The 56,560-nt window shown below is 74.5% G+C and carries 51 protein-coding genes (1 of these 51 cut by a window edge); 24 read left to right on the top strand and 27 right to left on the bottom strand.

The window, feature by feature from the left end; all coding sequences use genetic code 11:
- Together ACIOJE_RS31495 and ACIOJE_RS31490 are read right to left on the bottom strand one after the other, a co-directional pair.
- On the bottom strand, positions 1-639 hold the 5' portion of the coding sequence (locus ACIOJE_RS31495; RefSeq protein WP_400780878.1) for an aminoglycoside phosphotransferase family protein. 288 nt of this gene lie to the left of the window's left edge; 639 of the gene's 927 nt are visible here — the first part of the coding sequence; it begins with the start codon at positions 637-639; its stop codon lies off the left edge, out of view.
- Between the two features lie 32 nt (positions 640-671).
- A complete protein-coding gene (locus ACIOJE_RS31490; RefSeq protein ID WP_400780924.1) occupies positions 672-1,439 on the bottom strand; it encodes an alpha/beta fold hydrolase in 768 nt (255 codons plus the stop codon).
- 115 nt (positions 1,440-1,554) lie between these two features.
- Between ACIOJE_RS31490 and ACIOJE_RS31485 the strand changes: the two genes are divergently transcribed.
- The 3 genes from ACIOJE_RS31485 (at position 1,555) to ACIOJE_RS31475 (ending at position 3,929) form a co-directional block, all read left to right on the top strand.
- Entirely contained in the window at positions 1,555-2,091 is a 537-nt protein-coding gene (locus ACIOJE_RS31485; RefSeq protein WP_400780876.1) for a PadR family transcriptional regulator, read from the top strand.
- Between the two features lie 56 nt (positions 2,092-2,147).
- Positions 2,148-2,861: a class I SAM-dependent methyltransferase gene (locus tag ACIOJE_RS31480; protein ID WP_400780874.1), complete on the top strand. Its 714-nt coding sequence runs from the start codon at positions 2,148-2,150 to the stop codon at positions 2,859-2,861.
- 225 nt (positions 2,862-3,086) lie between these two features.
- Positions 3,087-3,929 (top strand): undecaprenyl-diphosphate phosphatase, encoded by an 843-nt coding sequence (locus tag ACIOJE_RS31475; RefSeq protein WP_400780922.1) that lies wholly within the window; start codon positions 3,087-3,089, stop codon positions 3,927-3,929.
- A gap of 102 nt (positions 3,930-4,031) precedes the next feature.
- Here ACIOJE_RS31475 and ACIOJE_RS31470 read toward each other — a convergent pair whose 3' ends face one another.
- On the bottom strand, positions 4,032-5,543 hold the full coding sequence (locus ACIOJE_RS31470; protein WP_400780872.1) for a HEAT repeat domain-containing protein: 1,512 nt from the start codon (positions 5,541-5,543) through the stop codon (positions 4,032-4,034).
- Positions 5,544-5,825: 282 nt separating this feature from the next.
- On the opposite strand from ACIOJE_RS31470, the gene ACIOJE_RS31465 reads away from it, so the two are divergent.
- Positions 5,826-6,347 (top strand): hypothetical protein, encoded by a 522-nt coding sequence (locus ACIOJE_RS31465; RefSeq protein ID WP_280685280.1) that lies wholly within the window; start codon positions 5,826-5,828, stop codon positions 6,345-6,347.
- 98 nt (positions 6,348-6,445) lie between these two features.
- Here the strand turns inward: ACIOJE_RS31465 and ACIOJE_RS31460 are convergent, their stop codons facing one another.
- Positions 6,446-7,927: a hypothetical protein gene (locus tag ACIOJE_RS31460; protein WP_280685279.1), complete on the bottom strand. Its 1,482-nt coding sequence runs from the start codon at positions 7,925-7,927 to the stop codon at positions 6,446-6,448.
- A gap of 651 nt (positions 7,928-8,578) precedes the next feature.
- Between ACIOJE_RS31460 and ACIOJE_RS31455 the strand changes: the two genes are divergently transcribed.
- Complete coding sequence (locus ACIOJE_RS31455) at positions 8,579-9,616, top strand: aminoglycoside phosphotransferase family protein (RefSeq protein WP_400780920.1); 1,038 nt, start codon at positions 8,579-8,581, stop codon at positions 9,614-9,616.
- 88 nt (positions 9,617-9,704) lie between these two features.
- Here ACIOJE_RS31455 and ACIOJE_RS31450 read toward each other — a convergent pair whose 3' ends face one another.
- The 3 genes from ACIOJE_RS31450 to ACIOJE_RS31440 form a co-directional block, all read right to left on the bottom strand.
- On the bottom strand, positions 9,705-11,015 hold the full coding sequence (locus tag ACIOJE_RS31450; RefSeq protein WP_400780868.1) for an acyl-CoA dehydrogenase family protein: 1,311 nt from the start codon (positions 11,013-11,015) through the stop codon (positions 9,705-9,707).
- A 318-nt stretch (positions 11,016-11,333) separates the two neighbouring features.
- On the bottom strand, positions 11,334-11,828 hold the full coding sequence (locus ACIOJE_RS31445; RefSeq protein ID WP_063350170.1) for a hypothetical protein: 495 nt from the start codon (positions 11,826-11,828) through the stop codon (positions 11,334-11,336).
- A gap of 721 nt (positions 11,829-12,549) precedes the next feature.
- The gene (locus ACIOJE_RS31440; protein WP_400676459.1) at positions 12,550-12,813 is read right to left on the bottom strand and encodes a DUF397 domain-containing protein; all 264 of its coding nucleotides are present in this window, start codon (positions 12,811-12,813) and stop codon (positions 12,550-12,552) included.
- Between the two features lie 310 nt (positions 12,814-13,123).
- Here ACIOJE_RS31440 and ACIOJE_RS31435 point away from each other — a divergent pair, with 310 nt between their 5' ends.
- The gene (locus ACIOJE_RS31435; protein WP_348534181.1) at positions 13,124-13,660 is read left to right on the top strand and encodes a PTS fructose transporter subunit IIA; all 537 of its coding nucleotides are present in this window, start codon (positions 13,124-13,126) and stop codon (positions 13,658-13,660) included.
- A gap of 119 nt (positions 13,661-13,779) precedes the next feature.
- Here the strand turns inward: ACIOJE_RS31435 and ACIOJE_RS31430 are convergent, their stop codons facing one another.
- From ACIOJE_RS31430 to ACIOJE_RS31420, 3 genes are all read right to left on the bottom strand, one after another.
- Positions 13,780-14,268: an NUDIX domain-containing protein gene (locus ACIOJE_RS31430; protein ID WP_280685276.1), complete on the bottom strand. Its 489-nt coding sequence runs from the start codon at positions 14,266-14,268 to the stop codon at positions 13,780-13,782.
- Positions 14,269-14,334: 66 nt separating this feature from the next.
- Positions 14,335-14,844, bottom strand: a complete 510-nt coding sequence (locus tag ACIOJE_RS31425; protein ID WP_400780864.1) for a sugar transferase — start codon at positions 14,842-14,844, stop codon at positions 14,335-14,337.
- Between the two features lie 285 nt (positions 14,845-15,129).
- On the bottom strand, positions 15,130-15,402 hold the full coding sequence (locus tag ACIOJE_RS31420; RefSeq protein ID WP_063350167.1) for a hypothetical protein: 273 nt from the start codon (positions 15,400-15,402) through the stop codon (positions 15,130-15,132).
- Between the two features lie 363 nt (positions 15,403-15,765).
- Between ACIOJE_RS31420 and ACIOJE_RS31415 the strand changes: the two genes are divergently transcribed.
- Positions 15,766-16,815 carry a polysaccharide deacetylase family protein gene (locus ACIOJE_RS31415; protein ID WP_400780861.1) on the top strand — a complete coding sequence of 350 codons (1,050 nt, stop codon included), beginning with the start codon at positions 15,766-15,768 and terminating at the stop codon, positions 16,813-16,815.
- Between the two features lie 396 nt (positions 16,816-17,211).
- Here the strand turns inward: ACIOJE_RS31415 and ACIOJE_RS31410 are convergent, their stop codons facing one another.
- Positions 17,212-17,367, bottom strand: coding sequence for a hypothetical protein (locus tag ACIOJE_RS31410; RefSeq protein WP_400780859.1), 156 nt, complete (start codon positions 17,365-17,367; stop codon positions 17,212-17,214).
- A complete protein-coding gene (locus ACIOJE_RS31405; protein ID WP_400780857.1) occupies positions 17,364-18,149 on the bottom strand; it encodes a glutamate racemase in 786 nt (261 codons plus the stop codon). The genes ACIOJE_RS31410 and ACIOJE_RS31405 overlap by 4 nt, the downstream gene beginning before the upstream one ends.
- 66 nt (positions 18,150-18,215) lie before the next feature.
- Here ACIOJE_RS31405 and ACIOJE_RS31400 point away from each other — a divergent pair, with 66 nt between their 5' ends.
- Together ACIOJE_RS31400 and ACIOJE_RS31395 are read left to right on the top strand one after the other, a co-directional pair.
- Positions 18,216-19,355, top strand: a complete 1,140-nt coding sequence (locus ACIOJE_RS31400) for a glycosyltransferase (protein WP_400780917.1) — start codon at positions 18,216-18,218, stop codon at positions 19,353-19,355.
- A 64-nt stretch (positions 19,356-19,419) separates the two neighbouring features.
- A complete protein-coding gene (locus tag ACIOJE_RS31395; RefSeq protein WP_400780854.1) occupies positions 19,420-20,166 on the top strand; it encodes an SAM-dependent methyltransferase in 747 nt (248 codons plus the stop codon).
- Positions 20,167-20,272: 106 nt separating this feature from the next.
- Here ACIOJE_RS31395 and ACIOJE_RS31390 read toward each other — a convergent pair whose 3' ends face one another.
- Positions 20,273-20,947 (bottom strand): thiol:disulfide interchange protein DsbA/DsbL, encoded by a 675-nt coding sequence (locus ACIOJE_RS31390; protein WP_400780851.1) that lies wholly within the window; start codon positions 20,945-20,947, stop codon positions 20,273-20,275.
- 198 nt (positions 20,948-21,145) lie between these two features.
- The gene (locus ACIOJE_RS31385) at positions 21,146-22,498 is read right to left on the bottom strand and encodes a glycosyltransferase family 4 protein (RefSeq protein WP_400780849.1); all 1,353 of its coding nucleotides are present in this window, start codon (positions 22,496-22,498) and stop codon (positions 21,146-21,148) included.
- A 371-nt stretch (positions 22,499-22,869) separates the two neighbouring features.
- Between ACIOJE_RS31385 and ACIOJE_RS31380 the strand changes: the two genes are divergently transcribed.
- The 6 genes from ACIOJE_RS31380 to ACIOJE_RS31355 all read left to right on the top strand — a co-directional run bounded on the left by ACIOJE_RS31380 (position 22,870) and on the right by ACIOJE_RS31355 (position 29,981).
- Complete coding sequence (locus ACIOJE_RS31380) at positions 22,870-24,000, top strand: glycosyltransferase family 4 protein (protein ID WP_280685267.1); 1,131 nt, start codon at positions 22,870-22,872, stop codon at positions 23,998-24,000.
- A gap of 232 nt (positions 24,001-24,232) precedes the next feature.
- Positions 24,233-24,682, top strand: coding sequence for a large conductance mechanosensitive channel protein MscL (gene mscL / locus ACIOJE_RS31375; RefSeq protein WP_280685266.1), 450 nt, complete (start codon positions 24,233-24,235; stop codon positions 24,680-24,682).
- Positions 24,683-25,053: 371 nt separating this feature from the next.
- Positions 25,054-25,845: a DUF6643 family protein gene (locus ACIOJE_RS31370; protein WP_400780845.1), complete on the top strand. Its 792-nt coding sequence runs from the start codon at positions 25,054-25,056 to the stop codon at positions 25,843-25,845.
- A gap of 197 nt (positions 25,846-26,042) precedes the next feature.
- Positions 26,043-26,921 carry an MOSC domain-containing protein gene (locus ACIOJE_RS31365; protein ID WP_280685265.1) on the top strand — a complete coding sequence of 293 codons (879 nt, stop codon included), beginning with the start codon at positions 26,043-26,045 and terminating at the stop codon, positions 26,919-26,921.
- A gap of 253 nt (positions 26,922-27,174) precedes the next feature.
- Complete coding sequence (locus ACIOJE_RS31360; RefSeq protein ID WP_400780841.1) at positions 27,175-29,604, top strand: right-handed parallel beta-helix repeat-containing protein; 2,430 nt, start codon at positions 27,175-27,177, stop codon at positions 29,602-29,604.
- A gap of 41 nt (positions 29,605-29,645) precedes the next feature.
- Positions 29,646-29,981 (top strand): DUF6191 domain-containing protein, encoded by a 336-nt coding sequence (locus tag ACIOJE_RS31355; RefSeq protein WP_400780839.1) that lies wholly within the window; start codon positions 29,646-29,648, stop codon positions 29,979-29,981.
- 114 nt (positions 29,982-30,095) lie between these two features.
- Here ACIOJE_RS31355 and ACIOJE_RS31350 read toward each other — a convergent pair whose 3' ends face one another.
- Together ACIOJE_RS31350 and ACIOJE_RS31345 are read right to left on the bottom strand one after the other, a co-directional pair.
- Positions 30,096-31,226: a PLP-dependent cysteine synthase family protein gene (locus ACIOJE_RS31350; RefSeq protein WP_400780837.1), complete on the bottom strand. Its 1,131-nt coding sequence runs from the start codon at positions 31,224-31,226 to the stop codon at positions 30,096-30,098.
- Positions 31,227-31,439: 213 nt separating this feature from the next.
- A complete protein-coding gene (locus ACIOJE_RS31345) occupies positions 31,440-32,717 on the bottom strand; it encodes an ROK family protein (RefSeq protein WP_400780834.1) in 1,278 nt (425 codons plus the stop codon).
- Between the two features lie 41 nt (positions 32,718-32,758).
- Between ACIOJE_RS31345 and ACIOJE_RS31340 the strand changes: the two genes are divergently transcribed.
- Positions 32,759-34,018 (top strand): MFS transporter, encoded by a 1,260-nt coding sequence (locus ACIOJE_RS31340; protein WP_400780832.1) that lies wholly within the window; start codon positions 32,759-32,761, stop codon positions 34,016-34,018.
- 111 nt (positions 34,019-34,129) lie between these two features.
- Complete coding sequence (locus tag ACIOJE_RS31335) at positions 34,130-34,717, top strand: HutD family protein (protein WP_280685258.1); 588 nt, start codon at positions 34,130-34,132, stop codon at positions 34,715-34,717.
- A gap of 107 nt (positions 34,718-34,824) precedes the next feature.
- On the opposite strand, the gene ACIOJE_RS31330 is transcribed toward ACIOJE_RS31335, so the two are convergent.
- Positions 34,825-35,760 (bottom strand): esterase/lipase family protein, encoded by a 936-nt coding sequence (locus ACIOJE_RS31330; RefSeq protein WP_400780828.1) that lies wholly within the window; start codon positions 35,758-35,760, stop codon positions 34,825-34,827.
- 180 nt (positions 35,761-35,940) lie between these two features.
- On the opposite strand from ACIOJE_RS31330, the gene ACIOJE_RS31325 reads away from it, so the two are divergent.
- Positions 35,941-37,359 carry a PucR family transcriptional regulator gene (locus tag ACIOJE_RS31325; RefSeq protein ID WP_400780825.1) on the top strand — a complete coding sequence of 473 codons (1,419 nt, stop codon included), beginning with the start codon at positions 35,941-35,943 and terminating at the stop codon, positions 37,357-37,359.
- Positions 37,360-37,474: 115 nt separating this feature from the next.
- On the opposite strand, the gene ACIOJE_RS31320 is transcribed toward ACIOJE_RS31325, so the two are convergent.
- Positions 37,475-38,230 (bottom strand): DapH/DapD/GlmU-related protein, encoded by a 756-nt coding sequence (locus ACIOJE_RS31320; protein WP_280685256.1) that lies wholly within the window; start codon positions 38,228-38,230, stop codon positions 37,475-37,477.
- A gap of 177 nt (positions 38,231-38,407) precedes the next feature.
- Between ACIOJE_RS31320 and ACIOJE_RS31315 the strand changes: the two genes are divergently transcribed.
- Complete coding sequence (locus ACIOJE_RS31315) at positions 38,408-39,166, top strand: maleylpyruvate isomerase family mycothiol-dependent enzyme (RefSeq protein ID WP_400780822.1); 759 nt, start codon at positions 38,408-38,410, stop codon at positions 39,164-39,166.
- 99 nt (positions 39,167-39,265) lie between these two features.
- On the opposite strand, the gene ACIOJE_RS31310 is transcribed toward ACIOJE_RS31315, so the two are convergent.
- Positions 39,266-40,039: an enoyl-CoA hydratase family protein gene (locus ACIOJE_RS31310; protein WP_400780820.1), complete on the bottom strand. Its 774-nt coding sequence runs from the start codon at positions 40,037-40,039 to the stop codon at positions 39,266-39,268.
- A gap of 224 nt (positions 40,040-40,263) precedes the next feature.
- Here ACIOJE_RS31310 and ACIOJE_RS31305 point away from each other — a divergent pair, with 224 nt between their 5' ends.
- On the top strand, positions 40,264-40,668 hold the full coding sequence (locus ACIOJE_RS31305) for a RidA family protein (RefSeq protein WP_400780818.1): 405 nt from the start codon (positions 40,264-40,266) through the stop codon (positions 40,666-40,668).
- Positions 40,669-40,673: 5 nt separating this feature from the next.
- Here the strand turns inward: ACIOJE_RS31305 and ACIOJE_RS31300 are convergent, their stop codons facing one another.
- On the bottom strand, positions 40,674-41,921 hold the full coding sequence (locus ACIOJE_RS31300; protein ID WP_400780816.1) for an MFS transporter: 1,248 nt from the start codon (positions 41,919-41,921) through the stop codon (positions 40,674-40,676).
- Between the two features lie 268 nt (positions 41,922-42,189).
- On the opposite strand from ACIOJE_RS31300, the gene ACIOJE_RS31295 reads away from it, so the two are divergent.
- Both ACIOJE_RS31295 and ACIOJE_RS31290 read left to right on the top strand, forming a co-directional pair.
- Positions 42,190-43,176, top strand: a complete 987-nt coding sequence (locus tag ACIOJE_RS31295) for a helix-turn-helix domain-containing protein (protein WP_280685247.1) — start codon at positions 42,190-42,192, stop codon at positions 43,174-43,176.
- Positions 43,177-43,442: 266 nt separating this feature from the next.
- Positions 43,443-45,746 (top strand): glycosyl hydrolase family 18 protein, encoded by a 2,304-nt coding sequence (locus tag ACIOJE_RS31290; RefSeq protein ID WP_400780813.1) that lies wholly within the window; start codon positions 43,443-43,445, stop codon positions 45,744-45,746.
- Between the two features lie 211 nt (positions 45,747-45,957).
- Here ACIOJE_RS31290 and ACIOJE_RS31285 read toward each other — a convergent pair whose 3' ends face one another.
- Positions 45,958-47,247: a geranylgeranyl reductase family protein gene (locus ACIOJE_RS31285; RefSeq protein ID WP_400780915.1), complete on the bottom strand. Its 1,290-nt coding sequence runs from the start codon at positions 47,245-47,247 to the stop codon at positions 45,958-45,960.
- 334 nt (positions 47,248-47,581) lie between these two features.
- Between ACIOJE_RS31285 and ACIOJE_RS31280 the strand changes: the two genes are divergently transcribed.
- A complete protein-coding gene (locus ACIOJE_RS31280) occupies positions 47,582-48,946 on the top strand; it encodes a dipeptidase (protein ID WP_400780810.1) in 1,365 nt (454 codons plus the stop codon).
- Here the strand turns inward: ACIOJE_RS31280 and ACIOJE_RS31275 are convergent.
- Both ACIOJE_RS31275 and ACIOJE_RS31270 read right to left on the bottom strand, forming a co-directional pair.
- Positions 48,922-49,782 carry a DUF4184 family protein gene (locus ACIOJE_RS31275; RefSeq protein ID WP_400780807.1) on the bottom strand — a complete coding sequence of 287 codons (861 nt, stop codon included), beginning with the start codon at positions 49,780-49,782 and terminating at the stop codon, positions 48,922-48,924. The two genes, ACIOJE_RS31280 and ACIOJE_RS31275, sit on opposite strands and share 25 nt — an antisense overlap.
- Before the next feature lie 107 nt (positions 49,783-49,889).
- Positions 49,890-50,957, bottom strand: coding sequence for an NUDIX domain-containing protein (locus ACIOJE_RS31270; RefSeq protein ID WP_400780805.1), 1,068 nt, complete (start codon positions 50,955-50,957; stop codon positions 49,890-49,892).
- Positions 50,958-51,412: 455 nt separating this feature from the next.
- Here ACIOJE_RS31270 and ACIOJE_RS31265 point away from each other — a divergent pair, with 455 nt between their 5' ends.
- A complete protein-coding gene (locus tag ACIOJE_RS31265; protein ID WP_400780802.1) occupies positions 51,413-52,327 on the top strand; it encodes a ribokinase in 915 nt (304 codons plus the stop codon).
- A 114-nt stretch (positions 52,328-52,441) separates the two neighbouring features.
- Here ACIOJE_RS31265 and ACIOJE_RS31260 read toward each other — a convergent pair whose 3' ends face one another.
- From ACIOJE_RS31260 to ACIOJE_RS31245, 4 genes are all read right to left on the bottom strand, one after another.
- Positions 52,442-53,371, bottom strand: a complete 930-nt coding sequence (locus ACIOJE_RS31260) for a C40 family peptidase (protein WP_400780799.1) — start codon at positions 53,369-53,371, stop codon at positions 52,442-52,444.
- Positions 53,372-53,679: 308 nt separating this feature from the next.
- Positions 53,680-55,098 carry an acyl-CoA synthetase gene (locus tag ACIOJE_RS31255; RefSeq protein ID WP_280685239.1) on the bottom strand — a complete coding sequence of 473 codons (1,419 nt, stop codon included), beginning with the start codon at positions 55,096-55,098 and terminating at the stop codon, positions 53,680-53,682.
- 178 nt (positions 55,099-55,276) lie between these two features.
- On the bottom strand, positions 55,277-56,239 hold the full coding sequence (locus ACIOJE_RS31250) for an electron transfer flavoprotein subunit alpha/FixB family protein (protein WP_400676391.1): 963 nt from the start codon (positions 56,237-56,239) through the stop codon (positions 55,277-55,279).
- Between the two features lie 45 nt (positions 56,240-56,284).
- On the bottom strand, positions 56,285-56,560 hold a 276-nt coding region (locus ACIOJE_RS31245; RefSeq protein WP_400780796.1), incomplete at its 5' end, for an electron transfer flavoprotein subunit beta/FixA family protein.

Here is a 56,560-nt window from a genome sequence, read left to right as displayed (position 1 = left end):
GCGGCCACAACCCTCGGGCGGGGCGAGGACGTTGCCGTAGTGCAGGTCCCAGTGCAGCAGCCGGTCTCCGGGCTCGGCCCGAACCTCGCGCAGGGCGGCGGCACAGTCGGCGAGCAGGCGCCGCTCGGCCGGGTCGGCGAGGGCGGCGGCCGCCGGGGCCCGCGCGAGCAGACCGTCGGCGACATCCGCCAGTCGACGCAGCGGCTCGCCCGCCACTACCTGACGGCTCGTCAACTTCCTCAACAGTCCGGCGAGGACGCGCAGCGCCGCCCGGTCGTCGGCGACGTCGAGCAGCGAACGCCCCGGGTCGAGGCGTTCCAGCAGCAGCGAGCCCGAGGCGGGTTCGTGGTCGAGGAGTCGAACGGCGCCGCGCCCGCCCCAGGCCCGGAGGGCGACGGGTTCGCCTGCCGTCTCCTCGTCCACCGGTTGGAGCTTGAGCGCCGCGGGCGTGCCGTCGGCGCGCCGCACGGGCAGCACCAGCGCGACGGCGCCGTGCGCCGGCGGGCCGTCCGGGCGCAGCTCCCAGCGGTCGAGCAACTCGCCTGCCAGGGCTGGGAGTCGGGCGGCCCAGGTACGGCCGTCCGGGCCGAGGAAGCCCTCCAGAGAGGCGGCCAGCGCAGGCGGGACGTCGGCGGGCATCGCGCGGGCTCCTCTCCGGCCTCCGGCTCAGCCTACGCCCCGCCCAGGGCGCTCCCGGCCGCCGCCGCGAAGCCGTCGAGGTTGTCCAGCATGATGTTGTGCCCGCAGTCCGGGACGGCCGCCAGCCGTACGCCCGCCGCGCGGAGCCGGTCGGCACCGCGGGGCTCGCCGTCCGCCGCCGGGTGCAGGAAGGTGCGCGGGAGGTCGAGGCCGAGCAGCAGTTCGCGCATCGTCGGCACCGTCGCCCGGGCCAGGTGGACGGCGCTGCGGTGCAACGCCTCCGGGCCGGCCAGCCGCATCGTGGACCACCAGAACGGACCGGCCCACTCCGCGACCTCGCTCCGACCGCCGGCCAGGAACTCCTGCTCGGTGAAGCTCGCGATGCCGCTGCTGCCGGGGCCACGGCCGGGGGTGATCGGGTCCAGGTTGGCGTCGACCAGGACGAGCCGCGCGACCAGCTCCGGGTGCCGGTGGGCGAGCACGACGGCGATCGCCCCGCCCATGCTGTGGCCGATCACCTCGACGCCGGCGAGCCCGGCCGCCGTCAGGGCCGCGGCGACGGCGTCGGCGTGCTCCTCCAGGGTGTACCCGAAGTCGGCGGGCCGGTCGCTGATCCCGAAGCCGAGCAGATCGAGCAGCAGCGAGCGGCGCCCGGCGAGCCTCGGGTGGGCGGCGGCGGCCGCGAAGTAGACGGGTGAGCTGGAGCCGAGGCCGTGCAGGTAGAGCCGGGCGGGCTCGGCACCGGGCAGTTCGACCCATCGGATCAGATCGCCGTTCGCAGTGACGGGGGCGTGGCGCAGCACGGGAACTCCTTCTCGACCAGGTGGCTGGGAACACCGAGACCATACCTCGCAATCGAGGTATCACGGAAGCGATATACCGACGATCCGAGGGACGATCTGCGAGAGTGGCCCCATGCTGAAGCTCGCGATCCTCGGATTCCTCTACGACCGCCCGCTGCACGGCTACCAGCTGCGCCGCCACCTCGCCGCGCTCACCGGGCACGTCCGCCCGATCAGCGACGGCACGCTCTACCCGGCGATCAAGCGCCTGGAGGCCGACGGCCTGCTGGTCCGCGAGACCGAGCCCGGCACCGCCGCCGCGCCCCGGCACACCCTCCACCTCACCGGGGCCGGCCGCACCGCACTGCTCGACCGACTGCGCGAACCCGAGCCACTGGACATCAGCGACGAGAACCGCTGGTTCACCCTGCTCGCCTTCCTGCGCCAGCTCGACGACCCCGCCGCCCAGGCCGTCGTGCTCCGCCGCCGTCTCGCCTTCCTCGCCGAGCCGGCCAGCTTCTTCTACGACGGCGACCGCCCGCTCGGCGCCGAGGAGTTCGCCGACCCGTTCCGGCGCGGCCTGCTGCTGATCGCCCGCGCCACCAGCGAGGCCGAACTCGCCTGGCTGCACGCCACCCTGGCCGAACTGGAGGGCGCACTGACGGACTGACCGAAACCCGCTCCGGCGCCTTCCCTCCCCACCCGACCCGTGTTCCGATGGCGCCCATGGGCAACGACACACACACCGACAGCACACGACGCGAGGGCCACGACGGCACGGGCCCGGGCCCGATCACCCCGGACGGCTGCGCCGTCGAGCTCTGGGCCCGGCTCCCCGTCGGCGATGCCCCGGACGTGATCGAGGCGGCGGTGCCGGCCGGCGCCACCATCCTCGAACTGGGCTGCGGCATCGGCCGGATGACGCACCCGCTGACCGACCGCGGCTTCACCGTGACGGCGGTGGACGAGTCCGCCGAGATGCTGGCCAGGGTGCGCGAGGACGTCCGCACCGTGCGCAGCCCGATCGAGCGGTTGGACCTCGGCGAGCGCTTCGACGTCGTCCTGCTCGCCTCTTTCCTGGTGCACGCGGGCGACGAGGCCGTCCGCCAGGGCCTGTTGGAGACCTGCCGCCGCCACGTCGCCGCGGACGGCTGCGTGCTGATGCAGCGCGAGGGCGAGGACTGGCACCTCAACGTGCCGCGCGAGAGCAGGCTCGGCGCCGACGGCGTGGCGCGCATCGTCTCCTCGACCCGGGTCGGGGACGGCGTGAACTCCGTCCACGCCGAGTACGAGTTCCCGGACGCCCGCTGGACGCACACCTTCCGGTCCCGGCCACTCACCACCGCCGCGTTCGAGCAGGCCCTGACGGACGCCGGTCTGACGGTCGAGAGCTACCTGACGGAGGACCGCACCTGGGTCCGCGCCCGGCCCACGCGCTGAATCACGGAGGGTCGGCGGGTCGCGGAAGGACCGACGGGCAAAGCCGGGTCAAAGGGTGAACAAAGAATAGTCATCTTCACCCCGTACCATCGGCCGCGCGCCGGCCCGTGCGCGGCCCGAGGGCCGTGCGGGTCGCGGCACGCCCGCATGCCCGTACGCCCGTTCCGACCTGCGAGGACCGCACATGTACGACGACCTACGGATACCCCGGGTGGGTGTCTGGTGATCGGCTGGTTCCACGGGGCCGTCCTCGGCCTGATCCAGGGGCTCACCGAGTTCCTGCCCATCTCCTCCAGCGCCCACCTGCGGGTCTTCTCCGCCCTGCTGGGCTGGGACGACCCGGGCGCGGCCTTCACCGCCGTGACCCAGCTCGGCACCGAGACCGCGGTGCTGATCTACTTCCGCCGCGACATCACCTCGATCGTGAAGACCTGGACGCTGTCGCTGTTCCGCCCGGCGCTGCGCTCGGCCCCGGACGCCCGGATGGGCTGGTTCGTGATCATCGGCACCCTGCCGATCGGCATCCTCGGCAAGCTGTTCCAGGACGGCATCGAGACCCACCTGCGCGATCTGCGGATCATCGGCACCACGCTGATCGTCTTCGGCCTGGTGCTGGCCTTCGCCGACCGCACCCGTGCGATCCGGCACGCCCGGCCGATCAGCGACCTGACCCTGCCGCACGCCGGCATCTACGGCCTCGCCCAGTCGCTGGCGCTGATCCCCGGGGTGTCCCGCTCCGGCGGCACGATCAGTGCGGGCCTGCTGCTCGGCTACAGCCGGGAGGCGGCGGCGCGCTACTCCTTCCTGCTGGCGATCCCGGCGGTACTCGCCTCAGGGGTGCTGGAGCTGTTCAAGATCGGCGAGGGCCCGGCACCGGCCTGGGGGCCGACCATCCTGGCCACCCTGATCGCCTTCGTGGTCGGTTACGCGGCGATCGCCTGGTTCCTCAAGTACATCTCGCACCACAGCTTTCTGCCGTTCGTGGTCTACCGGGTGCTGCTCGGCGTCCTGATCATCGGACTGGTGGCCGGCGGCGTCCTGGCCCCGGACGCGGGCGTCGCCAAGTAGAACCGCGTTTCAGAACGACCCCGCAACAGCAGTGGGCCGGGACACCCGAGGGGGTGTCCCGGCCCACCGTTCGCCGAGCAGGGGATCGTGGGGCGGACGGCCCTACCGCCCGAACTCCCGCGCGGCGGTCAGCCGCCCGCGGACGGCGGCGTGGACCTCGGCCTCCTCGGCCGGATCGGCGGCGAGTCGGCGCAGCCGCTCCAGCACACGGGCGTCGCCCGTGGTGGCGACGTGGCGCGCGGCGAGCTCGCGGGTGGACTCCTCGCAGTCCCAGAGGCACTCGACGGCGGGCCCCTCGGGGAAGTGCACGTCGGTCACGGCCAGCGCCCGGGCGGCGCGACCGCGCAGTTCGGAGGAGGCGGCCTCCCCGTAGATGTGGCGCAGCACGGGTACGGCGTCGGCGGCGACCAGCCGCCCCGCACCGTCGACCAGCGACCCGAGCCCGGTACCGCTGACCCCGCGGACGGAGATCCAGCGGCGCAGCCCGGCGACCACCAGCGGAGCGTCGGACGGCTCCCCCGCGTCGGCGAGCAGCTTGACGGCGGCCTCGCCGAGCGCGCTGTCCGCACCGCCGGTGGCCGGGTCGGCCCAGCGGCGGGCGTGCGTCAGGACCTCGGGGCCGCGCATCCGGCCGAGCAGTTCCAGGGCGGCGCGCACGATCCGGTCGTCCACGTCGACGGCGGCGGCCTCGATCAGCTCGGCGGCGGCCGGGTCGCGCTGGTCGACCAGGTAGCGCAGGGCGGCCCGGCGGGCGCCGGGCAGGCCGCCGCGAGCGGCCTCCAGCACGGCGGGGCGGTCCTCGGGCCGGACCACGGCGGTCAGACACCTGGCGGCCGCGGCGGCGCGGCGGTCCACGGCGTCGGGTCCGGCCGGATCGGCGGTGTCCTGCGCGGGCTCGGGCCGGCCGTCGGGGCGGCCGAGGAAGGCGCCGGCCCCGAGGGCGCCGAGGTCCCCCTGATCGGCCCAGGCCAGGACGTCGGCGGTGGACCAGCCCGGGGTGACGCCGCCGCGGTTGAGCTGGCGCTGCCACAGGTCGAAGGGGGACTGCTCGCTGGCCGCCGCCACCCTGGGGTGGTAGGCCGCCCACAGCCGCCAGGGCCGGGGCTCGTAGGCGTTGCGGATGAACTCGCGCAGCTCGGCGTCGCCCTCGGGGCCCGGCGCGAAGCGGTCCAGCACGGCGGTGCCGAGCAGCAGCAGGCCGCGGTCGTCGTCGCGCAGCGCGAGCTCGTCGAGGGCCCAGGCCCAGTTGGCGCCGGTGGCGGTGTACTCGCGCAGCATCAGCAGCGCGTCGCGCCGGCCGTACGCGGCGAGGTGGCCCAGGACGGAGAGGGCGAGGCCGGTGCGGTTCTCGTCGTCGCTGACGAGGTCCTCGGCGGAGTGGAGGTGGTCCTCGATGCCGTCGAGGGGGGCCTCCAGCTCCATGTAGAGGCGGGCGTAGTAGAGGGAGCGGCTCTCGACCTGCCAGTCGGCTCGCGGATCCCTGGTGACGCACTCCTCCAGCGCGGCGATGGCCTCGGTACGGTCGGCGGCCAGCGCGTGGAGCTGCCCGTCACCGCGGCCTCGCTGCAGGAGGCCGAGGAGGCTGGCACTGGGTGCTATCACTGGCTCGAACATGAGGTCAGCATCCGTTGCGGCGGTCGTAGTGGCAACGGGATTTCCGTCGCCGGGGTCTGTGGTCGGTACTGCGGTGGGCGCCCGGGCGCCGGAATCACCGAAGGTTACCGCCTCGGACCCCCGTCCGCACACAGGGCGACGAAGGCTCCTGCCACAGTGGCATATGCCACGGGTATTTTGCCTGCGATATGTCCAAATCGCCCGCAGGGGTGAGGGCGCTGTGCGACAGTCTTCTCACCACCGACGGCCCGTGCGCAGCGGGCCCTGAGCGATGGACCTGCCATGAACATGCCCTTGGCTCCCGCCCGCCCGCCGGACACCGCCACGGTGGACGGCGCCCCGGCGGGCGCGACGGACGACGGCGCCTGCGGCGAAACGGGCGGCGACGCCGACAGCGGAACGGACGGCAGAGTGGACGGCACGGCGCAGGAGCCGTCCAACCCCGGCCACGGACCGGGCGCCGGTGGCGATCTCGACAACGTCATCGGCTCAGCCGAATGGGACCTCCTCACCGACCGCGTCCACTGGGACGCGGAAACCTACCTGCTCCTCGGCTGCGACCCGGACAAGGGCCCGCTCAGCCTCGACCGGCTGCCCGACCGCCTCCCCGAGGCGGACCGGCCGGTGCTGCGCCGGATGATGACCGACGCCCTGGTGCACGGCCGCACCTCCGCCGGCACCCTGCGGATCCGCCGGACCGGCGCCCCGCACGCCGACGTCGAGTGCGCGGGCGAGCCCGTCCTCGGCGCGGACGGCACCGTCACCGCGCTGCGGATGCTGCTCCGGCCGGCGCCGCCGAACTGACCTGGGCCACCCCGGGTCCACCGGGCTCACCGGGTCCACCGGGCTCACCGGGCCCACGATTCCCGGCACCGCCGACGCACGACCGCGGGCCGGCCGCCTCAGGACCGCTTCGGCCGGTTCTTCGTGTCCGCCGTCCGCAGCTCCCGCCCCAGCTCGGCCCGCAGCTCGTCCACCACCGGTAGCCCCCGGTAGCGCACGGTCAGCCGGTACATCTCGCGCAGCCGGTCCCAGGTCCGGTGCGAGGAGTTCTGGCCGATCAGGTTCATCACCATCTTCGCCTGGAACTCCGCCGCGTCCGGCTCGCCGGTCAGCCAGTGCACCGAGGCCAGGGTGATCCGGTCGAACAGCGCCGAGCGCAACTGCCCGGTGCCCTCCCGCAGGGTGATCACCCGCTCCGCGTGCCGCTGCGCCTGCGGGGCCGCCGACGGGTCGTGCTCGGCGAGCGTGCGCAGCACCAGCGCCTGCATGCCGCGCAGTTCGGCCTCGTCGAACACCTGCATCCAGGACGGCGGCGGCTCCGGCACCCCCTCGGCGAACAGCTCCTCGGCCTCCCCGAGCAGCCGCCAGGTGTCCTGGGAGTGCCCGATCGAGGCATGCGCCCAGGCCTCGACGGTGTTCAGCATCGCGCGCGTTCTCGGCAGCACCCGGCCGCCCGCCGCCTTGGCCGCCGACATCAGGTCGATCGCGTCGTCGGCCCGGCCCAGGTGGACCATCTGCCGCGCGGCCCGGGAGATCGCCTCGCCGGCCCGCGGCCGGTCGCCGGCCTCCTTGGCCGACTCCGCCGCGATCATGAAGTACCGCTGGGCGGTGGGCTCCAGGCCCACGTCGTGCGACATCCAGCCCGCCAGCACCGCCAGGTTGGCCGCGACCAGCCACAGCCGCTGCTCCACCACGGGCGCGTGCCGGTGCGTCAGCAGTCCGCCGACCTCGTTGAGTTGACCGACCACCGCCTTGCGCTGGAGTCCGCCGCCGCGCGCCGCGTCCCAGGCGCGGAACACCTGCACCGAGCGCTCCAGCGCCTCCACCTCGTCGAGCCCCACCGGGCCCGCGTCGTACACGTCCACCACCGGGCGCGCCCCGCCCTGGGTGATCACCTGGCGCGGCCCGGGGACGGAGGCCGCGTACGCGACCGCGTCCCCCCCGAGCCAGCCCTTCAACGAATCGGCGATGACCGTTCCGGCCGTGAGCGCGGCGCCCGCGCCCACCAATCCACGTCGGTTCAGCATGAGGTCCATTCCCGTGAACTCGGTGAGGACCGCGGCCGTTCGATCCGGCGACCATGGCACTGCTGCGGACGGCGCCGCTCCGGACCTGGTGGGCCGGTGTCGTTCCAGACCGAGGTCCTCAGTGGTGACGACACGGCCGAGCCGCTCCGTGAACACGGCCGCCAGCACCCTCGGGACCGGATCGCGGGGGATCTCCCCCTGCTCGATCCAACGCCGTACCCTCGACGTGTCGGTGGACAGCTGCTGCTGACCCATCGCGGCACCCCGACGGTTGACCAGCCGCGCGAGTTCGCCCTTCGACCATCCGGTCAGGACGAACAAATCAGCGAGTCGGGTGTTGGGTTCCCTGCTCAACGAAGCCCCCAGGTTCCTCGGCTGCTTCGAGGCTAGAGGCTCCGGCAAGTGCCAGGCGAGCATTCGCCACCGTTCGCCAGGGCCCGCCAGACTACTAAGCCAGTGCGCGGTGGGTGTGTTGTAGGGGTGCGCCACCTCGCCCCCGGGTCGGGCGGCGTCCCACCAGCGTCGGGGCATTCCCCCGACCGTGGCACGGGACGCTCCCGGTCCTCACCCGAGGGGGTGGCGCGGCCGGGTGGCGCGGGGGCGCCGGGCACGGCCACGGCAGTCCGGCCGACCGTACTCCCCAGGGTGCGGAAGGCTGGAGCACCGCCGTCGACAGGGTCCTCTCGACCCCGCGTCCGTGCCCGGCGCCCGCGCACCACCCACCGCACCGAGCCAGGGTCGCCGTCACGCCAGGAAGCACGCGGCACCGGCCCTCCCCGCACCGCGGGGCGCACCCGCCGACGGACTGAAAGGGACCACCCTCACCCCATGTACTCCTCAGCGACGACCCCCACGCCCACCGCGACCCGCTCCGCGCTGCGCCCCCCCACCGCAGCCGCCGGCCGTCCCTGCCCGAAGCAGGTGCCCCCGTCGAGCCGCCCGGTGGCTCCGCACGGCACCGACGGCCGGTCCACGGACGCCCGGGTCCCGGCCGGCCGTACGGCGCTGGGGCTGCGCGGCCCCGAGTCGGCCCCGCCCGTCGGCGGCCGACTGCCGCTGGCCCGTCAGGCCGACGGCCGGGTGCTGCGCCAGCCGCACCGGCCCGGCCAGGTCGGCGGCCCCGAGCGGATCGACCCGTCGGCGCTGCAGACCCCGGCCGTACGGGCCGCGCTGGCGAGCGTCGCGCGGATATGTCCCGCGTTCACCCCGCGCCAGGTGCTGCGCGAGGGCAGCCGCCACATCCTGGTGGCGGGCACCATCGGGCGGGCCCCGGTGGTCGCCAAGTGCCTGGCGCCGCAGGCGGTGCGGAGTGGGCACTTCGAGCAGCTGGTGGCCGACTTCCACCACGAGGTCGCGGTCTACCGGGCGTTCGTCCGGCACCGCCCGCCGGTGCGGCTGCCCCGGCTGGTCGCCGCCGACCACGACCGCTGCGTGCTCGTCATGGAGCGCGTGCCCGGCCGGCCGGCCGCGCGGGAGCGCCACCCGGTCAACGCGCCCACCCCGGGCGAGGTGCGGGCGCTGCTGACGGCCGTCCGCACGCTCAACCTGTGGCGGCCGCCGACCGACGTGTTCCAGCCACGCATGGACTACCCGATGGAGATCGCCCGCTACCACTCGGTGGGCCAGCTCACCGACCGGGACGCCGGCGACCTGCGCGGCCTGCTGCACGGCCTCGGCCACACCCCGCTGCAGCTCTGCCACGGCGACGCCCTGCTCAGCAACATGCTGCTGGCGCCGTCCGGCCCGGTGCTGGTCGACTGGGAGCAGGCCGGCTGGTACCTGCCCGGCTACGACCTGGCGGTGCTGTGGAGCGTGCTGTCCGGCGACACCGCGGCACGCCGCCAGATCAGCCAACTCGCCCAGAGCGGCGGCACGCTGGCCCGGGACGCGTTCCTGGTCAACCTCGTGCTGGTGCTGATGCGGGAGATCCGGCTGTACGACGTGCCGGGCGCCGGCGAGGAGCAGCGGATCATGATCCGCCGGCTCTACGACGACGCCGCGCTCGCCCGCCGGGCCGTCCGGGCCGCGGTCGGCACCCGCTGACCGGCCTGGGCTTGGCTGAACAATTCCCGCCGCGCGCGACGCGGATTGTTCAGCCAAGCCCTCAGGGCCCGGACCGGCCCTGGTCGCCCTACGGCCGGCCGCCGCGTTCCAGGGCGGCCCGGCCCGCGGCCTCCAGGACGGCCTCGTCCGGGGCGAGGTGCACCCGGCTGCTCAGCACGTCCCGCAGGTAGCGCTCCAGCGGGTGACGTCGGCTCAGGCCAGGATTGCCGGTGAGCGACACGGCCTGTTGGACGGCCGTCGTCGCGGCCCGGGTGGCCAGCAGGTGGGCCGGTCCGGTCCGGGCGACCGCGTCCGGCTCGCCCCGGTCCACCCGGGGGGCCAGCCCCTCGACCAGTTCCTCGGCGCCGATCAGCTGGGCCTCGATCTCGCCGAGGGCGCAGCGGTAGCGGGGCAGGGTGCCGAGCGGCTCGGTCAGATTGGCCGGAGTGCGCTGGTTGAGGAAGCGGACCAGCCAGGACTGGGCGGCGCGGGCGACTCCGATCGCCACCGCGGAGAGCGCCAGATCGTGCCAGGCGAGGGAGAGTTCGGCGGCCCCGGCCGCCGGGCCGGCGGAACCCGCCGCTCCACCGGGCGCGGTGAGGCCGAGCGCGAGATCGGCCGGTACCCGGACCTGCTCCAGCAGGACGTCGTGGCTGGCGCTGGCCCGCAGGCCGAGCTGGTCCCAGGTCGGGTCGATCTCCAGGCCCTCGCTCTCGCCGCGGACCAGGAAGGTCCCGACCCGCGGCTCCGGCTCGTCGGTCCGCGCGGTCACCGCCATCCAGGCCAGCGCCTCGGCGCCGGTGCAGTACGTCTTCCGGCCCGTCAGCAGCCAGCCGTCGCCGTCCCGTCGGGCCACCGTCCCGGGCAGCGCGCCGGGGCGGCCCCCGGGCTCCGCGCGCAGCGTGTTGACCAGGGCCGGTCCGCGCCGGGACTCGGTGAGCAGGCGCCGGTAGCCGGCCGTCGGCCAGGCGCCGCGGCGGCCCTGCTCGGCGTGCTGGAGCAGCGTGAAGGCGGTGACCACGGCCACCGAGGCATCCCCGCGCCCGAGTTGGGCCAGCACCCGGACGGTGTCGGCGAGCGTGCCGCCGGGGCCGCCGTACCGCTGGGAGACGGTCAGGGTGAGCAGGCCGGCCTCGTGCACCGCCTCGATGCCCTGGTACGGGAAGGTGGCGTCACGGTCGTGCTCCTCGGCGCGGGCGGAGAGCAGGTCGACCACCCGGGGCAGCCCGGCGAGGGCGTCGGCGACCGCCGAGCGGTCGGGCGCGGTGTGGCCGGAAGCGGTGTGGCCGGAAGCCGACGCCGCCCCGGTGGCCGAGGGCGGGGTGGCCGGTGGCTCGGTGGTCTGGGACGCGGCGGACGGGCGGTCCGCGGGCGAACGGTCGGCAGCGGTGGTCGTCATGGTGCTGGGGCCTCCGGGCGGCAGCGTGGGCTCGGCGAATGCGGGCGGCACGCCGGACGGGCGCGCGGTACCGGCTCGGCGGCTCCGGAGGTCGGTTCACGGCCCGCCCCCGGGTTCGGAGCCGGCCACGAACAACCGGCCGCCCGCCGCCTCGGGGACGAATCCCCTCAGTGGCCCGGACACACCGCGCTGGCGGTGCGCCGCAGGTCCAGGTAGCTGCGGCGGGTCAGCAGCGGGAGACGGCACGACATGTTCGCGACTGTACGAACCTGTGATCGAAGCCGTCAAGCAGCGTCCGGGCCCCGGTCGGGGCGCCGGTCAGCCCTGCTGGAACATGTCGGCCGGGAGCGGCTTCAACAGCTGATACAGGTCGTCCGAAATCGGTCGGTCCCAGGACGCGATGGTGACCTGGACGCCGTCGCTGCGCCCGAACTGCGCGCAGAACACCCGCTCCTCGCTGACCTTGACCTTCTTCACGATCAGCAGGTCGTCCCCGAGCATCACCGGGAAGTCCTCGGCCGAGACGAAGTCGACCGGCTCGTCGTTCTCCAGCGCCGCGAGCAGCTGCCGCACCTCGAAGGGCACGCTGTCGCCGGTCTCCCGGGCGGGCGAGCCCTCGGGGAGGTTGCCGATGAACATCGCCGGGCCTCTGCCGCCGAACAGGTCGTAGCGCAGGAAAATCCCCTGGCAGGAGCCGTCCGGGCCGGTCATCATGGCCGCACCGAAGTCGCCGGGCCAGTCGCCCGGGTCCATCGCGAGCACGTCGAAGTCCGGGCCGGCGGGCTGTCCGGAGCGACGGCGGAGAAAAGACATGGGAACATCGTACGTGTCCGGCACACCGCGCTCGCGAGGTGGGTGGGGCACCGGCGGGAGATCGACGCTCAGAGACCAATGTTGACTCTGAGCAACCGTCCGGGCTACGTTCGGTTCTGCACGACAGCCGTTCTGGGTTTCACCCTCCGGGGGGACGGCATGTCGCAACGCGGCCCTACACGCGTTTCCCTCACTGTGCACATTGTCGTGCCGAACTGCCGAGCACCCAGCTTCGTCGTCGCACACAGCACAGCACACAAGCCAACAGTTCCATGCACCACAAGCCAGATCCGCGGGGCCCCGGCCCGTCGCTCCCGTGGATCTTGCCCGGGACGCCGCCGCGTGGGGGCGTGCGGGTCCCGAGCAAACGGTGTCGTCGTCGAGTCGCTCTCGGCGTCGACGCCAGCCTCCCGGCGACTGCCGGCCCCTCGTGGGCCGGGACCGGCCGACGCACCCCCGGTGCGCAGGGGATGACTGGGAGGATGGCCTGGCAACGCTGCCGGGCCGCACAGCAGGCGCCGTGTCTGGCCGCGTGGGGGCGGTGGGCACGGCGTCTGCCTGTGCTCATACTCTGAGCTGCGTTTGTCTAACAGTCAACAGAAATTCTGACGGGGCACGCTCAATAGATCATCAGTTGTGATGTTCGGGGCCGAAATCGACCGCGGAGCGGGCCCCGTACCACTGGGGCCCGCTCCGCGGTCGTGCGACGATGGCTCGCGGCTCAGGTGAGGTCGAACTCGCCGTCCCGGGCGCCGAGCACGAAGGCCCGCCACTCCCCCGGCGTGAACACCAGGACCGGGCCGTCCTCCTGGCGACCGTCCCGCATCCCGATGTACCCGTCCACGAACGCGATCTGGACATCCCCGACGCCCTGGCTGCTGCACAGCCACTTCGCCCCGGTGAAGTCCACCTTCGGCTTCCCGCTCGGCGCCAGTTCAGGCTGTGCGCCGCCCGCTTCCACGTCGATCCCGCTGTTGACTGCCACTACCCGGTCTCCTCCCGACGGCGTTCCCGGCCCAGCCTAGCCACACCCGCCCGCCCCGGTCAGCGGGTTGACGAGGACTCCATCAGCCGGGCACCGACGCCGCCGCGGGCCCGCTCGACGCGTGTCCCGCCGGTCGGAGGCCGCAGGAGCTGCCAGAGTGCATGGCAGCGTGCGGGAACGCCTCCGCCGACCGTACGCGGGCCCTCGGCGGCCCGCACCGGCCCGCACCGGCCCGTGCCGACCCCGACCGCCGCTGCCCCGCCCACCGACCACCCGTCAACCGCCCACCACCGCCCACAGGGAGCAGCCGATGAGCCGCCGGGACGGCACCCGCGCCGATGTCATCCCCATCTCCGACGCGCCCTCGGCCCACCCCCCGGCGCCCCGCACGCCACCCGCGCCCGCCACCCTGCCCCGGCCGTCCTCCGGCCGGCCCGCCGCGCACGGCCGGGTCGGGGTCGTCCTGGTGTCGCACAGCCAGGAACTGGCCACCGCCGTCCGCACCCTGGCACTCGCACTGACCGGATCCGACTCCCCCGCCCCGATCGCCGCGACCGGCGGGGAGCCGGCCGGCCCGGGCATCAGCGCGGTGCTGGTGGCCGCCGCCACCCGCCGGGTCGACCAGGGCCACGGGGTGGTGGTGATCGCCGACCTGGGCAGCGCCGTCACCACCGTGCGCGCCCTGCTGTCCGACGCCGACGAGCACGGCCTCCCGTTCCCGGTCCGGTTCGCGAACGCGCCGTTCGTCGAGGGCGCGGTGGCCGCCGCCGCCACCGCCACCGCGGGTGGCGACCTCGCCGCCGTACTGGACGCCGCGGAGGAGGCCTACCGGCAGTACAAGGGCTGAGCGGGCCGTGCCACGGTTTCCGCCCACGCGGGGTGACCGGACGGCTACCATCGGCACAGGCCCGGGCTCCCGGCCCGCCCGGGGCGGGGAGGCGAGCATGCGGACGGTCCGTCACACGGTCAGGGGCGCTCCTTGCCCTCCCAGGCGAAGACCGCCGGGCCCTCGCACTCCAGTGCGTGGCGCAGCCGCTCGTGCTCGACCTCGATCATCGGCGGCAGCCCGTCCAGCGGGAACCAGCCGACCTCCAGCGACTCGTCGTCGTTCACCCTCGCCTCGCCGCCGACCGCCCGGCAGCGGAAGGTCAGCACCAGGTACTGCGTCACGTCGCCGTTCGGGTAGGTGACCTGCGGCGAGACGGTGGCCGAGACGAGCAGCTCGGGCACGACCACCACTCCGGTCTCCTCCAGGCACTCGCGCACCACGGCGTCGGCGGGCTGCTCACCGGGGTCGAGGATGCCGCCCACCGGTGCCCACCGCCCGTCGTCGGCCCGTCGGGCCAGCAGGACCCGGTCGTGGTCGTCCAGCACGACGGCGACGACGGCGCTCAGCCAGAGCGGACGGGTGCCCACCAGGGCGCGGAGTTCGGCGAGGAACGCGGGAATGGCCATGCGTCGCAGCCTATCGAGCCACCGGGGCGGGGCGGCGGGCCGGTGGCGGCCCGCGACCGCGCCGCCTCACCGCACGAGGTCCCCCTCCGGGCGCAGCAGGGCCAGGACGGTCAGCCCGAGGATCCTCAGGTCGAGCCGGAGCGAGCGGTGCTCCACGTACCAGAGGTCGAGTTCGGCCCCGTCGGGCCGGGCGAGCGGGCGGCGGGCCTGGAGTTGGGCCCAGCCGGTCAGACCGGGTCGGACGTCGAGCCGGCCGCGCTCGCGGCCGGAGTAGCGGACCACCTGGTCCGGGCGGGCGGGCCGGGGGCCGATCACCCCCATCTCGCCGCGGGCGACGTTCCACAGCCGGGGCAACTCGTCCAGGCCGGTCCGGCGGAGCAGGGTGCCGAGCCGTCCGCCGCGGCTGGTCCGGAAGCGGAGGATCTGGAACTCCCGGCCGTGCCGTCCGGTCCGAGTCAGCCGCAGGAGCACCGGGCCGCCCGCCGTGCAGCGGAGCAGGCCGGCGATGACCAGGGCCAGCGGGAGCGCGACGATCCCGGCCAGGGCGGCGAGGGCGAGGTCCCCGCCGCGTCTCATCTCGGTCCGCTGTCCGGTTCGGACACGACGCTGCCGCCCATCGCTCCCCCTCCGCGGCGCCGTCGAGCCGCAAGAACGCATTCACAGTATGAGGCGCCATGGAGCCGCCGCCCGGGAATGGTGAAAGAGGTGAGCAGAACATTGTCCGACAGGCCGAAATTCGGTCGATCTGACCAATATCGCTCGATCCGCCGCCCGGAATGCCGAGGGCAATCGAACTACAGCCGTCCGCCGAGGCGCTCGGGCCGTCAGGCGGGTGAGTCAGGCGGCCAGGCGGTCAGGCGGTCAGAGCGCCGCACCCCGGCGGTAGCGCAGCAGCCCGAACGCGATCCGGCCGAGCAGCAGCACGCCCGCGGCGAGGCAGCCGGCCACCGCCATCGCCCAGGCCGGACCGTCACTGTCCGGAACGATCACCGCCACCACGATGCCCAGCGCCAAGCAGGCCAAGCCCACCACGGCGAGCAGGAGCTGGTGGGTGACCAGGGCTCCACCGCTCCACGCGCGGGCCATCCGGGTCGCGCCGTGCAGGTGGAATGGATCACGGTCCGCATCTGCCATGAGCCCAAGGTACCCCCGACGGGCGCCGGCGGCAGCCCGCAGGGAGTGATCGTTCGGCCACCCGGCGCGACCGGCCCACAGCCCTCGCCGCGGGCCCCGCCGAAGCCCTTCCGATCCGGCCCCGGTCGTGCATTCCGGCTCCACAATCAGTCCACGAAAAATCCTCGTCCCCCCGGTACAACCATCCGCTCGGTGCAGCGGTCTCAATGGCATTGAGCGATCCAGGAGCCGTTCGCGGGAAGGGTGCGAGCCCCCACCGCGGACCGGAATACCCAGGGGCCGGAGCCGCCGCCCCCTGGAGTCGGAGGCCGGGCTCCGTCCTCCGGCGGTACCGCCACGCCGCTCGGCGACCGAGGGGGAACCGTGCCGCAGTCCCAGTCCACCACGTCGATCTCCATGGCCCCCACCAGGCCCGCCGCGGTCGTCAGCACGCTGACGTCGGCCACCGGCCGCCGCCGCCCGCCCGCCGAGAGGGGCCGGCCCTCCCCCGAGCCGGGTCGGCCGGACGCGCGGGGCGAATGGCTGCGGTTCGCCCCCGTCCAGCCGCTGTTCCGCGCCCGCGCCGCACAGCGCCTCGCCGTGCTCGCCTACCACGGCGTCACCGACCACCGGTCCTTCGGCGCCCAGCTCGACCGGCTGCGAAGACTGGCCACCCCGGTCTCGCTCACGGCCGTCCTGCAGGCCGTCACCGAACAGCGGCCCCTGCCGCCCCGCAGCGTCCTGGTCACCTTCGACGACGCCGACCGCAGCGTCCTCACCCACGCCCTGCCCGCCCTCGACGCCCGCGGCATCCCAGCCACCGCGTTCGTCATCTCCGAACTCATCGGCACCGAGCGCCCCTTCTGGTGGCACGAGGCCGACTTCCTCGCCCGGCACGGCGGCCGCGCCCGCTCGCTCGACTGCGGGCACCCCTCGCAGCTGCTCCCCCGGCTCAAGGCCATGCCCGACCCCGACCGGCGGCGCAGCCTGCACGAGCTACGGGTCAGCGCCGACCGCCGGCCGCCCCGCCAGGAACAGCTCACCCCCGCCGACCTGCTCGCCCTGCGCGACGGCGGCGTCGCCATCGGCAACCACACCCAGGGGCACCCCTGTCTCGGCCGCTGCGACGACGCCACCGTCCGGGCCGAGATCACCGGCGCCCACGAGGCCCTCACCCGCTGGCTCGGCGAACCCCCCATCGCCTTCGCCTACCCCGACGGCGGGCACGACCCGCGGGCTGAAACCGTCCTGCAGGAGCTGGGCTACCGTCTCGGCTTCCTCTCCGACCACCGGCTCGGCCCGCGCATACCCTCGCACCCCCTCCAGATCAGCCGGCTCCAGGTCGACTCCACCACCAGCACCCGGCGCTTCGACACCATCCTCTCCGGCCTGGAACCCGCCTACCGCCGCTGGCGCCGCCAGGCCGTCGCCTGACCGTCGCCTGACCGGCCGCGCCCGGTACGCGGGAAGTCGGCGGGGCCGACTTCCCGCTCCGGCGGGCTTCGGGGGGCCAATCTGAGCCCCACGGCCACCCAGGCCGAGGGGCCAAGATGTGCCCTGCAGTACCAGGTATGGCTGGTACGGCCGGGACACCCCGGGGATGACGGTCAGGAGCGAAACCTGGCCCAACGGCGTGCCGCACAACCTGCGGCCTTCTTCGCCCTGGCCCGACCATCGGGGATCGGGGATCGGGGATCGGGGGCAAAAGATCTTCCTGCCGCACACCCGGACGCCTCCGATGGCAGCCAGCGGGTAAAAGTTAGTCCCACGGCATCCGGGCGCGACTCCTGCGCCGGCAGGAGGCGGGAGCGGTGAGCGCGGTGAGCCCGGTCAGCGGGCGCCGAGGGCCGGAGCGGGCGTGGGGCCGACGGCCGCGAGCAGACCGATGCCCCGGCACCGCAGTCCGCGGTGGCCCGGGCCGCCGCAGGGCTCGGCGAGCATGCCGTCGATCACTGCGAGGTCCCCGGCGACGGCGCTGCCGGTCACGCCGACAGCGGGCTGCGCGTCAAAGCGGCGAGGGCCTGCCCCTCGGGGTAGAGCAGCGCGGCCGCGGGGAGGGCGGCGGGGGTGCCGGCGTGGAGCACGGTGAGGGTGCCGGCGCCGGTGCGGGTGGGGTCGGCGACGCGGCGCAGGGCCTGGGCGGCGACGGCGTCGGCGGAGCCGTGCAGGGTGAGCGCCGGGGAGGCGGTGGGGGCGACGGCGGCGCGGATGCGGTCGGCGACGAGTTCGTAGTGCGTGCAGCCGAGCACGATCGCGGCGGTGCCGGCCGGTGTGCGGGCGGCGGCGGCGGCGATGGCGGCGGTGATGGCCGCGTCGTCGCCGTGCTCGACGGCGTCCGCGAGGCCGGGGCAGGCGACCTCGGTCACGTCCGCCGGGCCGCCGAAGTCTCGGATCAGGCCGCGCTGGTAGGCGCTGCCGGTGGTGGCCGGGGTGGCCCAGATGGCGACCGGGCCGCCGAGGGCGGCGGCCGGCTTGATGGCCGGGACGGTGCCGATGACGGGCAGCCCGGGCTCGAACTCGGTGCGGAGGGTGGCGAGCGCGTGCACGGAGGCAGTGTTGCAGGCGATGACCAGCGCGTCCGGTTCGAGCGCCGCGGCGGCGAGCACGCAGCCGCGGGCGAGGTCGGTGACCTCTTCGGGCGTGCGCGGCCCCCAGGGCATCGAGGCCGGGTCGGAGGAGAGCACCAGATCGGCGTCCGGGCGCACCTTCCGAAGGGCGACGGCGGCAGCCAGCAGGCCGATTCCGGAGTCCATCAGTGCGATCTTCACGGGGCAAGACTTTAGTCGATCCGCCCGATCGGGCCTGTTCTGCGGCAGACTGCCGGGGTGACCGTCCTGCTGTGGATCGCCGCGTCCTCCCTGCTGGTCTGGCTCTGGTTGGCGTGCTGCCACGGGCTGTTCTGGCGCACCGATGTGCGGCTGCCGCCGCGCCGTCCGCCGACTCGCTGGCCGCAGGCGGCGGTGGTGGTACCGGCCCGGGACGAGGCGCAGGTGCTGCCGGTGAGCCTGCCGACGCTGCTGGCGCAGAAGTACCCGGGGCGAGCGCGGGTGATCCTGGTGGACGACCACAGTTCGGACGGCACGGGCGCGCTGGCGGCGGAGCTGCGGACGATGGACGGGCTGGAGCTGACCGTCACCACGCCTCCCCCACTGCCGCCGGGATGGACGGGCAAGCTGTGGGCGCTGCGGCACGGGGTGGAGCTGGCCGGTCCGGACGTCGAGTACCTGCTGCTGACGGACGCGGACATCGCGCACGGGCCGGACTCGCTCGCGGAGCTGGTGGCGGCGGCGGAGTCCAACGGGCTGGACCTGGTGTCGCAGATGGCCCGGCTGCGGGTGGAGACCGGCTGGGAGCGGCTGATCGTGCCGGCCTTCGTCTACTTCTTCGCGCAGCTGTACCCGTTCCGCCGGAGCAACCGGCCCGGTGGCCGGACGGCGGCCGCGGCGGGCGGCTGTTCGCTGGTGCGGCGGGAGGCGCTGGAGCGGGCGGGCGGGGTGGCCGCGATCCGGGGCGCGGTGATCGACGACGTCTCGCTGGCCCGGGCGGTGAAGTCCTCGGGCGGGCGGACCTGGCTGGGGCTGGCCGGGGAGGTGGACAGCGTCCGTCCGTACCCGCGCCTGGAGCAGTTGTGGCGGATGGTGTCGCGCAGCGCGTACGCCCAGTTGCGGCATTCGCCGCTGCTGCTGCTCGGGACGGTGCTGGGGCTGGCGCTGGTGTACCTGGTGCCGCCGGTGACGACGGTGGCCGGACTGGTCGCGGGGGTGCCCGCGGCGGCGGCGGTGGGCGGGGCGGCCTGGGCGCTGATGGCGGGCACGTACCTGCCGATGGTGCGGTACTACCGGCAGCCCGCGCCGGCCGTGCTGCTGCTGCCCTTCACGGCCGGGCTGTACCTGCTGATGACGGTGGACTCGGCGGTGCAGCACTGGCGCGGCCGGGGCGCGGCGTGGAAGGGCCGGACGTACTCGCGGGCGTGAGGGTCCCGGGCCCTGAAGGCCTGATTCGCGGGCGCGGCAGGCCTGGTGGCTCCATACTGCTCGGATGGACCGACAGCTGATCTCCCGCCTCGCCCATGCCCACCACCCGATCGCCGCGCCGCTCACGGACGAGTCGGTGGCCCGGCTGCTGGACCGCGCGACCGCCGGGACGGACGCCGGCCTCGCGCTGGACCTCGGCTGCGGCGAAGGGGCGTGGCTGGTCCGGGCACTGGCGGCGCGCCCGCACTGGCGGGCGGTGGGAGTGGACCTCGACGCGGCCGCGCTGACCCTGGCCAGGGAGTCGGCCGAGGCGCTCGGGGTGGTCCGCCGGATCGGCCTGCACCACGTGGACGCCCGGGAGTTCAGCTCCGCCGAGCCCTTCGACCTGGTGCTGTGCGTGGGCGCCACCCACGCCTTCGGCGGGCTGCTGCCCACGCTGGCGGCGGCCCGCGAGCACCTGGCCCCGGGCGGCCGGGTGCTGGTCGGCGAGGGCTTCTGGGAGCGGGAGCCGTCCCAGGCCGCGCTGGACGGGCTGGGCGTGGCCCGGGACGACTACGCGGACCTGGCGACCACCACGGACCGGGTGATGGCGGAGGGCTGGACGCCGGTGTCCGGGTACGTGAGCAGCCCGCAGGAGTGGGACGACTACGAGTTCGCCTGGACGGGCACGCTGGCCGCGTGGGCGTTGGACCACCCGGACCACCCGGACGCGGCGCCCGCCCAGGAGGCGGCGGACCGGCACCGGCAGGAATGGCTGCACGGCTACCGGGGGACGTTCGGCTTCGTCACGTACCTGCTGCGCCAGGACTGAACCACCGGCCGGAGCGCGCCACTTCCGTGTGCGGCGCGCTCCGGCCGGTGCGCACGACCGACGGGCAGGACCGGCGCCAGGTCACCGCCCAGGCGGGCGGCGGGCGTCAGTTCCCGCGCAGCTGCTCCTGCTGGACCAGGTAGTCCAGCACCGCGGGCATCTCCTCGACGCCGCCGGCCTTGGTCGGCGAGGTCCGGTACTCGCCCTGGACGACCACCGTCGGCAGCTCGTTGACGCCGTAGCGGACGAACTCGGCGGCGGCCCCGTCGACCGACCGCGCCACGCCGGGGGAACGGTACGCCTGACGGAAGAGCTGGGCGTCCGCGCCGTGTCGCACCGCCCAGTCGGTCGCGGTGGCCTCGGTGGTGAGGTCGGCCTTCTCGGTGTGAACCGAGCGGAAGGCGCTGGTCTGCAGGCGCTCGACCAGGCCCAGGCGCTCCAGCGTGAAGTACAGGCGCGCGTGGCCGCGCTGCACGCCCTCATCCTGGCTGTTGGGCCAGATCGCCGGGACACGCCGCAGGGCGACGTCCGCACGGTGCTTCGAGGCCCAGGCCTGCAGGGGCTGTTCGAGTTGCTGGGAGTGACCGCAGTCGTACCAGAAGAACTCGACCGCCTCGGTGCGGGCGCTCTCGCGCACCGGCTGGGGATGGTCGAGCTTGACGAACTGGGCACCCTCGGACGGGGATTGGTGGGTCACTGCGCCGGCCTGGACGGGGGATACGGCGATCCCGGCGGCGACGACGAACAGGACGGTGGAGCGCAGCAGCGACTTCGAGTTCACACCGCGCAGTGTGCTGGTGACGGTTCGTTACCGTCGAGTCGGCCCGAGCGGGCAGGCCCGGATTCGCCCGATCGGCGCAGCCGGGCCGTCTTCCGGACCGTCCGGGCTGTCCGGGCTGTCCGGGCCGCCACGATGGTCCTGCTGGTCGGGGCCGCGACGCCGCCGGAGCCGCCCGGGCCGCCGAGGCCACCGGGCCCGTCACGGGCCGGGGCGCGCCCCCGCCCCGCCGCCCGCCCACACCTCGGCGACCAGCCGCTGCCAGGCGTCCACCACGGCGCCGAGTTCGAAGTGCTCCAGCGCGTGCGCCCGGGCGGCCGCGCCGAGGCCCGCGCGGTTGCACGCCAGCACCTTGGCCAGCGCCTCGGCGAGGGCGAGCGGGTCCCCCGGCGCGACGAGCGCGCCGGTGGCGCCGTCCCGGACCACCTCGCGCACCCATCCGACGTCGGTGGCGACGGCGGGCACGCCGGCCAGTGCCGCCTCGATCAGCGCGCCGGGCACGCCCTCGCTGTCGCTGGTGAGCAGCAGCGCGTCGGCGGCCCGGTAGAGCGGCGCCGGGTCGGGCAGGGCGCCGAGGAAGTGGGCGCGGGCGGCGGCCGGGTGGCGGGCCAGCGTCTCGCGCAGCGGACCGTCCCCGGCGACGGCGAGTCGGACGTCGGGCAGGCGGTCGAGCACGTCGAGGGCGAGGTCGAGCCGTTTCTCGGGGGCGATCGCGCCGATCCAGGCGACCAGCAGCACGTCCGCGGGCAGGCCGAGCGCGTGCCGGGCGGCACGCCGGTCGGCTCGGCCGTCGGCGGGCGGATAGCTCTCGGCGGCGCGGGAGTTGGGGATCACGTGCACCTTGCCGTCGGGCAGCCGGAACTGCTCCTCCAGGACGGTGCGGGCCTCGGTGGTGAGCGTGGTGACGGCGGCCGCGCGGTGCATCAGCGCGCCGCCGCGCACCCGGCGCAGCCGGTTCGCGGTCCAGTAGCGGGGGTGGCCGACGGAGACGTAGACGAAGGGGGTACGGGTACCGGCCAGGGCGAGGGCGCAGGCCGCCAGGGTGTCCGAACCGTGGGCGAGCACCACGTCGGCGGCGCGGGCGGTGGCGCGCAGCGCCCGCAGGGTGCCGGGGTGCAGGCGGCCGGAGCCGAGGACGGCGGCGGCGTGCAGGCCCGCCGCGTCGGCGTACGTGTCGGGGCGTAAGTCGTACGTGTCGGGGCGCGCGTCGTACGTGTCGGGGCGCGCGTCGTACGTGTCGGGGCGCGCGTCGTACGCGTCGGGGCGTACGTCGTGCGCGGTGGGGCGTACGTCGTGCGCGGTGGGGTGAGCGCCGTGCGCCCCGGTGCACTCCCCGGTGCAGGCCTCGGTCCGGGGCCCGGGGAGGGCCGGCCCGGCGGGCCTCGGGGCCGGGTGCGGGGCGAGGGCGCACAGGGCGGAGGCCTGGCCCCGGCGGCGCAGTTCCCGGTGGAGGTCACGGGCGAAGTTCTGGGCGCCGCCGCGACGTGGCTCGCTGATCAGGTGCAGGACGCGGGGGCGGGTTCCGGCCGGGTCGGCCGACGTATCGTCGGGCATGGACCGACCTTGGCACAGTGCTCCGCGCCGTACAGCCCCTTCGCGCAACCTGGTGGTGGTCCGTGCGACCACGCGAATACACCTGGTGTGCGCGGGTCGGCCGCAGCCGCGCGCCGGTTGCCCCCGTCGTGCGCCCTGTCCCGCCCCCTCCCGCCCTGCCGCACCCCGCCTCGCCCCCGCTCGCCTCGCCGTACCCCCCACTCGCCCCGCCCCGCCCCGCGATCCGCCCCTGGCCGCCGCCCGGGGTCCGCGGACGAACCGCTGGCGGGCCCGCCGACCACCTGCGATGCTGATCACCAGTCAGGGGGCGTCCGGCACGGGAGAACGGGCGCGCCCGCAGCGGGCGGGGGTGGCCGGTGCAGGTGCTTCTGGTGGTCGACAGCGTGAACCGGATCGGCGGGGCGGAGCGTGCCCTGGTCGCGATGGCCCCTCAACTGGTCCGGGCCGGCGTCACGTTGGACGTCGCCTACCTGTACGACTCCCCCGGCGGCTGGCAGCCGGAACTGACCGCGGCGGGCGCCGCCGTGTTCGGGATCGGCCGGCCCACCCGGGCCGGGACGGCCGCCGCGCTGCGCCGGCTGATCCGCGAGCGCCGGCCCGACCTCGTCCACACCGCCCGCCCCGCCTCGGACGTGCTCGGCCGGGCGGCCGCCCTCGCCGCCCGCACCCCGGTGGTCTCCAGCCTGCTCGACCCGGCCTACGGACCGGAGCAGTCGGCCGCGCACGGCGCGAGCCCCTGGCGGATGCGCACCGCGCAGGCCCTGGACGCGGCCACCGCCCAAGGCGCCCGCCGCTTCCACGCACTCACCCGGCACGTCGCCACCACGATGGCGCGGCGGCTGCGGGTGCCCCGGCAGCGGATCGACGTGGTGCCGCGCGGGCTCGACCCGGAGCTGCTGGGCACGGCCACCCCGGAGCGGCGGGCCACCGTACGCGGTGCGCTGGAGCTGGCGCCGGACGTGCCGGTGGTGCTGGCCGCCGGCTGCCAGCAGTACCGGAAGGGCCTGGACGTCCTGCTGGCGGCCTGGCCGGCGGTCCGGCGCGCACAGCCGGGGGCCGTGCTGCTGCTGGCCGGCGCGGCGGGCCCGCAGAGCGGGCGGCTGCGGGCGCTCGCCGAGTCCGCCGGGAGCGTCCGCCTGCTCGGGCCGCGCGAGGACGTGGCCGACCTGATGGCCGCCGCCGACGCGGTCGCCGTACCGTCCCGCTGGGCCGGCCAGGGCGGCACCGCGATCGAGGCGATGGGCGTCGGGGTACCGCTGGTCTGCACGGACGTGCCGGCGCTGCGCGAGACGGTCGGTTCGGAGGACTACGCCCGGCTGGTGGCACCGGAGCGGCCGACCGAACTCGCGGCGGCGGTCCTCGACACGCTGGACGACCGGGCGGCGGCGCGGGTGCGGGCGAAGGCCGCGCGGGCGCGCTTCCTGACCTCGTTCACGCTGCCTCAGGTGTCGGCGCACATGGTCGAGTTCTACGAGCGCGCGCTGCGGGTGCGGCCGCTCTGACCCTCCCGGGGTTTCCGCCGGGGGTGCTACCGGAGCGCGTACGGCAGCCGGATCGACCCGTACGCGGAGCGTCCGGGCGCCGCCCGGACCTGCCGGCACGGCCCGGGGCCGGTTACGCGGATCGGGTGAACGCGGTTGGACCTCGGCCCGGCCCGGTCGGCAGGATGTCCGGCCGGGGCGCCCGTCGCGCCGCCTCATCTCCCCCTTCCCCGTACGGATTTGGAGCCACCCGGTGTTCAAGGGATTCCGCAGCTTCCTGCTGCGCGGAAACGTGGTGGACCTCGCAGTCGGCATCGTGATCGGCGCGGCCTTCACCGCGGTGGTCACCGGGTTCGTCAGCGCCTTCCTCACCCCGCTCATCGGGGTCGCCACCGGCGCCGTCGGCGACTTCACCCAGAAGACCTTCGAGGTGGCCGGCACCCGGTTCCCGTACGGGGTCTTCGTCAACGCACTGATCGGGTTCGTGCTGATCGCCGCGGTGATCTACTTCGCCGTGGTGCTGCCGGTCGGCAGGCTGCAGGCGCGCTTCGAGTCGGCCAAGCCGGCGCCGGTCGCGAAGGTCGACTGCCCGGAGTGCCTGAGCTCGATCCCGGCCGCGGCGAGCCGCTGCTCCTTCTGCACCTCGGAGGTCTCCAGCCGGCCGGGCCTCCCGGCGCAGACGCAGGCGCTGCAGGCGCACTGACCGCAAGCACCGCGGACGCACTGGTCGCGGGCCTCCACGGCCGCTGACAGGGACTTTATTCCCGAAACATTCACGAGCCTCCGCCGCACCTTCGGCGGGGGCTCGAATGCGCCGGCGCACGCCCTGTCCGCAAAGTTTTCTCCGCCGGGTCCGGAACCGTCCACCGCCCGGTCACCGCAAGGGTTCGCGACGCCTCCGTCCGGGCACTGTTCGATCACTGACGGCGCGCCAAGGTTGTCCGGAACTGAACGCCGGTATGTCCGTTCTTCCTACTTTCGAAACCTTTGTGCGAGCGAAGACTGTGTAAACACTCGAACTGCTCCCCCTCCCGCTCTCCTCAGCAGGCTCGTTGTGGGCTTACCGTATGCCCCATGACCTCGCCCCGCTCCTACGACGGAGTCGGCTACCCCTCTCCGTCCTTTTCCTCCGGCACGCCGATTTACGACAGCCTCGTGGCTGAGCGCGGCGTCCCCCAGATCGCACCCATCAACGTGCCGGCCGCCCTGCCGCCGGCCCTGTCGTCCGGTTACGGGGCCACCGCCGGCCCGTCCTACGAGAACCGGTACGGCAACGGGTACGAGAGTGCCGGCAGCAACCTCCCCGCGCTGCCGCCCGCCCGCCTCGCCCTGGGCCCCGGCCCGAGCAGCGGTCCCTCCGCCGGTCCCGCCACGGCGTACATCCCCGCGCAGCCCGCACCGGCGTACGCCTCCGCGCCGCAGCCGCCCGTCCCCGGCTACAGCGGCCCCCAGCCGTACCAGCGACCGCAGCCCGCCGCACCGGCCTTCGCCCAGACCGCCAGCGGCGGCTACCAGCCGACCGGCGGCCAGAGCTTCGGCGGCCAGAACACCTTCATCGGCGGCCAGGGCGGCCAGCAGTCCTTCGGCGCGCAGCCGATCGGCGGACCGGGCGCGTTCGGCCCCGGGCAGCCGGGCGGCCAGCCGCAGGGCGGACCGCAGAGCTTCGGCGGCCAGCAGTCCTTCGGCGGCCCGAACCCGGCCGGCCCCGGCTACCAGGGCCAGGGCGGCGAGCAGGGCTTCGGCGGCGCCCAGCTGCGCCCGGCCATGGCGCCGGCCCGCCCGATGCAGCCGCAGCGCCCGGGCCCGTACGGCGAGCCCGGCCAGCACCAGGGCGGCGGCTACCAGCCGCAGGGCCAGGGCTACTGAGCCGCTGACACCCCAGGGCCGACCCCACCCGGCCCGCACCCGCACCACCTGAGCACCACCCGGCGCGCTCCTCGCGCCGGGCGTACGGAGAACGGGTCATCCACGGACCGCCCGGAACGCCCCCCACGGCGTCCCGGGCGGTCCGTGCGCGTACGGGGGCCTGCGGACCGCCGCGGCCGGGCTGGCAGGATGGGGGAATGCAGCTCACCGGACTCCACGTCTACCCCGTCAAGTCCATGTACCGCCTGAGCCCGGGCACCGCCGCCGTCGAGCCCTGGGGCCTGGCCGGAGACCGACGCTGGATGCTCGCCGACGCCACCGGGCGCTTCGTCAGCCAACGCGAGAACGCCGCCCTCGGCCAGATCCGGGCCGGGCTGCTCCCCGACGGCGCGCTCTCCCTCACCGCCCCCGGCGGCTCCCGGATCGAGGTCCCCGCCCCCGCCGTCGCCGCCGGCGACCCGCTCGCCGAGGTCGAGGTCTGGGGCACCCGCTTCCGCGCCGCCGAGGCCGCCAAGGACGCGCACCAGTGGATCGCCGAACACCTCGGCGACTACCGCCTGGTGCACCTGGACGACCCGCGGGCCCGGCCGGTCGACCCCGACTACTCCGAGCCCGGCAGCACGGTCTCGATGGCCGACGGCTTCCCGCTGCTGCTCACCACCACCGCTTCGCTGGACCGGCTCAACGAGCTGATCGCCGCCGAGCACCCGGACGGCCACGAGACCCTGCCGATGGAGCGCTTCCGCCCCAACGTCGTGGTGGGCGGCGCCGAGCCGTGGGCCGAGGACGGCTGGCGCCGGATCCGGATCGGCGACCTCACCTTCAAGGTGGTCAAGCCCTGCGGCCGCTGTGTCGTCACCACCACCGACCAGGAGAGCGGCGAGCGGCGCGGCCCCGAGCCGCTGCGCACCCTGGCCCGGCACCACCGGCTGCTGAAGAAGGCCGCGTTCGGCCAGAACCTGATCCCCGAGCGGCCGGCCGGCGTCACCGGCGACGCGCTCGGCACGCTGCGCGTCGGCGACGAGGTCGAGGTGCTGGAGGACGGGGCGCAGTGGCCGGCCGACGCGCGGGGGTGAACCAGCGGCGTGCCGGTCCACCGGCGCCCCCGGTGGCACCGACGCCCGGCGCCGACCTCGGAACCACGGCTGTGCGCGCTCGTTGAAACATGTGGTCGGAACCTGTGGCGAAGGCGCGAGCCCCCGGTGCCCGCGCGACCGCGGCCGACCGGACCACCCAGGCAGGCGCGCTACGGTGGGCGGGCCGACCGCGCGCCCCGCGGGTACGGCCCGTTGAACGCCGGCTCGACGAAGGTGGGGACGACAGACCGTCATGGCAGAGCACAGGGTCCGGGTCACCCAGGACAGCGCATCCCGCTGGCGTCGCCGCGCGGGCGAGTACGACACCCTCGCGGAGGCCCTCGCGGCCGCCGAACCGGGCGACACCGTGACCGTCCGGCCGGGGACGTTCCGGGAGAACGTACTGCTGGACAAGCCGGTGACGATCGTCCCGGCCCAGGGCCCGGGCACCGTCCGGATCGACCCGCCGTCCGGGGTGGCGCTGACCGTCACCGCCGACGCGACCGTCCGCGACCTCGTCGTCGAGGGCGGCGACAGCTCCACGCCGGCCGTCCTGATCACCGGGCCGCAGGTCGCGCCCGCGCTCAGCGGCTGCCGGATCGAGACCCGCTCCGCGACCGGCGTCGAGATCACCGACGGCGCCCGGCCGACCCTGCGCGGCTGCGTCGTCGCCAACCCGGCCGGGCTCGGGCTGCGCCTGCGCGGTCAGGGCACCGCCGCCGCCTTCGAGGACTGCGAGGTCGCCGCCGCGGGCCAGGCCGGACTCGCCGTCCTCGGTGGCGCCACCGCCGCCCTCGAACGCTGCCGGGTGCACCATGCCGCCGGCGCCGGCGTCCTGCTCTCCGACCCGGGCAGCGCCGCCGAACTGACCGGCTGCGAGATCTACGAGATCCGCGGCAGCGGCGTCCAGGCCGAGGCGCAGGCGGGCGGGCGGCTCGTCGACTGCGAGATCCACCGGGTCACCGGCAACGGCCTGACCCTGGACGGCGCGGCCGAACTCGTCCTCACCGGCTGCCGGGTGCACGACCTGCCGGAGAACGGCGCCGACCTGCGCGGCCGCTCCCGGCTCAGCCTCGCCAACAGCACCGTCCGGGACTTCGGGCGCGGGGCGCTCTCGGTCTGGGACCAGGGCACCGAGGCCGTCGCCGAGTCCTGCCGGATCCACGGCTCCACCGGCGAGTACCCGGCGCTGTGGGTCAGCGACGGCGCCCGGCTCACCCTCACCGACTGCTCGCTGTACGACCTGCCCGACGCGCTGTTCGTCCTGGACCGGGACTCCGCCGCCACCGCCGCCGACTGCTCCTTCAGCCGGATCCGCAGCTCGGCGGTCTCGGTCAGCGGCGGCGCGGCGGTGACCCTCACCGGCTGCCGGGTCCAGGAGGCCGGCACCGGCCTGTGGTTCCGCGACCACGGGAGCAGCGGGCTGCTCACCGACTGCGAGATCTCCGACGTGGCCACCGGGGTGATCGTCACCAAGGGCGCCGACCCGGTGCTGCGCGACTGCACCGTCCGGGCCAGCACCGACGCCGGGGTGTACGTCTCGGCGCAGGGGCGGGGCACCTTCGAGGACTGCCGGGTCTCGCACGGCAAGGGCTTCGGCTTCCACATCATCGACGGCTGCCGCACCCAGCTGACCCGCTGCCGGGCCGAGCAGAACGAGCGGGCCGGCTTCGAGTTCTCCGAGCCCGGGCCGGTCGCGCAGGGCTGCATCTCGGACGACGTCGGCCCGCCGCCCGGACCGCTCTCCGGCGCGGCCGAGCTGCCGGCCCCGCGCGCCGCCCACCTGGCCTCCGCCACGACCCCGTCGGCCGTGGCGACCGCGACCGCGCCGGCCGCCGCGCCGGTGATCTCCCCGATCCCGGACTGCCGACCCGCCGACGAGGCGCTCGCCGAGTTGGACGCGCTGGTCGGGCTCGCCACGGTCAAGCAGGAGGTGCGCACGCTCATCGACCTGATCTCGGTCGGCAAGCGCCGCCGCCAGGCCGGGCTCAAGGCGCCCTCGCTGCGCCGGCACCTGGTCTTCACCGGCGCACCCGGCACGGGAAAGACCACCGTCGCCCGGCTCTACGGCGAGATCCTCGCCGCGCTCGGGGTGCTCCAGCGCGGACACCTGGTCGAGGTGGCCCGGGTCGACCTGGTCGGCGAACACATCGGCTCCACCGCGATCCGCACCGCCGCCGCCTTCGACCGGGCGCGCGGCGGGGTGCTCTTCATCGACGAGGCGTACGCGCTCGCCCCCGAGGACGGCGCGCGCGACTTCGGGCGGGAGGCCATCGACACCCTGGTCAAGCTGATGGAGGACCACCGGGACGAGGTGGTCGTCATCGTGGCCGGCTACACCCTGGAGATGGAGCGCTTCCTCTCCGCCAACCCCGGCGTCTCGTCCCGCTTCTCACGCACCATCACCTTCCCCGACTACACGGCGGAGGAGCTGCTGGAGATCGCCCGGGCCCAGTGCGCCGAGCATGAGTACGCGCTCGCCGAGGCGACCGAGGGCGTGCTACTCGACCACTTCGGCCGGCTGGAGCGCGGCCCCAACTTCGGTAACGGGCGCACCGCGCGGCAGGTCTTCGAGACCATGGTCGAGCGGCACGCGATGCGGGTCGCCCACCTCGCGGCCCCCTCCACCGAGGAGCTCCAACTCCTCGTCCCGGCCGACCTGCCGAGCGCGCCGCTGCCCTGACGCCGGGAACTCGCCACTGCGGCCCGGGCGTTGGGGCGGTCATGGGCATGATTCTGACAGGTGCGGCGGGCGGATTGCTGCTGCCGGCCGGGCTGGTGGTGCTGTTCTTCCTCGGCGCGGTGGTGCGACGACTGCGGGTCGGCCCGGCTACGGGCTCGACGGGGACTGCGGGTTCGGCGGGTGGACGCGGCGCGGGCGCGACGGCGACGGAGGAGCTGCACGCGCTGCTCTACCCGAGCAAGCGCGTGCAGCTGGAGCAGCGCCGGGTCGAGCTGGTGCTGCGGGACGACGAGCACGACGGCGCACCGGCGCGCACCGGGATCGACCTCGCGGGTGGGCGAGCGGTCATCCGGCGGAGCGGGCGGGCGGGCGGGTGAGGGCGAGGGCAGCGGCGAACAGATAACAGAATCTGTTCGCTGAAATCTGTTATCTGTTTGCTGTCATCTGTTCGCCGCCCGCCGTCAGCTCTCAGCCGTCCGCCCGCGTCGGCGTCAGCCCGTCCAGACGCCGCCGGCGAGGAAGGACTCCACCGCGGCCCGGTACGGCGCGATGTCGATCCGCTCGCCGGCCAGCCAGTCGTCCGAGTAGTACTTGTCCAGGTAGCGGTCGCCCGGGTCGCAGATCAGGCCGACCACGCTGCCCCGCTCCCCCGCCGCCCGCATCTCGGCGACGATCTTCAACGCGCTCCACAGGCCCGTCCCGGTGGACGCCCCCGCCTTCTTGCCGAGCACCTGCTCCAGCACCCGTACGGCGGCGATCGAGGCGGCGTCCGGCACCTTCATCATCCGGTCAATCGCCCCCGGCACGAAGCTCGGCTCCATCCGGGGCCGTCCGATGCCCTCGATCCGCGAGCCCCGCTCGCAGACGGCCTCCGGATCGTGGTGCACCCAGCCGTCGAAGAAGCAGGAGTTCTCCGGGTCCGCGACGCAGATCCGGGTGTCGTACTGCATGTAGTGCACGTACCGGGCGATGGTCGCCGAGGTGCCGCCCGTACCGGCGGTGGCGACGATCCAGGTCGGCTCGGGGTGCGGCTCCAGGCACAGTTGGGCGAAGACCGACTCGGCGATGTTGTTGTTGCCGCGCCAGTCGGTGGCCCGCTCGGCGTAGGTGAACTGGTCCATGTAGTGCCCGCCGGTGTTCGCGGCGAGCCGGGCGGAGGCCTCGTACACCTCGTCCGGGCGGTCGACGAGGTGGCACTCGCCGCCGTGGAACTCGATCAGGTCGATCTTGGCCTGGCTGGTGCTCTTGGCCATGACGGCGATGAACGGCACCCCGACGAGCTGCGCGAAGTACGCCTCGGAGACGGCGGTGGAGCCGCTGGAGGCCTCGATCACCGGCTTGCCGGGGCGGATCCAGCCGTTGCAGAGCCCGTAGAGGAAGAGCGAGCGGGCGAGGCGGTGCTTGAGCGAGCCGGTCGGGTGGGTGGACTCGTCCTTGAGGTAGAGGTCGATCCCCCACTCGGTCGGCAGCGGGAAGCGCAGCAGGTGGGTGTCGGCGGAGCGGTTGGCGTCGGCCTGGACCTTGCGCACCGCCTCCTTGAGCCAGTCGCGGTACTGCGGATCGGTCCGGTCGACGTCGACGGTCGGCTCGACGTCGTATGTTCTGCCCGGCTGGGTGCTCATGGCCACTCTCCCTCGTCGCGACCCCCCACTGCTCACTACGAGTGTATGAGAGTCACGATAAGTGACCGTTTCCGAAGGGACAGCTTCCGCTTATCGCCCCTGCCGCGCGGCCTGCCCCGAGCCCTGCCGCCGTCCCGAGCCCCGCCGCCGCCGCGCGACCTGCCACCACCCCGAGCCCCGCCCCTGCCGCGCGGCCCCGCCGCCGCCCCGCCGTCAGCCCGCCGTCACCGACTGCGGGTCCGCCAGGTACGGCCCCCACGCCAGCTCCGCCGCACCCGCAAGGGCCCCGTGCGCCAGCTTCGCGCCGACGATCGGCACCCGTCCGCTGCGCCCCCACAGGCTGCGCTCGGCGACCACCGCGCGCAGCCGCCCGGGCGCGGCCTCCAGCAGGTCGCGGTGGAGTCCGCTGAGGACCACCCGGTCGGGGTTGAGGATGTTGGCGACACCGGCCAGTCCGAGCCCCAGCCGGTCGATGACGTGCTCCACGGCGGCCCGCGCGCGTTCGTCACCGGCGGCCGCCTGGCACAGTTCGCGCGCCTGGTCGAGCAGCGGGCGTCCCGGTTCGGGGGTGAGCCCGGCGGCGGCGAACAGCGCGTCGGGGTCGGTCTCGGAGTTGAGGCAGCCCCGGTTTCCGCACTGGCAGGGACGGCCCTGCGGGTCGACGGTGAGATGGCCGACCTCCAGGGCGAGGCCGGCGCTGCCGGTGTGCAGGTGGCCGTCGATCACCAGCGCGCCGCCGACGCCGCGGTGGCCGGAGGTGACCAGGAGCAGGTGGCGGGCGCCGCGCCCGGCGCCGTGCCGGTACTCGGCGAGCGCGGCGAGGTTGGCGTCGTTGGCGATCGCGGTGGGCAGCGGGCGGAGGGCACCGGGGCCGTGGTCGGCGCGGCCCACCTCGACGTCGTACAGGTCGGCGACCGGGGTGCCGCTGGGCCAGGCGAAGTGCAGTGCGGCGAGCGCGGCACCGTCCGGTTCGGTGACCGGGTTGGGCAGGGCGAGCGCGGCGCCGAGGCAGCGCCGCGTGGTGGAGCGGGCGAGTTCGGCGCCCGCCTCGGCGACGGCGCGCAGCATCCGGACCGGGTCGGTGGCCGCGGGCAGCGGCAGATGGACGGGCGGGTCGAGCAGGCCGCCGAGGCCGGCCAGGGTGACGCTCAGCCCGTCGGCGTGGATCTGCCCGGCGACCACGACCGGGCCCTGCGGGTCGATCGCGAGCCGGTGCGAGGGCCGGCCGCGTCCGCCGCCGGCCGGGCGCGAGTCGACGGTGATCAGGCCGAGCGCCTCCAGTTCGGCCGTGACGGCCCCGGCGGTGGCCCGGGTGACGTCCAGCGCGCGGGTGAGCGCCGAGCGGGTGGGCGTCTGGCCGGTGTGGATGAGCGAGAGTGCGGGGCCGAGCAGCGTCCGACCGCGGTCGGGGGCCGCGCGGCGGTGGGCGTCGCGCTGCGCTTCGAGGTCGGTCCCGGAACCTGGTCGCGGACTTGAAGGTGAGAGCTGCACGCCCCTATTGTGACTTTGTGCCGCTTCGAAACAAAATCCGCTTGCATCCTCGGCCGGACCCGGCCTCCTCCCAGTCTCGCAGCACACCCCCCGGAACCGACAGCCCCTGGGGCGCCGCACGGCTCGCGCTCACCGCGTTCTTCGCCGTCGACGGCTTCCTCTTCGCCGCCTGGGTGGTCCGCATCCCGGACGTCCGCAGCCAGGTCAGCGCCTCGCACAGCGCCCTCGGGCTCGCCCTGCTCTGCCTGTCGATCGGCGCCGTCCTCACCATGCCGCTGGTCGGGCGGCTGTGCCTGCGCTACGGCTCGCGCCCGGTGACCGTCGGCTCGCTCGCCCTGCTCAGCCTCGTCGTCCCCCTGCCCGCGCACGCCCACTCGGTCGCCGCGCTCGGCGGCGTGCTGCTGCTCTTCGGCGCCGGGTACGGCGGCGCCAACGTCGCGATGAACAGCGCAGCCGTCGATCTGGTGGCACAGCTTCGACGGCCCGTCATGCCCAGCTTCCACGCGGGTTACAGCCTCGGCGGCCTGCTCGGCGCGGGCATCGGCGGGCTGCTCGCCGGATCGCTGAGCACCGCCTGGGCGCTCGCGCTCGGCGGACTGCTCGGCCTCGCCGTCACCGCCGCCGCGGGCGTCGTCCTGCTGCGCAGCCCGGCCGCGCCACTGATCGCGCCCGGCCGCACGGGCGACGGCCGCAGCGACGACGGCACCAGCGCCAGCACCAGCACCAGCACCGAGACCGCGAGCACCGCCGGTCGCGCAGCGCCGCACCTGCGCCTGCTCGTCCTGCTGCTCGGCCTCACCGCGATGTGCACCGCGTACGGCGAGGGCGCGATCGCGGACTGGACCACGCTCCACCTCACCGACGATGTCCACGCCAGCCCCGGGACGGCCGCCGCCGGGTACGCCGCGTACGCGTTCGCCATGACCAGCGGGCGGGTCGGCGGCACCTGGCTGTCCATCAAGCTCGGCCAGACCAGGCTGATGCTGCTCGGCGGGCTGACCGCGGCGGCCGGCATGCTGGTCGCCGCGCTCGCCCCGGTGGTGCCGCTGGCCGTCTGCGGCTTCGTCCTGGTCGGCCTCGGCCTCGCCAACCTCTTCCCGCTCGCGATCGCCCGGGCCGGCGCGGCGGGCGGCCCGCAGGGCGTCGCGCTCGCCTCGACGCTCGGGTACGGCGGGATGCTGATCGGTCCGGTGGTGATCGGCTTCCTCGCCGACGCGGCCGGGCTGCCGATGGCCCTGACCACCGTCGCGGTGGCCGCCACGGCGGCGGCGCTCCTGCCGCTGGCCGTCGGACGGCGCTGACGGGCCCGGTCAGCCTGACGCGGCGGACGCGGCGGACGGCGCTGATGCGGCTGATACGGCTGACGGCGCCTCGGCGTGGCCGCTCGCGGACGTGGTGGCAGGATGCGAGCCATGACGACCAGCGGACGGATCCAGATACTGCGGGCGGACGAGCGCCCGGCCACGACGTGGCTCAACGGGGGCGGGGTGACCAGAGAGGTCGCCGGTTTCCCCACCGGGGCCGGGCTGGACGCGTTCGACTGGCGGGTCAGCCTCGCGGACGTCGCGTCGGCCGGGCCGTTCTCGCCGTTCCCCGGCGTCGACCGGGTGATCACCCTGGTCGAGGGTCCCGGCATGACGCTCACCGTCGACGGCGCCGAGCACCTCGTCGACATGCCCTTCCGTCCCTTCGCCTTCCCCGGTGACGCCGCGACGGACTGCCGGCTGCCGGCCGGTCCGGTGGTCGACTTCAACGTGATGACCCGCCGCGGCCGGGTCGGCGCCACCGTGGACGTGCTCACCGCGCCGGCCGCCGTGGACGTCCCGCCGGAGGCGACCGTCCTGCTGGTCTGCCTCGCCGGTGGGGCCGTCGTCGGCGACGAAGCCGTGCTCGACCGCTTCGACGCCGCCCTGCCGGCGGGGCCCGGCACGTGCGAAGTCCGGGTCCGGACCGGCGGAGCCGTCGCCGTGGTCACCCTCCGCTCGACGCCCGCGCCCTGACGCCTACGCACTGACGCCCGATCTCCAACGCTCGATCTCCAACGCCGCCGACGACGACGCCCCGGCTCGGGGGGCCTCCCGGGCCGGGGCGTCGCGGCGTGCTCGGCTCAGCCGCAGAACACCGGTGTGGCGCGGGCCGGGTCCAGGGCGTTGGTGACCAGGTGCAGCGCCGTCGGCGAGAACGCGATCGCCACGTGCTCGGCGAGCGTGATCGGGCAGTGGTCCTGCAGCACCTCGTTGTCGACGTTCGGGCCGGTCAGGAACTGGGTCCGCCACGGGGTGACGACCTCGTCGTACACGGTCGAGATCACGGTGTAGCTCACGCCGGGCACGGTGTCCGGACGGGAGGCCATCGTGCGGTTGAAGTCCGACCCCACCGCCTGGTCCCGGCAGGCTTGGCAGACGGTGTAGATCAGGTCCGCGGCGCCGGGGAAGTACGGCACGAGCTTGGTGATCCCGTCGAGCGTCGTGCCGTGGTTGGACGGCGCCAGGCCGACCAGTCGGCCGACCTTGGCGGCGCCGCCGAGGAACTTCAGGTAGTAGTTCGGCAGCATGCCGCCCTGCGAGTGCCCGACGATGTCGACCTTGGCCGCTCCCGTCGCGTTCAGCACCAGGTCGACGAACCGGCCGAGTTGGGCCGCCGACTCGGGCACCGGGCCGAGACCGCCGATCGGCAGCAGCAGGCCGCTGCCGCTGGAGGTGATGCCGGGGATGGTGCCGTAGTCGAGGGCGAAGACGCAGTACCCGAGGCCCTTCAGCAGCGGGGAGAGCGTGAGCCAGTTCTCGTAGCGGTTGGCGAAGGTGCCGTGCACGAGGACCACCGGGTCGGGGTGGGCGGCGGTCGGCCGGCAGCTCCAGTCGTTGGCGCCGGGCGGCGAGGCCACCGAGTCGCCGTCGGGCGGCAGTTCGGCGACAGACGGGGTGCGGCCGGAGGCGGTGGCGGAGGGGGCGGCCGCCACGGCAGGCCTGCCAGGCGCGGCGGACGCGGCACTCGCCGGAGCCGTCGTCGCGCCGACCAGCAGCGCCCCTGCCAGCAGGGTCACGCCGAAGGCTCCTCCGAGCCTACGACGCAAGGGAGTTGCGGAGAAGCAGAGAAGTGGGGTTCTCAACTGTTGCCTCCACGGCGGATTTTTGTTACCAACAGGTAACCCGAGTGGCTCCATCATGCGGTCGCCCCTCCGGCCCGGCCCTTGGGCGTTCCCCAGACCTGGACGGTGTTCTCTGTGACCGGTCACAATGCACCCGACCGCCCGCCCGGCGCCGTACCCGACGCCGCCCCCCACAGGGCGTCCGACCCCTCACCCGGCGCCACGCCCCACACCGCGCCCAACACCACCCCCAGCGACAAGCCCGGCGCCACGCCCGGCTGGCACGTCCCGTTGATCGGCGGCCGACCGGCCGACCGGCGACTCCTGGGCGGTGTACGCGAGTTGGCCGAGACCGTGGTCGCCGCCCTGCTGGACCGCGTACCGGTCTACCGCCGCCTTCCCCGCGAGCAGCTGACCGGCGAACTCACCCGCGACACCGAGCTCCGGATCCGCGCCCTCGCCCACGCCGTCCGCACCGGACTCCCCGCCCCCGACGAGGAGTTCACCGCCGTCCGGGAGGCCGCCACCCGCCGCGCCGAGGAGGGTCTGCCGCTGGACGCCGTCCTGCTCGCCCACCACATCGGGCTGGAGGTCTGCTGGGAGTTCATCACCCGGCACGCCCGCGACGGCGACGCCGCCGACCTACTCGCCCTCAACCGGCTGCTGCTCGACCAGCTCCGCCAGGCCACCACCGCCGCCGGCTCCGGCTACCTCGACGAACGCCGGCCGACCGGCGACCGGCGCAGCAGCGCCCGGCAGTCCCTCCTCATCGCGCTGCTCGCCGGCACCCCGGCGGACGAGGCCGCCGCCCGGGCCGGGCTCCGGCTGCCGCCCCGGTACGCCGTCCTCTGCCTGTCCGTCGCCGACCACCCCGACGAGACCGCCGCCGGCGTCGACCCGGGCGTCGCCGCCCGCCGCAAGCTGCGCCGCCTCGTCGCCGAACTCGACCATCGCACGCGGCAGTCGGCGCTCACCGCGCTCACCCCCTCGGGCGGCCTCGTCCTCGTCCCGCTCGGCGCGACCCGGGACGAACGGCCCGAGCGGCCGTCCGAGCACGCCTGCGCACCCGACGGGACCCCGTGGCAGCAGCTCGCCGCCACCGTCGCCGCGACGGCCCGGGCCGCGGGCACCCCCGTCCTGGCCGCGGCGGCGGCCGCCGCACCCGCCGAGGTGCCCGGCGCGGCCGCGCTGGCGTACGAAGTCCTGGACGTGGCCCGCGCGTTCGGCCGCCCACCCGGTCTCCACCGGCTCGACGACGTGCTGCTCGAATACCAGCTCACTCGCCCCAGCCAGGCCCGTTCCCGCCTCGCCGCACTGCTCGAACCGCTCGCCGACGGCGGCGAGTTGCTCACCACCCTGCGCACCCACCTGGCCGGCGGTCTCAACCGGAGACACACCGCGAGCGCCCTGCACCTGCACCCGAACACCGTCGACTACCGGCTGCGCCGGATCGCCGCCCTCACCGGCCTGGACCCCGCCCGCCCCGCCGACCTGTTGCGGATCGCCGCCGCGATCGCCGCCCGCACCGCCGAACAGGCCACGCCCGTCCGGTAGTCCACCGCCACCACCAGCACCAGGGTCGGCGCCAGGACCCACGCCGGGGGCCGCCCCGCCGACCTCGGTGCCCCGGAATCCCGGGACACCGGGATCCGGGACCAGGGACCAGGGCCTAGGCCGTCTCCCCCGGCAGCCGCAGGTCCCACCCCACCAGGGCCCGCAGCTGCTCCGCCGTCACGCCGTCCGGCACCGGCTGGGGCGCGTCGTGGCGCAGCGGCGGCTGCCAGCCCTCCTCGGACGTCCAGCGGCGGACCACCTTGGCCGGCGCCCCGGCCACCACGCTGTGGTCGGGCACCTCGCCGCGCACCACCGCGCCCGCCGCGACCACCACGTTGCGGCCGATCCGGGCGCCCGGCAGGATCACCGCGCCGGTGCCGATCCAGCTCCCGGCGCCGATCTCCACCGGCTCGTTGCGCGGCCACTGCTTGCCGATCGGCAGGTCGGTGGACCGGTACTCGTGCGTCTGGTCGGAGATGTAGACGCCGGGACCGGTCCACACGTCGTCGCCGAGGACGATGGACTGGTGGCCGACGATGTGGCTGTCCCGGCCGATCACGCAGCCGCCGCCGATCCGGACGATCGGCTCGGGCCCGAGGTCGAGGCCGGGCAGGAAGCCGGCGCTGATGGTGACCCGCTCGCCGATGATCGAGAACGGTCCGATGGTGATCCACTGCTCGTTGAACACCGCCCCGAGCGGGAACGCCAGCGTCGTGCCGTCCCCCAACTCGCCGAACCGGTACGGGCCCGGGCTCTGCCGGGTGACCGCGCCGGTCCGCTGCACCCAGCGCCAGCCCCGATGGACGAGGCGACCGGTGGCCCGGCGGCCGCCGGACCGGACGGCGGAGAGCAGCGAACGGGTTATCGACATGCGCTCACGTTACCGGCCCGTAGGATCCGACCGGCCGCCGGGCGGCCAACATCACACCGGAGCCGCGCCCGCCGTGACCTGCGGCCTCGCACGCCTCCCGCAGCCGGATCCGGCCATCCGCCCGGGCAGGTCCGAAAACCGCGAACGACGGTGGGTTCCGGTGGAACACTGCCTCCCATGGAGATCACCGAACACATCGACGCACTGCGCCGCGAGGGCGTCCTGCTCGCCGAGGCCGCCGCCCGGACCGACCTCGCCGCCCCCGTACCGACCTGCCCGGAGTGGCAGCTGAGCGACCTGCTGCGGCACGTCGGCCAGGTCCACCGCTGGGCAACCGCCTACCCGTCCCGGGGCCTGCACGCTCCCCTGGACGAGGAGGGCCGCCGTGCCGCCATCGGGCCGGACCCGTCGGACGCCGCACTGCTCGACTGGTTCCGCGAGGGCCACGCCGCCCTGGTGGACGCGCTCACCCTGGCCCCGGCCGACGTCGACTGCTGGAGCTTCCTGCCGTCGACCAGCCCGCTCGCGTTCTGGGCCCGTCGCCAGGCGCACGAGACCGCCGTCCACCGCTTCGACGCCGACGCGGCGGCCGGCACCGAAGGCCCCAGGCTGGACGCCGCGCTCGCCCTCGACGGCATCGACGAACTGCTGCGCGGCTTCACCGTCCTCAGCCGGTCCAAGCTGCGCAGCGAACGGCCCCGCACCGTAGACGTCCGGACGACGGACGGCCCCGGCTCCTGGCGCGTGACGATCACCCAGGAGCCGCCGGCCGCCACCACGGGCGGGGCCGCCAACCCGGCCGACCTCACCCTCACCGGCCCCGCCCACGACCTGTACCTGCTGCTGTGGAACCGGCTCCCGGTCGGCCCGGCGCGGGTCGAACTCGACGGCGACGAGGCGCTGCTCGACCTCTGGCAGGAGACGGCGGCCATCTGAGACCGGGGCGCGCGGCGGAGGCCAGGCGGGGCGGGCGGCGGGGCCAGGCGGGGCCGGGGGCGGGGCCGGGGGCGGGGGCGGGGCCGGGGCAGCTGGGGGTCAGCGCACCCAGCGCGCGGGCCGCTTCTCCAGGAACGCCCGCATCCCCTCCTGCGCCTCCGCCGACCCGAACAGCCGCGCCGACAGCTCCACCAACTCGTCCGCGTCCCGCTCGAAGGACCGCACCACCTCGGCGTTGGCCAGCCGCTTCGACTCCGCCAGCCCCTGCGGGGAGCCCTGGCGCAGCGCGTCCAGCAGGCCCTTCAGCGCGACCCCGGTGTCCTCGGCGGACTCGGTGGCGCGGGTGATCAGACCGATCCGGGCGGCCTCGGCGGCGTCGAAGACCTCGCCGGTGAGGTAGTAGCGGGAGGCGGCGCGCGGCTCCAGCTTGGGGCGCAGCGGCAGCGAGATCACGGCGGGCGCGAGGCCGAGCCGGACCTCGGTGAACGCGAAGGTGGCGGCCGGCCCGGCCAGGGCGAGGTCCGCCGCGCCGACCAGGCCGAGGCCGCCGGCCCGGACGTGCCCGTCGATCACCGCGATCACCGGCTTGGTGCAGTCCACGATCGCCCGCTGCAGCTCGACCAGGCCGCGCGGACCGACCGTCGGGTCCGCACCGGTCGCCTCGGACAGGTCCGCGCCCGCGCAGAACACCTTGCCGGTGTGCCCGAGCACCACGGCCCGGACCTCCGGGTCGGCCGCGGCGACCGCCAGGCCGGCGTGCAGTTCGGCCATCAGGCGGGTGGAGAGCGCGTTGCGGTTGTGCGGCGAGTCGAGGGTGATCGTGGTGACGGCGTCGGCGGTGGTGACGCGGACGAGGGGCTCTGCGCTGGTCATCGGCGGGGCCTGCCTTCCGGCTGAGGGTGGGTCGGACTGCCGCGCCGCCCGGGGTGGCCGGACGACGCCCGGACGACTCTGGCACGCCCACCCGCCCCTCGACCAGAGCCACCCCCGCCGGATCCGGCGTCGGCGCATCCGGCACCGGTGCATCCGGCGCCGGCGTGACGCCGACCGCGAAACGGGGGTGCGCCGCGTACTCGGGCTGGGCCACGATGAGCGCCATGACCACCACGCACCTCACCCACCTCACCGAGCCGCCCGGAGTCGCCCCCGGTACCGGCTACACCCAGGTCGTCACCGGCACCGGTCGGCTGGTCCAGGTCTCCGGTCAGGTCGCCTTCGACGAGCACCGGAACCTGGTCGGCGTGGGCGACCCGAAGGCACAGGCGCGCCAGGTCTTCGAGAACCTGCGCCGCTGCCTGGCCGCCGCCGGGGCCGACTTCTCCGACGTCGTGAAGTTCACCATCTTCGTGACCGACATCGGCTACCTCCCGGCCATCCGCGAGGCCCGCGACGAGCACGTGAACACCGCCTGCCCGCCGGCCAGTTCGGCGGTGCAGGTCGCGGCGCTCTTCCTGCCCGAGGTGCTGATCGAGATCGAGGCCCTCGCGATCGTCCAGGAGTAGCCGCCTCACCTCCCCTCGGCGTCCCCGCCCCGCCGCCCGGCCCACCGGACGGCGGGGCCCATCGCCAGACCCGCCGCCGCCAGTACCGCGCCCAGCACCGCCCAGCCCACCAGGCCGAACCCGATCACGGCGGTGCTGACCAGCGCCGGACCGGCCATCAGCGCCGCCGCCGAACCCGCGTTGTACACGCCCTGGTAGGCGCCGTGGTCGCGCTCCCCCGCGAGGTCGTAGCTGAGCGCCCAGCCGCCCGCCTGGCCGAGCACCTCGGCCAGCGACTGCAGCGCGACCCCGCCGAGCACCACCACGGCCGCGACGATCGTGGGCAGGCCGTGCGCGAGGGCGATGACCAGGCACGAGGCGGCGAGCAGCAGACCCGCCCGGCCGCAGAGCCGGGCGGCCGTCGCCCGGTCCTCGGTCCCCCGGGTGGCCCGCACCTGAAGGGCGATCACCAGCAGGGTGTTGACGATCAGGGTGCCCGCGACGGTGATCCGGGGCGCGTCGGTGTCCTGGACGATCCACAGCGGCACGCCGACCTCCAGGACGGCGAACTGCAGCCCGAGGACCGCGTTCAGCACCGTCACCACCAGGAACGGGCCGTCCCGCAGCGCCGGGTTACGCCGCTTCCCCGGCCGGACTCCCTCCGTCGCCGGGTCCACGGACGGCGCCACCTGCCCCGGGTGCCCGAGGTCGGGGAGGCGGTGGAACAGCACGGCGACAACCGTGAAGGAGACGGCGTCGGCCAGAATCGCCGTCAGATAGACGGGCCGGGTGTCCACCTGGAGCGCGATCGCGCCGACGGCCGTCCCCACGCAGATGCCGACGTTGGTCACCACCCGCAGATAAGCGCGGCCTGCCACTCGGCGGTCGGGCGGCAGCACCTCGGCGTAGAGGGCGTTCCGCACCGCGGCCGACCCGCGGTCGACGGCGGAGACCCCGCAGGCCAGCACCACGAAGGCTGGATAGCTGTGCACCAACGTGTACCCGGCGGTGCCGACCGCCTCCGCCGCGACCAGCACCACCAGCACCCGGCGGGCTCCCCAGCGGTCGGCGGCCCGCCCGGCCGGCACGCTGGCGGCGACCCCGCACAGGCCTGCGGCGGTCATCCCGAGGCCCAGCTGGGCGGCGCTCAGGCCGAGCACCCGGGTGAAGAACAGCACCGCGACGGACAGGGACAGGCCGTTGCCCACGGTGTTGACCAGGGTGATCCCGGCCAGCCGCCGGACCATCGGGTCGGGGTGCAACCGTCGTCGCACGGCCCCGAACGGCCCACCGGCTCCAGCGCTTGTGGCGCTTCCGGTGGCTCCGGTGGCTCCGACGCTTCCGGTGCTTCCGGTGCTTCCGGTGCTTCCGGTGCTTCCGGGCATGGCGGGGTCAGATGCGGAGGTCTCCGCCGGTGAGGTGGTGGTCATGCCCCGATCACACCGCCTGCCGGCCCGGGCCAGGTACTCCTTTAGGCTCTGGCTAAATCCATCCGCCCCCACCGTGCCCGCGTCCACGTACGGCGCGGCAGGAGAGCACCCCGTGCACCGCTTCACGCTCGGCCTGGCCGACCTCGCCACCACCTGGTTCGCCGTCTCCCCGATCCAGGAGGCCTCGCTCAGCCTGCGCATGTGGACCCACCCGGGCGTCTACTCGCTCCAGACTCCGGCCTTCGAACGGCTCCGGCCCGCCTTCGAACGGCTGGACTCCACGCTGTTGCTGTCGCTCATCGCCGGAAACCGCTGGATCCCCGACTTCCTGACACCCCGCCCGGCCACCCCGGCCGCCGACTTCCGCACCGAGCTGGCCACCGTCCGCGCGCTGCCGCCGGAGCAGCTGCGCCCCGAACTGGAGCAGACCTTCCTGCCGCACGGTCGGCCGATGCCCGCCGCGCTCGCCGCAGGGCTGGCGGACCCGGCGCGACTGCTGCAGCGGATCGCCGACGCGCTGGAGGAGTACTGGGAGGTCTGCCTCGCGCCCTCCTGGTGGCCGCAGGCCCGTGCGGTCCTGGACGCCGACCTGGTCTACCGGGCCCGGTTGCTCTCCCAGCACGGCGCGGCGGCCCTCTTCGCCGACCTGGACCACCGACTGCGCTGGGAGGACGGCGTCCTGTCGATCAACCGGCGATGGACGGACTGGGACGCCGAGACCGCCGTGGACGGACGCGGCCTCGTGCTCATCCCGACCTTCTTCGCCCGCGGCGCGATCACCATGATCAGCAACGACCGGGCGCCGCAGATCAGTTACCCGGCCCGCGGCCAGGCGGGCATGGCCGGCGCGGGTACGCCGGTGCCGCCGCAGGCCCTGGCGGCACTGGTCGGCGGACCGAAGGCCCGGCTGCTGACCCTGCTCGCCGAACCCGCCTCCACCACCGACCTCGCCTACCGACTGGGCGTCACCCCGGGCGCGGTCAGCCAGCACCTGTCCGTCCTCGCCGCCACCGGCCTGGTCACCCGGGCCCGGCACGGCCGCTCGGTGCTGTACCTGCGCAGCCCGCTCGGGGACGAGCTGGCGGGGGCGAACAGATAACAGATAACAGATTTCAACTTCTGTTATCTGAAATCTGAAAGTTGTCATCTGTCACCCGTCGGCCGCCACCCCCAGTCGCCACCCGGGCCTCCACCCCCGACCTACCCCCCCCAACTCCCCAGTGGTACAGACCTGTTGACGCATTGGTCCAGTCCTCCTACAGTGCCCATGCCCCGTCTCCCCACAACACGGGCACCCATCGCACACGCACCAAGCCCCGCGGTTCTACGTCGCCCTGTTCAACCCCCACAGTCACAGGGAGAACCATGTCCGCTCGATCCCGGGCCAGACGCCCACGCGTGCGCAGCAGACTGCTGGCACTGCTCCCCGTCCTGCTCCTGCCCCTCGCCGCGCTCACCGCGCTGGCAGCCCCGGCGAACGCCACCGGAAAGCTCACCGCCACCTTCACCACCGCCAACAACGGCTCCTGGTGGCAGGGCACCTACATCGTCCACAACGACAGCGCCACCGCCGTGACCGGCTGGACCCTGGAGTTCGACCTGCCGGCCGGCGTCACCATCGGCAACAGCTACAACGGCACCGCCACCGTCAACGGCCGGCACGTCACCGCCACCAACGCCTTCTACAACGCCACCGTCAACGCCCACAGCACCACCGAGCCGTACAGCTTCTGGTTCGTCGGCAACGGCCCGGTCTCCACGCCGACCAACTGCCGCATCAACGGCGACAAGTGCGACGGCACCGCCGACGTCCCGCCATCGGCGCCGGGCACCCCGGTGGTCACCGAGTCCACCGCGCACACGCTCACCCTCACCTGGCCGGCCGCCACCGGCGGCGACTTCCCGGTCGCCTCCTACGACGTGCTGAACGGCAGCACCGTGGTCGCCTCCAGCACCACCGCCGGCACCCTGGTCACCGGGCTCACCCCGGCCACGACGTACACCCTGACCGTTCGGGCCAAGGACAGTCGAGGCAACACCGGGCCGCTCAGCGCACCCGTCACCGCCGCCACCTTCGACCCGTCGACGGACACCACCCCGCCCACCGCGCCGACCAACCTCCGAGCCACAGCCGTCAGTTCGTCGGACGTCACGCTCACCTGGAACGCCGCGACCGACAACGTCCGGGTCGCCGCGTACGACGTCTACCAGGGCGGCACGCTGGTGACGACGGTCGGTGGCGGCACCCTCACCGCGACCGTCGGCAGCCTGTCGCCCTCCACCACCTACACGTTCACCGTGAAGGCCCGCGACCCCGCCGACAACGCCTCGCCCGCCTCCTCACCGCTCACCGCCACCACTTCGGACCTGGTCGGCGCCGGAAAGTACGCCCGGGTCGGCTACTTCGTCCAGTGGGGCATCTACGGCCGCCAGTACTTCGTCAAGAACCTCGACACCTCGGGCGGCGCGGCCAAGCTCGACGTCGTCAACTACGCCTTCGAGAACATCGATCCGGTCAATCTGACCTGCCTGGCGGGCGTCACCAAGGGCGCCACCGCCAACCCGCAGGACCCGGACCAGGGCACCGGCGCCGGTGACGCCGACGCCGACTACGCCCGCCCGATGAGCGCCGACCAGTCGGTGGACGGCGTGGCCGACGACGGCTGGGGCAAACTCCGCGGAAACCTCAACCAGTTGAAGAAGCTCAAGGCCAAGTACCCGAACCTGAAGGTGGTCGTCTCGCTCGGCGGCTGGACGTACTCCAAGTACTTCTCGGACGTCGCCGCCACCGACGCCTCCCGCCAGAAGTTCGTCAAGTCCTGCGTGGAGACCTGGATCAAGGGCAATCTGCCGGTCTACAACGGTGCCGGCGGCGACGGCGTGGCGGCCGGGATCTTCGACGGCATCGACCTCGACTGGGAGTGGCCCGGCTCCGCCGACGGCCACGCCGGCAACCACTGGAGCACCGACGACAAGGGCAATCTGACCCTGCTGCTGGCCGAATTCCGCAAGCAGCTCGACGCGTTGGGCGGCTCGCACAAGTTGCTCACCGCCTTCACCCCGGCCGACCCGGCGAAGGTCGCCGCGGGCTGGGACCTCACGAAGATCTTCAGCTCGCTGGACATCGCCAACGTCCAGGGCTACGACTTCCACGGTTCCGGCAGCGACAACTCCTGGGAGCCCAACCGCACCGGCCCGCAGGCCAACCTCTACAGCGACCCGAACGACCCGTACAACGTCCACTTCAGCGTGGACGCGGCGGTCCAGGCCTACCTCGGCGCCGGGGTCAACCCGCGCAAGCTCACCATCGGCTTCCCGTTCTACGGGCGCGGTTGGCAGGGCGTGGCGGACGGCGGCGCCTCCGGCGTGTGGCAGTCCGCGAACGGCGCCGCCCCCGGCCAGTTCGCCGAGGAGGCCGGTACCCGCGGCTACAACAACCTCATCACCGGCGTCCCCGACCTCACCGTCTACCACGACCCCAAGTCCATTGCGACGTACGGCTACACGGGAGCCGGTGGCCAGTGGTGGACCTTCGACGACACCTGGTCGATCGCTCAGAAGACGGCCTACCTCAAGTCGAAGAACCTGCTCGGCGGCATGATCTGGGAGATGTCCGGCGACACCCCGTCCGGCACGCTCATCAACGCCCTCGATTCCGGCCTCAAGTAGCCGGGAAGACCGGCCTGTTGGACCGGTGACGCGAGACGGCCGGCGCTCCAGAGCAGCGGAGCGCCGGCCCACGTCGTCCCTGCGTCCCTCGTCGTCCCGCATCGGCCTCCGCACGACGGAGACGCCCGCGCCGGGCAGGCCATCCCTCAGCGGAACGCCCGCGCCGGGCAGGCCATCCCTCAGCGAAACGCCCGCGCAGGACGGCCCCCCCTCAGCGGGACGCCATCGCCGCCAGCTTCCGGGCCGCGCGGTACTGCCGCAGCACCTGGGCAAAGGTGGTGTGCCCCTGGGTGGTTCGGGCGAAGGCCCGCCAGGCCGGCGGCACCAGGCAGACCGCCGCGTGGAACAGGTACGGGCGCCGCTCGAAGGCCCCCAGCAGCTGCTTGCCGGCGCGCATCTCCACGCCCAGCCCGGCCTTGATGGCGAACGCGTAGTTCAGCGCCTCGCGCCGCACGTCCGCCGCCTTGCCCGCCTCCGCGACCTTCACCGCCCACTCGCCGGCCAGCCGGCCCGAGCGCAGCGCGTACGAGATGCCCTCACGGGTCCACGGCTCCAGCAGTCCGGCCGCGTCCCCGGCGACCAGGACCCGGCCGCGGGAGAGCGGCGAGTCCTCGGCCCGGCAACGGGTCAGGTGCCCGGACTCCACGCTCGGGGTGAAGCCGGACAGGCCCAACCGCCGGATGTAGTCGGCGAGATACTGCTTGGTCCGCTCCCCGTCGCCGCGTGCCGAGATGACGCCGACGGTCAGGCTGCTCGACTCGGTCTTCGGGAACACCCAGCCGTAACTGCCGGGCAGCGGGCCCCAGTCGAGGTGGATCCGGCCGGACCAGTCCGCGGCGACCTGCGGCGGCACCGGGATCTCCGCCTCCAGGCCGAGGTCGATCTGGTCGAAGGTGACGCCGACGTGCCGGGCGATCCGGCTCGCGCTGCCGTCCGCGCCGACCACCGCGCGCGCCTCGAAGGTGCGCCCGTCGGTGGCCGTCACCAGCGCCGTCCGGTGCTCGCCGCCGCGCTGCTCGACGCCGGTGACGGTCACTCCCGTGACCAGCACCGCCCCGGCCTGCTTGGCCGCCTGGACCAGGCGCAGGTCGAACTCGTCCCGGTTGACCAGGCCGAACAGCATCTGCCGGGAACGACGCGTCCGGGTGAACCGCCCGTCGTACGCGAAGGTGACGGCGTGCACGCGGTCCTGCAGCGGCAGCCGGAAGTCGGGCGGCAGGCTGTCCCGGGACGGGCCGATGATGCCTCCGCCGCAGGTCTTGTAGCGGGGGTGCTCGGCCTTGTCGAGGAGCAGCACCCGGCGGCCCTGGACGGCTGCGGCGTGCGCGGCCGAGGCCCCGGCCGGTCCGGCGCCGACCACCACGACGTCCCAGACACCGTCGTGCGGGTCGGACGCCACCCGGTCGGTCTGCGGCGCGGCCTCGGGCACCGCCGCAAGCCCGGTCTCGTCCTCGGGCGCGGTCTCAGCCTCGGCCGCGGTCTCGGACACCGCCTGGGGCATCGCCTCGGACACCGCCTCGGCCGCCTCGCCTGACGGCAGACCTGACGCCTGACCCGACGACCGGCCTGACGGCCGTCCGGGCACCTCGGCGTCGAGCGGCGAGGCCTCGGTGTCGAGTGGGCTGCGGGAATCGGAGCTTCCGGAGTCAGTCACGTCGAGCAATCCTATGCGTCCGCCGGTCCCGCCGGTCGCCGCACCGCCCCCGAACGCCAGACCGAACCACAGGGCCGAACCGCCGGACCGCCGTGTTCGACTCCGCCTATGATCGGCGGTACCCCAACCGACCCCCTCCGCCCGCACCACCCCTCGGGCGGACCCGTCCCCCGGAGCCCCGATGTCACAGCCCCTGGCCGACGCCGTCCGGTCCCTGATGGACCGTGCCCGCACCGACCTCGCCGAACTGGTCGCCTTCCCCTCGGTCGCCGACCCGCGCCAGTTCCCGGTCGAGGAGTGCGAGAAGGCCGCCCGCTGGGTCGCCGACGCCTTCGCCGCCGAGGGCCTGACCAACGTCCGGCTGCTGGACACCCCGGACGGCACCCAGTCCGTCTACGCCGAACTGCCCGGCCCCCAGGGCGCGCCGACCGTCCTGCTCTACTCGCACTACGACGTCCAGCCCCCGCTCGACGAGGACGCCTGGCTCAGCCCCGCCTTCGAACTGACCGAGCGCGACGGCCGCTGGTACGGGCGCGGCGCCGCCGACTGCAAGGGCAACATCCTGATGCACCTGACCGCCCTGCGGGCGCTGCGCCAGGCGTACGGCGACGCCTACCCGGTCAGCCTGAAGATCATCGTCGAGGGCTCGGAGGAGCAGGGCACCGGCGGCCTGGAGCGCTACGCCGAGGCCCACCCCGAGCTGCTCGCCGCCGACGCCATCATCATCGGCGACACCGGTAACTTCGCCCCCGGCCTGCCCACCGTGACCGCCTCGCTGCGCGGCATGACGATCGTCGAGGTCGCGGTCACCACCCTGGCCGGCAACCTGCACTCCGGCGCGTTCGGCGGCGCCGCCCCGGACGCGCTGCAGTCGCTGGTCCGGATGCTCGCCTCGCTGCACGACGAGAACGGCGACGTCGCGGTGGCCGGGTTGGCCGGCGACCAGACCTGGACCGGCGTCCAGTACCCCGAGGAGCAGTTCCGCTCCGACGCCAAGGTGCTTGACGGCGTCGCCCTGACCGGCACCGGTACGATCGCCGACCGCCTCTGGGCCCGCCCCTCCGTCACGGTCCTCGGCATCGACGCCCCGCCGGTGATCGGCGCCACCTCCTCCGTCCAGGCGTCCGCCAAGGCCCTGGTCAGCCTGCGCGTCCCGCCGGGCAGCGACCCGGCGGCTGCCCAGGACGCGCTGGTCGCCCACCTGGAGGCGCTGGTCCCGCTCGGCACCCGGCTGACCATCGAGCGCCAGGGCAACGGCGCCCCGTTCAGCGCCGACACCACCGGCCCGGCGTACGAGGCGATGGGCGAGGCCATGGCCGAGGCCTTCGGCACCGCGATGGTCACGTCCGGCCAGGGCGGCTCGATCCCGCTCTGTAGCACCCTGCGCTCGCTCTACCCGAAGGCCGAGATCGTGCTCATCGGCGTCGAGGAGCCGACCGCCCAGATCCACGCGGTCAACGAGAGCGTCGACCCGCAGGAGCTGGAGCGGATGGCCCTCACCGAGGCCCTGTTCCTCCGCCGCTACGCCGAACTGCGCTCCGTCTGACGCGCGTTGGGCCGGGGGCTGCCGGTGGTGGTCCCCGGCCCCGATCCCGGACGCCCGCCGCGGAGCCTGCGGGCGACGGTCGCCGCCACCGCGTAGCCGACCGCGCCCACCGCGAGCCCGGCCCCGGTGCCGAAGCAGAACTCCGGGATCAGGTTCCGCCGTAGCGGGACCAGCCGGTGCAGCACCCCGGCCGCCGTCGCCGCGCCCAGCGCCGTGACGGCGGCCCGACGCGCCCGCGGCGCGAGGACGACGGCCGGGCGGACCGGCTCGACGGCCCGTACGGCGCGCGCCGCCCAACCCGCCATAGCGGCCAGGGCGAGCGCCGAACTGCCGTACTGCAGCGCGGAGTAGAGCGGGGTCCCGGCCACCTGCCGGTCCAGCACCGGGAGCAGCCGGACGCCGATCCGGCCCTCGTGGGTGAACGCGTCCCAGCCGACGTGGGTGGCCGCACCGATCGCCGCCGACGCCGCGAACCAGGCCGCCCCCGTACGAAGTGCCCCCATACCGAGCACCCCACCGGCGGGCCGCCGAACCGTCAGCGCCTCGGCGGCGCCCGCCCACCGGTCGGGCAGCAGCGCCACCAGCGGCGCGCGCAGCAGGCCGTGCCAGCCGACCACCAGCGCGCCCGCGATCGCCACGTCCAGCGTCGGCACGGCCCACCAGCGGTGCGTCAGACCGCCGTGCCCGTACACCCCGGGCAGCAGCGACTCGGCGAAGAACGGGACGTCGGGCGCCATCGACCCGGCGACCAGCGCCGAGGCGACCAACGGCCCGCGTTCCCCGGCGGCACGCAGCAGCGGGAGGACGGCGGCGGGGTGGCTCAGTGTGAACGGCATGCCCCCATCCTCCCGCCCCCACCGACCGACCGGCCGGCCAACGCCCACGGCGGTCAGGGGTCGGGAGTGGTTCGGGGGCGTGAGAACGATCTCTGCGATCGGTGCGGCTAGGCGGCGTCCGCCGTGCTGGCCAGGCCGAGCGCGACCCGGCGGCCCGCCTCCAGGTAACGCAACTCGCCGCTGCGGCGGGCGTCCAGGGCGGCGGCGAGGCGCAGGTAGCGGCTCGGGGGCAGCAGGTCGGCGGCCTCGTCCAGGGTGACGAAGCGCCAACTGCGCAGTTCCTCCGCCTGGAGCAGCAGGTTCTGCCGGGCGGCGGCGTCCAACTGGCCGCCGTCGTACATCAGGCGCAGGCCGCCGCGGCGCGGGCCGGTGCGCGGCTCCCAGTCGACGGCGAGCAGGCGCAGCCCGGACGGGTCGAGCCGCAGGCCCAACTCCTCTGCGGTCTCGCGCAGGGCCGCGTCGGTGGGGGCCTCGCCGCGCTCGACCACGCCTCCGGGAAAGTCCCAGTCGGGCTTGTAGACGGGATCGACCAGGAGGACGCGGTCCTGCTCGTCGAAGAACAGGACCGCGGAGGCCACGGTGTCCCCGGTCGGTTCCGGGGTCTGGACGATCGGGCAGCGGGCGGCGCCGACGCGGACCATTTCGGCGATACGGTGGGCGGTCTCGCGGGGGGTGAGCTCGCTGGTGTCGAGCATCCGGGCGTCCTCGACCAGCCAGCGCCGGGCGGCCCGGTAGCGGGCCACGTGCTCGAAGCACCACGTGCGGACCCGCTCGCTGGCCTCCGGATCGCCCGGGCACTCGTCGCGGCGAGCGATGCGGTCACGCAGGATCGTTTCTTCTGGGTCCAGGACGAAGTGGTGCACCGCTATGCCGTGAGAGGCGAGGTCGCCGAAGATCTCGTCCCGGTAGTCCTCTCTGAGCAGGGTCATCGGGACCACCAGCGGGCCCGCCACCTCACTGAGCAGCGCGGCCGCCGTCTCGGGGACGAGCCGGCGCCAGGCCGCCAGGTCCTGGAAGTCGGACACCGTCGCCAGCCGGTCGGACGGGAGCATCCGACGCAGACCGAAGCCCACCAGCTCGGGATCGAAGAGCACGCTCCCGGGCAGCAGTTCCACCAGCTCGCGGCAGGCACTCTTCTTGCCCGCCCCGAATGTGCCATTGACCCAGACGATCACAACGTCCCCTGCCCTCGACTTGCCCCGATGCCGTTCGCATCGGGCGGCGCCCCCGTCGGCCGAACCAGCGCTACCCGTGGTGGTACCCGCGCCACGCCGCTCCCCATGCCTCCCCACCGCGCCCGCCGTTGCGCCCCAGCCCGCCCCTTGACAGGGGCATGTGCCCAGGCCAGCCACCTTCCCAGGAGAATATGTAGACCGGTCTACATGAAAGCTACACCCACTCCTCATGCCTCACGCACAGGAGTTCGACCTGTCCGACTTCCCGTGCGGCACCATCGCCCCCACCGGCCCGGCTGCGGCGACCAACCGACAAACTCCGCCCGGTAATCTATAGACCGGTCGACATAATTCAGTAGACCGGTCTGCATATTCCTCCCCGCGCCCCTCTCGCGCCCCCAACGCTCCCCAGCGCCTGCTTGCGCCGTGCACGCCCCAGCACGTACAGATGGACGATGAAGCTGCTCCCCGCCGGTCGCGTCGTCGTCATCGGCTCGGTCAACACCGACCGCATCCTCCGCTGCCCCGTACTCCCCGCCCCCGGCGAAACCGTCCTCGCCACCGCCGCCGCCCGGGGCTTCGGCGGCAAGGGCGCGAACCAGGCCGTGGCAGCAGCGCGGATGGGGGCCGCGACACACCTGGTCGCGAAGGTCGGCACCGACGCCGACGGCGAGGCGGCGCTCACCGATCTGCGCAGCGCGGAGGTCGAGACGGGCGCCGTACTCACACACCCCGACGCGCCCACCGGTCAGGCGATCGTCATGGTCGACCCCGCCGGCGAGAACAGCATCGTCGTCGTCCCCGGCGCCAACGCCCGCCTGACCGCCGCAGAGGTCACCGCCGCACTCGCCCGCCTGCGCCTGCTCCCCGTCGATGTGCTGCTCACCAGCGGCGAGGTCCCCGAGGAGTGCATCCGCGCGACCGCCGCCGCCCTGCCCGCCGACGGCACCCGCTGGGTGCACAACGCCGCCCCCGCCGGTGCGCTCCCCGACACCGGCCCGACCGGACGCCGCCCCCTGGTCGTCGCCAACGCCGTCGAGGCCCGCCAGCTGACCGGCACCCGCACGGTCGAGGAGGCCGCCCAAGCCCTCGCCCGCCGCGCCGACGGCGCCGTACTCACCCTCGGCGGCGAGGGCGCGCTGGTCGCCGCCGACGGACGGCTGACCCGGCTGCCCGCCCCCGCCGTCCAGGTGGTCGACACCACCGGCGCCGGCGACGTCTTCTGCGGCGCCCTCGCAGCCGAGCTCGCCCGCGGCACGTCCCTGCCCGACGCGGCCGCCACCGCCGTGGCCGCCGGCGCGTTCGCCGTCACCGCCCTCGGCGCCCGTGGCGCGCTCCCCCGCCCGAGCGATCTCGGGCCGGCCCGCTGAGCGATCCGCGGACCGACCCACCGACCGCCCCCGGCAGCACCGCCCGGGGACACCCGGGACGACAACTCCCGGACGCCCCCGGCCACCTGCCCAACAGCCAGCCCGACCGCCCGCCTAAGGCCTCCCCATGTACGACGGGTAGTAGCCGCTGCTGATCCTGGAGATCCGGATCAGCGTCCCCGGCCGCGCCGCCTCGACGTACTGGTTGTTGCCCAGGTAGATCGCCACGTGCTGGATGCCCCGCTTGGTGCCGTCGGGGGACCAGAACAGCAGGTCGCCCCGGCGCAGCTGGCTCGCGTTGATCGGCGTGGTCGCCGCGTACTGGTCGTTGGCCACCCGCGGCAGGTTGATGCCGCCGCGCCGGAACGCCTGCTGCACCAGGCCCGAGCAGTCGTACCCGTCCGGCCCGTTGCCCGCGGTCCGGAACGGCTTGCCCAGCTGGCTGAGCGCGAACTGCACGGCGTTCTCGACGTTCCGGTCCGCCGCCACCGCGCCGGCGGACGACCCCGACGAGGACGAACCGGACGGGGCAGCGGAGGACCCCGCCGACCCGTCCCCCGTCCGCGCCACGTACACGTCGTAGTGCGTGGTCCAGCGCCACTCCCCCTTGCTGTTCTTGAACCAGTACCGCGACCCGTCCCACCCCTGCTTGATCCCACCGCTCGACGTCGTGCTCGTCGTGGAGGACGTCGCGGAGGAGGATCCGCCCCCCGTCCGTGCCACGTACACGCTGTAGTGCGTGGTCCAGCGCCACTGCCCCTGACTGTTCTTGAACCAGTACCGCGAGCCGTCCCACCCGGCGTGCGCCGGTGCCGGTTCGGCAGCCGCGGGGCCCACGCTGGTGCCGAGGCCGATCACACCCGCGCCGGCCACGATCACGGCCACCATGCCGATCCCCCTCCGGACCCGCGCGGCCCGGGAGGGACGGACGGGACGGGCGGCGGCCGCCCGCTGGTCGGTGGCGGTGACGGTGACGGTGACGGCAGCGTGCTGCCTGGTCGGTTCGTCGGCGGTACCCGGCGCACTGGTGTTGACAGTGGTCATCCTGCTGTCTTCCCTCACTACTGCGAACTGCCGCCACGGTGACGGCTGCGGAATCGGCTACGGACTCGCGGTACGTCCCGACGGATCGGCACGTACGGATCGGCAGACCCCGCCCGACATGCCGCAGCCTCCGGTCGTGCGACCGGAAGCCGCGGCATGTCGCCCAGGGATTCAGTTCTGCCTGCGTGTCACGTTAAGCACGCGTCCACTCACAGCGCGCAGCGGAGTGCGCCAATAGGAGGGTTCGCCCGGCGCTGACGGTGCATCAGGGTGAACAACCCGTCACCCGCATGGCACCAGACGCACCGTCACTTCTTCTCGCCGGCCTCCGTCAGCAGCTGCTTCTTGAGCACCTTTCCCAGGGCATTCCTGGGCAGTTCGGGCACCAGCACGACCCGGCGCGGCCGCTTGTGCGCGGAGAGCCGCTCGGCCACGAAAGCCGTCAGCTGTTCCCCCGTCACGGCGCCGTCCGGGACGACGTACGCGACGATCGCCTGCCCGAGGTCCTCGTCCGGTGCGCCGACCACCGCAGCGTCCGCGACCGCGGGGTGGTCGCGCAGCGCGGCCTCCACCTCGCCTGCGCCGATCCGGTAGCCGCCGCTCTTGATCAGGTCGACGGAGGCGCGACCGACGATCCGGTGGAAGCCGTCCGCGCCGATCACGGCGACGTCCCCGGTGCGGAACCAGCCGTCCGCCGTCCAGGCCTCGGCATCCGCGTCGGGCCGGTTGAGGTATCCGCTGAACAGGGTCGGCCCGGCGATCTGCAGTTCGCCGACGCTCTCCCCGTCGGACGGCACCGGCGCACCGTCCTCGCCGACCAGCCGGGTGCGCACCCCGTCCAGTGGCAGGCCGACGCTGCCCGGCCGACGCTCGCCGTCCGCCCGGGTGCTGACCGTGATCAGCGACTCGGTCATCCCGTAGCGCTCGATCGGGGCGTGCCCGGTGAGCGCCGCCAGCTTCTCGAACACCGGTACCGGCAGCGGCGCGCTGCCGGAGACCAGCAGCCGGGCCGAGGTCAGCCGCCGCGCCGCCTCGGGGTCGGCCGCCACCCGGGACCAGACGGTCGGCACGCCGAAGTACAGGCTGCCGCCCGCGGCCGCGTACCCCGCCGGGGTGGGCCGCCCGGTGTGCACGAGCCGGCTGCCGGTGCGCAGGGCGCCGAGGACGCCGAGCAGGAGGCCGTGCACGTGGAACAGCGGCAGGCCGTGGACGAGGGTGTCCTCGGCGGTCCACTGCCAGGCCGCGGCGAGCGCCTCCAGATCGGCGGCGATCGCCTCGCGCCGGATCACCGCGCCCTTGGGCGCCCCGGTGGTGCCCGAGGTGTAGAGGACGAAGCCGGTGGCGTCCGCCGCCGGCTCGGCGTACGTGGTCGCGGCGCGCTCCGCCGGGTCGACCGGAAGCCCCTGCACGCCCCCTGAACCGGCGTCACCCACGGCATGCGCGAGCAGCGCCGCGCCCGAGTCGCGCAGGATGTGCTCGCGCTCCTTGGGCCCGGAGTCGGGCGGCAGCGGCACCACGGGCACGCCCGCCAGCAGACCGCCGACCACGGCGACGACCGTCTCGACGGTGGGCCGGGCGAGCACCGCGAGCGCGGGGGCGCCGGCCACTCGGTCGGCGACGGCGGTCGCCGCGCCCAGCAGCTCCTCGCGGGACAGCGCCCGTCCGTCGATCCGCAGCGCGTCCGCCGCGTCCCCGTAGTCGCCCTGAAGTGCGGTCAGCAGTGCCATGCTTCCGTCCTCGCCCTCGTCTCACGCTGTCGCGCCGACTCTACGGGCCGCACCCGTCCGGCCCACGCACAGCCGACGCCTCGCCACCGCCACCGCCCGCCTGGCGGCGCCGGACACGTCGGAGGGCGTGGCACCGGGTACCCGGTGCCACGCCCTCCGCTGCTCCGCGCGGGGAGGATCAGCCCTTGCGGGCCTTCACCTCGGAGGTCAGCTGCGGCAGCACGGCGAAGAGGTCGCCGACCACGCCGTAGTCGACCAGCTCGAAGATCGGGGCCTCGGGGTCCTTGTTGACGGCCACGATGGTCTTCGAGGTCTGCATGCCGGCCCGGTGCTGGATGGCGCCCGAGATGCCCGCCGCGATGTACAGCTGCGGCGAAACCTGCTTGCCGGTCTGACCGACCTGGTTGCTGTGCGGGTACCAGCCCGCGTCGACGGCGGCACGCGAGGCGCCGACGGCCGCACCCAGCGCGTCCGCGAGCTCCTCGACGACACCGAAGCCGGCCGCCTCGCCGACGCCACGGCCGCCGGAGACCACGATCGCGGCCTCGGTCAGCTCCGGACGACCGGTCGAGACCCGCGGGGTACGCGAGGTGACCTTGGCCGCGTTCCCGGTGAACTCCACCGCCACGTTCTCCACCGCACCGGCGGCCGCCGCGGCCTCGGGGGCGACGGCGTTCGGCTTGACGGTGATGACCGGTGCGCCCTTCGTGACCTTCGACTTCACCTGGAAGGACGCGGCGAACACCGACTGCGTGGCGACCGGACCACCGTCACCGGCCTCCAGGTCGATCGCGTCGGTGATGATGCCGGAGCCCAGGCGCAGCGCGACGCGGGCGGCGATCTCCTTGCCCTCGCCGGAGGAGGTGAGGAGGACGGCCGCGGCGTCGTTGGCCTTGGCGATCTGGGTGAGGGCGTCCACCTTGGGGACGACCAGCTGGTCGGTGTACTCGGCGCCGTCGGCGACGTACACCTTGGCCGCGCCGTACTCGGCGGCCTTCGCGGCGATGTCGGCCGCGGCGGCGCCGGCGCCCAGCACGACCGCGGACGGCTCACCGATCCGGCGGGCCAGGGTCAGCAGTTCGAGGGCCGGCTTGCGGACCACACCGTCGGCGTGGTCCACGAGAACCAGGATCTCAGCCATGATTCGTTGCTCCTGATCGATCGTTGGATGCGCGAACGGGTGGGACTAGATGAACTTCTGGTCGGCGAGGAAGCCGGCGAGCTGCTTGCCGCCCTCGCCCTCGTCCTTGACGACGGTGCCCGCGGTACGCGCCGGACGCGCCGCCACCGACTCCACCGCCGTCCACGCACCCGCCAGACCGACCTCGTCGGCCTCGATCCCCAGGTCGTCCAGGTCCAGCGACTGAACCGGCTTCTTCTTCGCCGCCATGATCCCCTTGAACGAGGGGTACCGGGCCTCACCCGACTGGTCCGTCACCGACACCACCGCCGGCAGCGCCGC

The organism is Kitasatospora sp. NPDC087861 (assembly GCF_044742585.1).
Lineage (GTDB): Bacteria > Actinomycetota > Actinomycetes > Streptomycetales > Streptomycetaceae > Kitasatospora.
Note: the sequence above shows the minus strand (reverse complement) of the source record. Positions and strands in the feature narration are given on the sequence as shown.

What these genes read in the sequence shown, in the direction of transcription:
- ACIOJE_RS31485 (WP_400780876.1), top strand. Translation starts at nt 1,555, where the DNA reads ATGCTGAAGCTCGCGATCCTCGGATTCCTCTACGACCGCCCGCTGCAC.
- ACIOJE_RS31480 (WP_400780874.1), top strand. Translation starts at nt 2,148, where the DNA reads ATGGGCAACGACACACACACCGACAGCACACGACGCGAGGGCCACGAC.
- ACIOJE_RS31470 (WP_400780872.1), bottom strand. Translation starts at nt 5,543, where the DNA reads ATGTTCGAGCCAGTGATAGCACCCAGTGCCAGCCTCCTCGGCCTCCTG.
- ACIOJE_RS31465 (WP_280685280.1), top strand. Translation starts at nt 5,826, where the DNA reads ATGAACATGCCCTTGGCTCCCGCCCGCCCGCCGGACACCGCCACGGTG.
- ACIOJE_RS31450 (WP_400780868.1), bottom strand. Translation starts at nt 11,015, where the DNA reads ATGACGACCACCGCTGCCGACCGTTCGCCCGCGGACCGCCCGTCCGCC.
- ACIOJE_RS31445 (WP_063350170.1), bottom strand. Translation starts at nt 11,828, where the DNA reads ATGTCTTTTCTCCGCCGTCGCTCCGGACAGCCCGCCGGCCCGGACTTC.
- ACIOJE_RS31435 (WP_348534181.1), top strand. Translation starts at nt 13,124, where the DNA reads ATGAGCCGCCGGGACGGCACCCGCGCCGATGTCATCCCCATCTCCGAC.
- ACIOJE_RS31430 (WP_280685276.1), bottom strand. Translation starts at nt 14,268, where the DNA reads ATGGCCATTCCCGCGTTCCTCGCCGAACTCCGCGCCCTGGTGGGCACC.
- ACIOJE_RS31425 (WP_400780864.1), bottom strand. Translation starts at nt 14,844, where the DNA reads ATGAGACGCGGCGGGGACCTCGCCCTCGCCGCCCTGGCCGGGATCGTC.
- ACIOJE_RS31420 (WP_063350167.1), bottom strand. Translation starts at nt 15,402, where the DNA reads ATGGCAGATGCGGACCGTGATCCATTCCACCTGCACGGCGCGACCCGG.
- ACIOJE_RS31395 (WP_400780854.1), top strand. Translation starts at nt 19,420, where the DNA reads ATGGACCGACAGCTGATCTCCCGCCTCGCCCATGCCCACCACCCGATC.
- ACIOJE_RS31385 (WP_400780849.1), bottom strand. Translation starts at nt 22,498, where the DNA reads ATGCCCGACGATACGTCGGCCGACCCGGCCGGAACCCGCCCCCGCGTC.
- ACIOJE_RS31370 (WP_400780845.1), top strand. Translation starts at nt 25,054, where the DNA reads ATGACCTCGCCCCGCTCCTACGACGGAGTCGGCTACCCCTCTCCGTCC.
- ACIOJE_RS31365 (WP_280685265.1), top strand. Translation starts at nt 26,043, where the DNA reads ATGCAGCTCACCGGACTCCACGTCTACCCCGTCAAGTCCATGTACCGC.
- ACIOJE_RS31360 (WP_400780841.1), top strand. Translation starts at nt 27,175, where the DNA reads ATGGCAGAGCACAGGGTCCGGGTCACCCAGGACAGCGCATCCCGCTGG.
- ACIOJE_RS31355 (WP_400780839.1), top strand. Translation starts at nt 29,646, where the DNA reads ATGGGCATGATTCTGACAGGTGCGGCGGGCGGATTGCTGCTGCCGGCC.
- ACIOJE_RS31350 (WP_400780837.1), bottom strand. Translation starts at nt 31,226, where the DNA reads ATGAGCACCCAGCCGGGCAGAACATACGACGTCGAGCCGACCGTCGAC.
- ACIOJE_RS31335 (WP_280685258.1), top strand. Translation starts at nt 34,130, where the DNA reads ATGACGACCAGCGGACGGATCCAGATACTGCGGGCGGACGAGCGCCCG.
- ACIOJE_RS31320 (WP_280685256.1), bottom strand. Translation starts at nt 38,230, where the DNA reads ATGTCGATAACCCGTTCGCTGCTCTCCGCCGTCCGGTCCGGCGGCCGC.
- ACIOJE_RS31315 (WP_400780822.1), top strand. Translation starts at nt 38,408, where the DNA reads ATGGAGATCACCGAACACATCGACGCACTGCGCCGCGAGGGCGTCCTG.
- ACIOJE_RS31310 (WP_400780820.1), bottom strand. Translation starts at nt 40,039, where the DNA reads ATGACCAGCGCAGAGCCCCTCGTCCGCGTCACCACCGCCGACGCCGTC.
- ACIOJE_RS31305 (WP_400780818.1), top strand. Translation starts at nt 40,264, where the DNA reads ATGACCACCACGCACCTCACCCACCTCACCGAGCCGCCCGGAGTCGCC.
- ACIOJE_RS31290 (WP_400780813.1), top strand. Translation starts at nt 43,443, where the DNA reads ATGTCCGCTCGATCCCGGGCCAGACGCCCACGCGTGCGCAGCAGACTG.
- ACIOJE_RS31285 (WP_400780915.1), bottom strand. Translation starts at nt 47,247, where the DNA reads ATGCCCCAGGCGGTGTCCGAGACCGCGGCCGAGGCTGAGACCGCGCCC.
- ACIOJE_RS31280 (WP_400780810.1), top strand. Translation starts at nt 47,582, where the DNA reads ATGTCACAGCCCCTGGCCGACGCCGTCCGGTCCCTGATGGACCGTGCC.
- ACIOJE_RS31275 (WP_400780807.1), bottom strand. Translation starts at nt 49,782, where the DNA reads ATGCCGTTCACACTGAGCCACCCCGCCGCCGTCCTCCCGCTGCTGCGT.
- ACIOJE_RS31265 (WP_400780802.1), top strand. Translation starts at nt 51,413, where the DNA reads ATGAAGCTGCTCCCCGCCGGTCGCGTCGTCGTCATCGGCTCGGTCAAC.
- ACIOJE_RS31260 (WP_400780799.1), bottom strand. Translation starts at nt 53,371, where the DNA reads ATGACCACTGTCAACACCAGTGCGCCGGGTACCGCCGACGAACCGACC.
- ACIOJE_RS31255 (WP_280685239.1), bottom strand. Translation starts at nt 55,098, where the DNA reads ATGGCACTGCTGACCGCACTTCAGGGCGACTACGGGGACGCGGCGGAC.
- ACIOJE_RS31250 (WP_400676391.1), bottom strand. Translation starts at nt 56,239, where the DNA reads ATGGCTGAGATCCTGGTTCTCGTGGACCACGCCGACGGTGTGGTCCGC.